This window comes from Enterobacter sp. ku-bf2, from assembly GCF_001742765.1.
Taxonomy (GTDB): domain Bacteria; phylum Pseudomonadota; class Gammaproteobacteria; order Enterobacterales; family Enterobacteriaceae; genus Enterobacter; species Enterobacter quasiroggenkampii.
The window spans coordinates 1,138,328-1,194,015 of sequence record NZ_MDVW01000001.1 but is presented as its reverse complement, the minus strand read 5'-3'; the positions used below and the strand labels follow the sequence as shown (position 1 = coordinate 1,194,015).

Annotated in this window: 58 protein-coding genes (2 of these 58 running past the window's edge); 32 read left to right on the top strand and 26 right to left on the bottom strand. The window is 56.7% G+C overall.

The features are described 5' to 3' along the window. The 3 genes from BFG58_RS05705 to BFG58_RS05695 form a co-directional block, all read left to right on the top strand. Positions 1-1,267, top strand: the 3' portion of a protein-coding gene (locus BFG58_RS05705) for a cyclic diguanylate phosphodiesterase (RefSeq protein ID WP_254665191.1). It extends 284 nt beyond the left edge of the window; the window shows 1,267 of its 1,551 coding nt (coding positions 285-1,551); its start codon lies off the left edge, out of view; its stop codon occupies positions 1,265-1,267. Between the two features lie 177 nt (positions 1,268-1,444). After that, entirely contained in the window at positions 1,445-2,917 is a 1,473-nt protein-coding gene (locus BFG58_RS05700) for a sensor domain-containing diguanylate cyclase (RefSeq protein ID WP_069719668.1), read from the top strand. A 284-nt stretch (positions 2,918-3,201) separates the two neighbouring features. Next, the gene (locus tag BFG58_RS05695) at positions 3,202-3,450 is read left to right on the top strand and encodes a GlsB/YeaQ/YmgE family stress response membrane protein (protein ID WP_008500746.1); all 249 of its coding nucleotides are present in this window, start codon (positions 3,202-3,204) and stop codon (positions 3,448-3,450) included. A 129-nt stretch (positions 3,451-3,579) separates the two neighbouring features. Here BFG58_RS05695 and BFG58_RS23735 read toward each other — a convergent pair whose 3' ends face one another. Continuing rightward, on the bottom strand, positions 3,580-3,678 hold the full coding sequence (locus BFG58_RS23735) for a YoaK family small membrane protein (RefSeq protein WP_014883431.1): 99 nt from the start codon (positions 3,676-3,678) through the stop codon (positions 3,580-3,582). A 45-nt stretch (positions 3,679-3,723) separates the two neighbouring features. Beyond that, positions 3,724-4,752 carry a sensor domain-containing diguanylate cyclase gene (locus tag BFG58_RS05690; protein ID WP_069719667.1) on the bottom strand — a complete coding sequence of 343 codons (1,029 nt, stop codon included), beginning with the start codon at positions 4,750-4,752 and terminating at the stop codon, positions 3,724-3,726. A gap of 309 nt (positions 4,753-5,061) precedes the next feature. On the opposite strand from BFG58_RS05690, the gene BFG58_RS05685 reads away from it, so the two are divergent. Further along, positions 5,062-5,316 (top strand): DUF333 domain-containing protein, encoded by a 255-nt coding sequence (locus BFG58_RS05685; RefSeq protein ID WP_045910230.1) that lies wholly within the window; start codon positions 5,062-5,064, stop codon positions 5,314-5,316. Between the two features lie 80 nt (positions 5,317-5,396). Beyond that, positions 5,397-5,702: a periplasmic protein gene (locus BFG58_RS05680; RefSeq protein WP_048027499.1), complete on the top strand. Its 306-nt coding sequence runs from the start codon at positions 5,397-5,399 to the stop codon at positions 5,700-5,702. Here the strand turns inward: BFG58_RS05680 and BFG58_RS05675 are convergent, their stop codons facing one another. Continuing rightward, on the bottom strand, positions 5,703-6,047 hold the full coding sequence (locus tag BFG58_RS05675) for a DUF488 domain-containing protein (protein ID WP_069719433.1): 345 nt from the start codon (positions 6,045-6,047) through the stop codon (positions 5,703-5,705). A gap of 101 nt (positions 6,048-6,148) precedes the next feature. On the opposite strand from BFG58_RS05675, the gene BFG58_RS05670 reads away from it, so the two are divergent. Next, positions 6,149-6,856, top strand: coding sequence for a CTP synthase (locus tag BFG58_RS05670; RefSeq protein ID WP_048222585.1), 708 nt, complete (start codon positions 6,149-6,151; stop codon positions 6,854-6,856). A 31-nt stretch (positions 6,857-6,887) separates the two neighbouring features. On the opposite strand, the gene BFG58_RS05665 is transcribed toward BFG58_RS05670, so the two are convergent. Further along, positions 6,888-8,075: a CynX/NimT family MFS transporter gene (locus BFG58_RS05665; protein ID WP_048027504.1), complete on the bottom strand. Its 1,188-nt coding sequence runs from the start codon at positions 8,073-8,075 to the stop codon at positions 6,888-6,890. Between the two features lie 99 nt (positions 8,076-8,174). Here BFG58_RS05665 and BFG58_RS05660 point away from each other — a divergent pair, with 99 nt between their 5' ends. Then, on the top strand, positions 8,175-8,966 hold the full coding sequence (locus BFG58_RS05660) for a helix-turn-helix transcriptional regulator (RefSeq protein WP_045910235.1): 792 nt from the start codon (positions 8,175-8,177) through the stop codon (positions 8,964-8,966). On the opposite strand, the gene BFG58_RS05655 is transcribed toward BFG58_RS05660, so the two are convergent. After that, complete coding sequence (locus BFG58_RS05655) at positions 8,950-9,396, bottom strand: DUF441 domain-containing protein (protein WP_008500737.1); 447 nt, start codon at positions 9,394-9,396, stop codon at positions 8,950-8,952. The two genes, BFG58_RS05660 and BFG58_RS05655, sit on opposite strands and share 17 nt — an antisense overlap. 145 nt (positions 9,397-9,541) lie before the next feature. Between BFG58_RS05655 and yoaI the strand changes: the two genes are divergently transcribed. Continuing rightward, positions 9,542-9,646 carry a small membrane protein YoaI gene (gene yoaI, locus BFG58_RS23730; RefSeq protein WP_010430055.1) on the top strand — a complete coding sequence of 35 codons (105 nt, stop codon included), beginning with the start codon at positions 9,542-9,544 and terminating at the stop codon, positions 9,644-9,646. A gap of 20 nt (positions 9,647-9,666) precedes the next feature. Here yoaI and BFG58_RS05650 read toward each other — a convergent pair whose 3' ends face one another. The 3 genes from BFG58_RS05650 to yeaG all read right to left on the bottom strand — a co-directional run bounded on the left by BFG58_RS05650 (position 9,667) and on the right by yeaG (position 13,559). Further along, positions 9,667-10,167, bottom strand: a complete 501-nt coding sequence (locus tag BFG58_RS05650) for a YbaK/prolyl-tRNA synthetase associated domain-containing protein (protein ID WP_008500735.1) — start codon at positions 10,165-10,167, stop codon at positions 9,667-9,669. A 99-nt stretch (positions 10,168-10,266) separates the two neighbouring features. Continuing rightward, positions 10,267-11,550: a YeaH/YhbH family protein gene (locus tag BFG58_RS05645; protein ID WP_032651499.1), complete on the bottom strand. Its 1,284-nt coding sequence runs from the start codon at positions 11,548-11,550 to the stop codon at positions 10,267-10,269. A gap of 74 nt (positions 11,551-11,624) precedes the next feature. Beyond that, positions 11,625-13,559, bottom strand: a complete 1,935-nt coding sequence (gene yeaG, locus BFG58_RS05640) for a protein kinase YeaG (protein WP_008500713.1) — start codon at positions 13,557-13,559, stop codon at positions 11,625-11,627. 430 nt (positions 13,560-13,989) lie between these two features. Here yeaG and BFG58_RS05635 point away from each other — a divergent pair, with 430 nt between their 5' ends. Then, positions 13,990-14,736, top strand: a complete 747-nt coding sequence (locus BFG58_RS05635; protein ID WP_045910236.1) for a MipA/OmpV family protein — start codon at positions 13,990-13,992, stop codon at positions 14,734-14,736. A gap of 78 nt (positions 14,737-14,814) precedes the next feature. Here the strand turns inward: BFG58_RS05635 and BFG58_RS05630 are convergent, their stop codons facing one another. Together BFG58_RS05630 and gapA are read right to left on the bottom strand one after the other, a co-directional pair. Then, entirely contained in the window at positions 14,815-15,699 is an 885-nt protein-coding gene (locus BFG58_RS05630) for a D-hexose-6-phosphate mutarotase (RefSeq protein WP_063621400.1), read from the bottom strand. A 72-nt stretch (positions 15,700-15,771) separates the two neighbouring features. Next, on the bottom strand, positions 15,772-16,767 hold the full coding sequence (gapA, locus tag BFG58_RS05625; RefSeq protein ID WP_006809136.1) for a glyceraldehyde-3-phosphate dehydrogenase: 996 nt from the start codon (positions 16,765-16,767) through the stop codon (positions 15,772-15,774). A 341-nt stretch (positions 16,768-17,108) separates the two neighbouring features. Between gapA and msrB the strand changes: the two genes are divergently transcribed. Together msrB and BFG58_RS05615 are read left to right on the top strand one after the other, a co-directional pair. Beyond that, a complete protein-coding gene (gene msrB / locus BFG58_RS05620; RefSeq protein ID WP_008500710.1) occupies positions 17,109-17,522 on the top strand; it encodes a peptide-methionine (R)-S-oxide reductase MsrB in 414 nt (137 codons plus the stop codon). A 41-nt stretch (positions 17,523-17,563) separates the two neighbouring features. Beyond that, positions 17,564-17,836: a YeaC family protein gene (locus BFG58_RS05615; protein WP_023327144.1), complete on the top strand. Its 273-nt coding sequence runs from the start codon at positions 17,564-17,566 to the stop codon at positions 17,834-17,836. Positions 17,837-17,887: 51 nt separating this feature from the next. Here BFG58_RS05615 and BFG58_RS05610 read toward each other — a convergent pair whose 3' ends face one another. The 4 genes from BFG58_RS05610 to sppA all read right to left on the bottom strand — a co-directional run bounded on the left by BFG58_RS05610 (position 17,888) and on the right by sppA (position 22,949). Then, positions 17,888-19,141 (bottom strand): glycoside hydrolase family 18 protein, encoded by a 1,254-nt coding sequence (locus tag BFG58_RS05610; RefSeq protein WP_048027506.1) that lies wholly within the window; start codon positions 19,139-19,141, stop codon positions 17,888-17,890. Positions 19,142-19,361: 220 nt separating this feature from the next. Next, complete coding sequence (gene pncA / locus BFG58_RS05605; RefSeq protein ID WP_069719432.1) at positions 19,362-20,003, bottom strand: bifunctional nicotinamidase/pyrazinamidase; 642 nt, start codon at positions 20,001-20,003, stop codon at positions 19,362-19,364. 9 nt (positions 20,004-20,012) lie between these two features. Next, complete coding sequence (ansA, locus tag BFG58_RS05600; protein ID WP_008500705.1) at positions 20,013-21,029, bottom strand: asparaginase; 1,017 nt, start codon at positions 21,027-21,029, stop codon at positions 20,013-20,015. Between the two features lie 63 nt (positions 21,030-21,092). Beyond that, positions 21,093-22,949 carry a signal peptide peptidase SppA gene (gene sppA, locus BFG58_RS05595; RefSeq protein WP_023327147.1) on the bottom strand — a complete coding sequence of 619 codons (1,857 nt, stop codon included), beginning with the start codon at positions 22,947-22,949 and terminating at the stop codon, positions 21,093-21,095. A 167-nt stretch (positions 22,950-23,116) separates the two neighbouring features. Between sppA and BFG58_RS05590 the strand changes: the two genes are divergently transcribed. The 3 genes from BFG58_RS05590 to BFG58_RS05580 all read left to right on the top strand — a co-directional run bounded on the left by BFG58_RS05590 (position 23,117) and on the right by BFG58_RS05580 (position 26,746). Beyond that, positions 23,117-23,668 (top strand): NAD(P)H nitroreductase, encoded by a 552-nt coding sequence (locus BFG58_RS05590; RefSeq protein WP_023327148.1) that lies wholly within the window; start codon positions 23,117-23,119, stop codon positions 23,666-23,668. 116 nt (positions 23,669-23,784) lie between these two features. Continuing rightward, complete coding sequence (selD, locus tag BFG58_RS05585) at positions 23,785-24,828, top strand: selenide, water dikinase SelD (protein WP_069719431.1); 1,044 nt, start codon at positions 23,785-23,787, stop codon at positions 24,826-24,828. 4 nt (positions 24,829-24,832) lie between these two features. Then, a complete protein-coding gene (locus BFG58_RS05580; RefSeq protein ID WP_063621403.1) occupies positions 24,833-26,746 on the top strand; it encodes a DNA topoisomerase III in 1,914 nt (637 codons plus the stop codon). Positions 26,747-26,862: 116 nt separating this feature from the next. Here the strand turns inward: BFG58_RS05580 and gdhA are convergent, their stop codons facing one another. Beyond that, on the bottom strand, positions 26,863-28,206 hold the full coding sequence (gene gdhA, locus BFG58_RS05575; RefSeq protein WP_008500700.1) for an NADP-specific glutamate dehydrogenase: 1,344 nt from the start codon (positions 28,204-28,206) through the stop codon (positions 26,863-26,865). 229 nt (positions 28,207-28,435) lie between these two features. On the opposite strand from gdhA, the gene BFG58_RS05570 reads away from it, so the two are divergent. Further along, positions 28,436-28,714 carry a DUF1496 domain-containing protein gene (locus tag BFG58_RS05570; protein WP_045910243.1) on the top strand — a complete coding sequence of 93 codons (279 nt, stop codon included), beginning with the start codon at positions 28,436-28,438 and terminating at the stop codon, positions 28,712-28,714. Here the strand turns inward: BFG58_RS05570 and BFG58_RS05565 are convergent. Further along, positions 28,671-29,090, bottom strand: coding sequence for a pyrimidine (deoxy)nucleoside triphosphate diphosphatase (locus BFG58_RS05565; protein WP_048222605.1), 420 nt, complete (start codon positions 29,088-29,090; stop codon positions 28,671-28,673). The genes BFG58_RS05570 and BFG58_RS05565 overlap by 44 nt on opposite strands. 75 nt (positions 29,091-29,165) lie before the next feature. Here BFG58_RS05565 and BFG58_RS05560 point away from each other — a divergent pair, with 75 nt between their 5' ends. Further along, the gene (locus tag BFG58_RS05560) at positions 29,166-29,735 is read left to right on the top strand and encodes a carboxymuconolactone decarboxylase family protein (protein WP_069719430.1); all 570 of its coding nucleotides are present in this window, start codon (positions 29,166-29,168) and stop codon (positions 29,733-29,735) included. Next, positions 29,728-30,345: a CDP-alcohol phosphatidyltransferase family protein gene (locus BFG58_RS05555; RefSeq protein WP_048027512.1), complete on the top strand. Its 618-nt coding sequence runs from the start codon at positions 29,728-29,730 to the stop codon at positions 30,343-30,345. The genes BFG58_RS05560 and BFG58_RS05555 overlap by 8 nt, the downstream gene beginning before the upstream one ends. Here BFG58_RS05555 and BFG58_RS05550 read toward each other — a convergent pair. From BFG58_RS05550 to xthA, 6 genes are all read right to left on the bottom strand, one after another. Continuing rightward, positions 30,342-31,649, bottom strand: coding sequence for a sulfurtransferase (locus tag BFG58_RS05550; RefSeq protein ID WP_069719429.1), 1,308 nt, complete (start codon positions 31,647-31,649; stop codon positions 30,342-30,344). The genes BFG58_RS05555 and BFG58_RS05550 overlap by 4 nt on opposite strands. Before the next feature lie 73 nt (positions 31,650-31,722). Then, positions 31,723-32,343, bottom strand: coding sequence for an ATP-binding cassette domain-containing protein (locus BFG58_RS05545; protein WP_069719428.1), 621 nt, complete (start codon positions 32,341-32,343; stop codon positions 31,723-31,725). Next, a complete protein-coding gene (locus BFG58_RS05540) occupies positions 32,343-33,872 on the bottom strand; it encodes a thiamine ABC transporter permease (protein WP_069719427.1) in 1,530 nt (509 codons plus the stop codon). Before BFG58_RS05540 ends, BFG58_RS05545 begins: the two co-directional genes overlap by 1 nt. Beyond that, positions 33,845-35,014, bottom strand: a complete 1,170-nt coding sequence (locus tag BFG58_RS05535; RefSeq protein WP_069719426.1) for an ABC transporter substrate-binding protein — start codon at positions 35,012-35,014, stop codon at positions 33,845-33,847. The genes BFG58_RS05540 and BFG58_RS05535 overlap by 28 nt, the downstream gene beginning before the upstream one ends. A gap of 6 nt (positions 35,015-35,020) precedes the next feature. Then, positions 35,021-35,704 (bottom strand): TVP38/TMEM64 family protein, encoded by a 684-nt coding sequence (locus tag BFG58_RS05530; protein WP_069719425.1) that lies wholly within the window; start codon positions 35,702-35,704, stop codon positions 35,021-35,023. 6 nt (positions 35,705-35,710) lie between these two features. After that, positions 35,711-36,517: an exodeoxyribonuclease III gene (gene xthA / locus BFG58_RS05525; protein ID WP_032667291.1), complete on the bottom strand. Its 807-nt coding sequence runs from the start codon at positions 36,515-36,517 to the stop codon at positions 35,711-35,713. Between the two features lie 433 nt (positions 36,518-36,950). Here xthA and BFG58_RS05520 point away from each other — a divergent pair, with 433 nt between their 5' ends. From BFG58_RS05520 to ves, 7 genes are all read left to right on the top strand, one after another. After that, positions 36,951-38,171 carry an aspartate aminotransferase family protein gene (locus BFG58_RS05520; protein WP_045910251.1) on the top strand — a complete coding sequence of 407 codons (1,221 nt, stop codon included), beginning with the start codon at positions 36,951-36,953 and terminating at the stop codon, positions 38,169-38,171. Then, the gene (gene astA, locus BFG58_RS05515) at positions 38,168-39,202 is read left to right on the top strand and encodes an arginine N-succinyltransferase (protein WP_008500686.1); all 1,035 of its coding nucleotides are present in this window, start codon (positions 38,168-38,170) and stop codon (positions 39,200-39,202) included. The genes BFG58_RS05520 and astA overlap by 4 nt, the downstream gene beginning before the upstream one ends. Further along, positions 39,199-40,686 (top strand): succinylglutamate-semialdehyde dehydrogenase, encoded by a 1,488-nt coding sequence (astD, locus tag BFG58_RS05510; RefSeq protein WP_069719424.1) that lies wholly within the window; start codon positions 39,199-39,201, stop codon positions 40,684-40,686. The genes astA and astD overlap by 4 nt, the downstream gene beginning before the upstream one ends. After that, positions 40,673-41,998 carry an N-succinylarginine dihydrolase gene (gene astB, locus BFG58_RS05505; protein ID WP_069719423.1) on the top strand — a complete coding sequence of 442 codons (1,326 nt, stop codon included), beginning with the start codon at positions 40,673-40,675 and terminating at the stop codon, positions 41,996-41,998. The genes astD and astB overlap by 14 nt, the downstream gene beginning before the upstream one ends. Positions 41,999-42,008: 10 nt before the next feature. Continuing rightward, positions 42,009-42,974 carry a succinylglutamate desuccinylase gene (astE, locus tag BFG58_RS05500; RefSeq protein ID WP_069719422.1) on the top strand — a complete coding sequence of 322 codons (966 nt, stop codon included), beginning with the start codon at positions 42,009-42,011 and terminating at the stop codon, positions 42,972-42,974. Positions 42,975-43,312: 338 nt separating this feature from the next. Then, positions 43,313-43,807: an ATP-independent periplasmic protein-refolding chaperone Spy gene (spy, locus tag BFG58_RS05495; RefSeq protein ID WP_008500682.1), complete on the top strand. Its 495-nt coding sequence runs from the start codon at positions 43,313-43,315 to the stop codon at positions 43,805-43,807. A 297-nt stretch (positions 43,808-44,104) separates the two neighbouring features. Next, positions 44,105-44,662 carry an environmental stress-induced protein Ves gene (ves, locus tag BFG58_RS05490; RefSeq protein ID WP_021241069.1) on the top strand — a complete coding sequence of 186 codons (558 nt, stop codon included), beginning with the start codon at positions 44,105-44,107 and terminating at the stop codon, positions 44,660-44,662. On the opposite strand, the gene cho is transcribed toward ves, so the two are convergent. Continuing rightward, positions 44,640-45,518 (bottom strand): excinuclease Cho, encoded by an 879-nt coding sequence (cho, locus tag BFG58_RS05485; protein ID WP_069719666.1) that lies wholly within the window; start codon positions 45,516-45,518, stop codon positions 44,640-44,642. The genes ves and cho overlap by 23 nt on opposite strands. A 180-nt stretch (positions 45,519-45,698) precedes the next feature. Further along, positions 45,699-46,523, bottom strand: coding sequence for an ammonia-dependent NAD(+) synthetase (gene nadE, locus BFG58_RS05480; RefSeq protein WP_023292679.1), 825 nt, complete (start codon positions 46,521-46,523; stop codon positions 45,699-45,701). Between the two features lie 221 nt (positions 46,524-46,744). Between nadE and osmE the strand changes: the two genes are divergently transcribed. The 7 genes from osmE (at position 46,745) to chbG (ending at position 52,594) form a co-directional block, all read left to right on the top strand. Further along, entirely contained in the window at positions 46,745-47,086 is a 342-nt protein-coding gene (gene osmE, locus BFG58_RS05475) for an osmotically-inducible lipoprotein OsmE (protein WP_008500677.1), read from the top strand. 284 nt (positions 47,087-47,370) lie between these two features. After that, positions 47,371-47,688: a PTS N,N'-diacetylchitobiose transporter subunit IIB gene (gene chbB / locus BFG58_RS05470; protein ID WP_008500676.1), complete on the top strand. Its 318-nt coding sequence runs from the start codon at positions 47,371-47,373 to the stop codon at positions 47,686-47,688. Between the two features lie 79 nt (positions 47,689-47,767). Further along, entirely contained in the window at positions 47,768-49,126 is a 1,359-nt protein-coding gene (chbC, locus tag BFG58_RS05465) for a PTS N,N'-diacetylchitobiose transporter subunit IIC (protein WP_023311283.1), read from the top strand. A 46-nt stretch (positions 49,127-49,172) separates the two neighbouring features. After that, positions 49,173-49,520: a PTS N,N'-diacetylchitobiose transporter subunit IIA gene (chbA, locus tag BFG58_RS05460; RefSeq protein ID WP_069719421.1), complete on the top strand. Its 348-nt coding sequence runs from the start codon at positions 49,173-49,175 to the stop codon at positions 49,518-49,520. A 29-nt stretch (positions 49,521-49,549) separates the two neighbouring features. Further along, the gene (chbR, locus tag BFG58_RS05455; RefSeq protein WP_029740446.1) at positions 49,550-50,368 is read left to right on the top strand and encodes a transcriptional regulator ChbR; all 819 of its coding nucleotides are present in this window, start codon (positions 49,550-49,552) and stop codon (positions 50,366-50,368) included. A gap of 109 nt (positions 50,369-50,477) precedes the next feature. Next, complete coding sequence (locus BFG58_RS05450) at positions 50,478-51,833, top strand: 6-phospho-beta-glucosidase (RefSeq protein WP_045910256.1); 1,356 nt, start codon at positions 50,478-50,480, stop codon at positions 51,831-51,833. Between the two features lie 11 nt (positions 51,834-51,844). After that, positions 51,845-52,594 carry a chitin disaccharide deacetylase gene (chbG, locus tag BFG58_RS05445; protein WP_069719420.1) on the top strand — a complete coding sequence of 250 codons (750 nt, stop codon included), beginning with the start codon at positions 51,845-51,847 and terminating at the stop codon, positions 52,592-52,594. 88 nt (positions 52,595-52,682) lie between these two features. Here chbG and katE read toward each other — a convergent pair whose 3' ends face one another. After that, on the bottom strand, positions 52,683-54,932 hold the full coding sequence (gene katE / locus BFG58_RS05440) for a catalase HPII (RefSeq protein WP_069719419.1): 2,250 nt from the start codon (positions 54,930-54,932) through the stop codon (positions 52,683-52,685). Between the two features lie 167 nt (positions 54,933-55,099). Between katE and cedA the strand changes: the two genes are divergently transcribed. Further along, positions 55,100-55,375 carry a cell division activator CedA gene (cedA, locus tag BFG58_RS05435; RefSeq protein WP_258526576.1) on the top strand — a complete coding sequence of 92 codons (276 nt, stop codon included), beginning with the start codon at positions 55,100-55,102 and terminating at the stop codon, positions 55,373-55,375. Positions 55,376-55,423: 48 nt separating this feature from the next. Here the strand turns inward: cedA and BFG58_RS05430 are convergent, their stop codons facing one another. Next, positions 55,424-55,688, bottom strand: the 3' portion of a protein-coding gene (locus BFG58_RS05430) for an L-cystine transporter (RefSeq protein WP_045336125.1). It continues 1,127 nt past the right edge of the window; the window shows 265 of its 1,392 coding nt (coding positions 1,128-1,392); its start codon lies beyond the right edge, outside the window; its stop codon occupies positions 55,424-55,426.

The window sequence follows — 55,688 nt, the reverse complement described above, 5'->3', positions numbered from 1 at the left end:
GCGCGCCATCATGATCCAGCAGCAGGGGCAAATCATCTGTACATCCCTTCCCGGGAATGGCGTTTTGATTGTGCATCCGGAGACGTTACCTGAACAAAAATTAATGCTGCTCCCCGGTAATCGACTGGTGAACGGTATCCCGGTGCTTGTCTTCCAGATGCCCATCGCGGGAGGGCGCGTCATCGTCAGCGTCAGTGATGCGCATTTGCAGGACGTCATCGCGAACGCATCAAACAGCGTTAACCTGGGGTTGGTTGTCGGCGACAGGATGTTTACGCGCAACGGTGAGGTGACCGGCTGGAAAGCGGCCTCGTGGGCGGGGTCACTGACGACCTCTTCGCACTTCCCCTTCAGTCTGGCCTGGCAAGCGCCTGCCTTTTTTAGCCTGACGCGGCTACTGCAACAGGGATGGAGCCTGATTCTGCTGATTCTCGCGCTATCCGTGGCGGTGGGCATTTTGATCCGCCGCTACAAGGGGAAAAGTACCACCTTTGAAGACGATTTGCGTAAGGCCATTTTGCAGGGAGAGATCGTGCCTTATTACCAGCCGATCGTGAACGGCGATACCGGCGGGTTATACGGTGTTGAAGTCCTGGCAAGGTGGAAGCATCCTAAGTCAGGCTTTATCCCGCCGGACGTCTTTATCCCGATAGCTGAACGTAGCGGGTTGATTATTCCACTGACCAAAGGCTTGATGGCGAAAGTGGTCACACAGCTTAAGCCGCTCCTGCCTAAGCTGCCGGACGGGTTCCATATCGGGGTGAACATCAGCGCCAGACACATCAATGCCCCTTCTTTCATCGGTGACTGCCGAATCTTCGGCAAGGGGTTTCAGGGTAAAGCCGTGAAGCTGGTTCTTGAGGTGACCGAACGTGAACCGTTGATCGATAATCCTCATCTGGTGGAAAACCTCAACGCGCTGCATAACGCCGGTTTTGTCATAGCACTGGATGATTTTGGTACCGGGTATTCCGGGCTGTCATGTCTCAATGCGCTTGCCATAGATTATATTAAAATTGATAAAAGCTTTGTTAACCGGGTATCAGAGGAGAAGGACTCAACGATCCTGCTGGACTGCGTTATTGACCTGGCGAAAAAACTATCATTGCGGATCGTGGCCGAAGGCGTAGAAACGAAAGAGCAGCTGGAGTATCTCAACCGTAATGAGATTACCCTGCTGCAGGGTTATTATTTTGGTAAACCCGTCTCCTATATCGATTTTATTAAAGTCATTTTATCTAAGCCCAGGGAGACCGTGATGGTGTAAAACGCGGGCGTTGCTGAGCGTCAGGAATAGCGCCGGTTACCAGGCGGTGAAAAACAAAATAAAGACGAGCTTCTGTTGTATGCTTAAGTGCAATTCATTTTCCTCTTATCCTGAGCTTTGTTACAGTGACAAGAGTTGTCAGCCAGGGATATCAGGCGTGATAAGGTGGAAAAGCTCGTGCATGTGAAAAATACTTTTTACACAACAACCATTACCGTCATCATTGTCTCATTGATCATCTCGCTGGCGCTTGCTGTCCAAATTGCCACGTCCAGACAGCAGTCAATCCAGCAAATTAATACCAGCGTCGCTAACCTGAGCCATACCCTTGATGTCTATACTGAAGGGATCATGCGCCAGAGTGAAATGTTAATTACTACCGTTTCCGACATAATCGAAATTTATGGCATGACCCCGCAGCAGGCGACCAATATTCAGCACATGATCAATAATCAGGATAACCTTCTTACCCAGATTAATAATGTGGTTGTTTACAATGCTCAGGGCGATATCTTTACCGCGCTGCATGAAACTTTTACGGGGCCACGCAAAGGCTCGGACAGAGAGTTTTTTATCTATCACAAAGAAAATAAAAATCAGGCGATTTTTATTGGGGAGCCGGTGGTAAGCAGAACCAATGGCAAATGGGTTATCACCATCAGCCGTCGCCTTGAAACCCAGACCGGGGCATTTAACGGTGTGGTGGTGGTGACGCTGGGTATCGAAAATTTTCTGGCGCTCTACGGGCAGATTAATATCGGTCACTCGGGCGTCATCGGCTTAACGACGCAATCAGGCGTGTTGCTGGTCCGGTATCCCTTTAAAAATACCTATATCGGCACGATTGTTTCTGATTCACCGCTCTTCAGGAAATATCTCAAGGTACAAAATACGGGGATAGCCAGCTCCATCTCACGGTTTGATAAAATCGAGCGCATTTATGCCTATGAGAAAAACAGACGCTACGGACTGGTCACCACCGTGGCGGTTAGCATTGATGAAGCTCTTGCCCCCTGGCGCAAGCAGGCGATTCAGCTGGCGGTACTCATTTTCGTGTTCACGGCGATACTCATCGTCGCGTCATACTTCCTCTATTCCGACCTGTCCCGTAAAACACGGGATAACAAAGCGCTGAAGATTATTGCTTCAGAAGATGCGTTGACCGGGCTGTACAATCGCCGCGTCTTTGATGAAAAAATCCTCTCGGACATCGCTATGTGTGCCGCGCATGACGCACCGATTTCGATACTGATCGTGGACGTGGACTACTTCAAAAAATACAACGATAACTACGGCCATCCGGAAGGGGATCGGTGTCTGGCTATGCTTGGAAACAGCCTCAGGGAGAGCCTTACCCGTGATAATCAGCTTGTGGCGCGATACGGCGGAGAGGAGTTTGCGCTGATATTGCCGGATACGGATATTCAGGAGGCGCTTCGTCTGGCCCAGACGATTATTCGCAATGTGTTCTCGCTGCAAATCGCCCATGCCTTTAGCCCCTTCGGTCGGGTGACGGTAAGCGTCGGGATTTCTACCGCCCGTGCCGTCGACATCGCGGGCAGCCAGCAAAATATCATTATTGCCGCAGACCAGGCCCTCTATCAGGCGAAACGCGCGGGACGTAACCGGTACGCGTTTGTTGGGGTATGAGCTAAAAAAAAGCCCACTCAGGAGTGGGCAAAAAATACTGGAAGCAATGTGAGCAATGTCGTACTGAATACCTGAGTGTTTCTCTCAACTATTCAGTGTTGAGAAAGATAATCTTTCTCAATAAAAGATGCAACCCCACAGTTTATGTGGCCCGTTCTTTTTGTTGATGAAAAATGACGCACTCTCTCACTGTGATGCTTATCACAAATTTCCTTTCTGGAATCCTGTGCTATTCTTTTTTGTGTCGTTGATTTAATGACAAAAACCATACAGAGAGGAAAGTTATGGGAATTTTATCCTGGATTATCTTTGGGCTTATTGCGGGTATTCTGGCGAAGTGGATCATGCCGGGCAAAGATGGCGGTGGGTTTATCGTCACCGTAATACTGGGTATTGTCGGCGCGGTAGTCGGCGGCTGGATCAGTACGCTGTTCGGTTTTGGCAAGGTCGATGGCTTTAACTTCGGCAGTTTCGCCGTCGCGGTGATCGGTGCGCTGGTTGTTCTGTTTATCTACAGAAAGATCAAAAGCTAAGTTCTGAAAGCGTTTAAAAAGGCTGCCGGATGGCGGCCTTTTTACGTATTGGGTTTACCACCAGCCAAGCTGCGTGCCGGCAAACGCTGCAATGGCAACGATCAGCATAATGACGGTTGTCTTTCGCATTTATGCCCCCGGCGCCGCGTAGCCGCCAACAAAAAACCACGCTAAAAAAACCACCGCCGTTATAAATATAACGACCGGGAAGAGGATCCCTATTCTCATACCATCACCTGTTTCGGTTTCTGTAACGCCGTAGAGTGTACGGGGTTAATCCATAGTGAGAAAGCGTGTTTTGCTTTTTCCTTTCTTATCCTGATACATCGCCACATCCGCAGCGCGTAACGCGCTGTCAGGATCGGTTGCGGCAGGGTCCACTTCGATCACACCGAAGCTGGCGCCCGGATAAATAATATGAACGCTGCCGAGCCAGTATTCGCCGGCGATGCAGGCGCTGAGGCGCGTTTTGAGCAGCGTAAGCTGCGCGTTATCCCCGTCCAGGTGGGGCTGGCTCAGCGACGCGACCAGAAATTCATCCCCGCCCAGACGACCGATAATATCGTCCTGCTGCTTCTCTTCGGTCAAACGCTTGCCCACTTCTATCAGGAACTGGTCGCCAGCCTCGTGGCCGTAACGATCGTTAATCAGCTTGAAATCATCCAGATCGATAAACGCGATGATGGCGTTACGCTTCAGGTGCCGGGCCAGAGAAAAGAGGGTGGTCAGATCTTCAAAAATGGCGCGACGGTTAGGTAAACCGGTAAGGGCATCCGTATAGGAGTGCGCGATGAGGGCCGCATTGGCTTCGCGAAGCTGGGTCACCAGCGACTCTTTCTGAATGGACTGGGCAATCAGCCCGGCGAAGAGCTTCAGCACCTGTTCAGCGCGCTCGCTCAGCGGCTTTCTGGCCGTGCTGGTGGCGCAGAGCGTTCCGTAAAGTGAACCATCGGCAAGATGGACAGGAATACTCATGTAGGTGGTAATGCCAAGTGCTTTTGCGGCTTCACACTCGGGCCAACGTTCAGGCACATCATTGCTGAACATCGTTTCACTATCCAGCGCGCGTTTGCACAGCGTCTCATCCCATGGGACGCTCAGCCCCTCCGGGATCGTCATCTGTTTGCTGTTGCGGGCGTAGAGGATGTGCTGCAGCCGCGCCTCGATATCGACCTTTGTCAGGTAGGTCGACTCCATGTCGGTGACAATTTCCAGCATCTCCAGCAGCTGGCGAACAAGGCTTTCAAGGGATTGCTCGGTGGCAAGGGTTTCTGAAACGCGAGCGAGGATAAGGTCCGACATGACGTAGAATGACTCCCAGGCAGAAGACGTCTGCATCTGCATGTTATGCTGAGTTTTTAGGCTTCAGGCATAGTAAAACATGAATACAGAAAATTTAATATATGCAGGAAGCGGGGAGCAGGCGAGAAAAAAAGCCCCGTTGTTGAGACCGGGGCAAAGACATCTTGATTACGGAATGATGTTCTCTGGTCATATCGAGAACATGCCACACTATAGTGCTGAAAAGTGCAGTTAAAATGGAGAAATCATGGAGAACGCGACGATGACCCGTTACCCTTAGGGTGTAATGACGTCAAAAGGATCAATGAGATGAGATTTCTGCTTCTGACGCTGGCGCTTCCCCTGGCCGCCTGCACCGCAAAGACCACGCCACCCGATGCGCCGAAACCGCCGCACGTTATCGGTATGGCGAACCCGGCCTCCGTCTACTGCCTGGAGAAAGGTGGGGAACAGATCCCGGTTCAAAGCCCGCAGGGCGTTCGCACCGAGTGCAAATTACCGGGCGGGGAAGTGATCGATGAATGGACGCTCTATCGTCGCGATCATCCGCAACCCACCAGGTGACAGACGGATACTGCCTGCGATACACTTCTCTTTAGGATTAATCTTAGCCAGTTTCTGGCGTTCGTTTCCGCGAGAGAAGTATGTTTCAGCTAAAACCGGGCAGCATGGCGATGATCGTGGGTGCCCGCACGGCGTCAGGCCGTCGCAATATTGGTAAATCTGTTGAGCTGTTTGGCCTTTGCCAGCCTGGCCTGCGTTTCGTTAACCCGGTCAACGGCGTGATGACGCAATTACCGGCCACCGCAGATCGCGCGCTTTGGCTGGTGACGGGTGATGTCTACGCCTTCGATAACCAGCACGGCTTTGCGTTTGTCCGCGCCGAACATCTGATGCCGCTCACCCCGGATGATGCACCGCAAATTCTGGATGAACTGACGATCGGCTGATCACAGATGGCGCAGCCAGTCGGCTAAGACCAGGGCGTGATTTTGCTCCGTGTTTTTGGCAGCAAAGAGCAGGGTGATGGTCTGCCTGCGCGCCAGCGTCGCCAGACGCGCGCCCTCGTCAGCCTGCTGCGCCAGCTCTTCACGATAGGCCTGGCTGAAGGCGGTGAAATCAATCGTTTCGCTATGAAAGGCCTTGCGTAGTTCAGTCGAGGGCGCGAGCGCTTTACACCATTCGTCATACACGAGGTCCGTTTTCTTAACGCCGCGCGGCCACAGCCTGTCCACCAGTACCCGATAGCCGTCATCAGAGCCTGCCTGTTCGTAGACCCGTTTGCACTGAATCATGATTTCACCCTCCCAATTTAAGGTATTGTGATAATTGCAAAAGATCGGTAGTCTGAGGTTCCTTATGTTATCTGATAATACTCTGGCATAAGGAACCTTTCATGGAACACCTCCCGGTTAAAACGACGCTGCGCATTGCGCTGGTTGGCGATTACAATCCCAATGTTATTGCGCATCAGGCGATCCCGCTGGCCATTGACGACGCCGCCGCAGTGCTTGATCTCACCGCCGATTACGACTGGCTGGCCACGACGGAGCTGACAAGCTCTGAAGATCTGGTGGGCTACGATGCCATCTGGCTGGTTCCTGCCAGCCCCTACAAAAACACCGAGGCCGCTTTTATTGCCGCGCGCTACGCCCGTGAAAACAGCATCCCGTTCCTGGGCACCTGCGGCGGGTTCCAGCATGCGCTGATTGAGTATGCCCGAAACGTGCTTGGCTGGGCTGATGCGGCACACGCTGAGACGGATACCGAAGGCACCATGGTGATTGCGCCGCTGACCTGCTCGCTGGTGGAAAAAACCGATGCGATTGAACTGCGCAGGAATACATTGATTGCCAAAGCGTACGGCAAGCCGGAAATTGAAGAGGGATATCACTGTAACTATGGCGTGTCTCCAGCGTTTGCACAGGCGCTCGAAAACGGAGATATGCATGTGACGGGCTGGGACGATCAGGGTGAAATCCGTGCCGCGGAACTGGTCACGCACCCGTTCTTCGTGATCACCTTATTCCAGCACGAGCGTGCTGCGCTGGAAGGACGTCCGGTCGTGCTGGTACAGGCGATGCTGCGCGCGGCGCGCGGGTAAAAAAGGCAGACCCGAGGGTCTGCCACACTGTTTAACGGGGCGCGATCTCCCGGTCTCGCCCGGCTAAGATGCCGCAGAGGGCCATTATCACGGCGGCCAGCGCGCAGCCCAGAAGCGGGATCCGCCAGTCTCCCGCGCTATCGTGAATTTTCCCCATTAGCGGAGGGCCGCAGGCGGCGAGCAGATAGCCAATCGACTGCGCCATGCCGGACAACGCCGCCGCCTGGTGTGCAGTGCTGGCGCGCAGACCGATAAACGTCAGGCCGAGGATCATCGTTGCCCCTGTGCCAAAGCCAAACACCAGCGTCCACATCACCGCCATGCCCGGCATAAACCATAATCCCGCCGCGCTTATCGCGCACATCAGCGCCACCGCGCCTGCGATCGCCCGCTGGTCTTTCAGACGGTGGAGGATCAGCGGAACGGCAAGTCCCGGCACGGCCGTGGCCAGCTGCAACAGACCGTGCACCGAGCCAGCCTGCGCTTCGCTGTAGCCGTGGCTCAGCAGTATTGCCGGCAGCCAGCCGATGATGACGTAGTAAATCAGCGAGTTTATCCCCAAAAAGAGCGTGACCTGCCAGGCGAGGGCCGAGCGCCAGATCGCGCGGTTATGCAGCGCGCCTGCGCCCGTTACCGTTGCGACGTGTTTCTGACGCCACTGCGGCAGCCAGAGCAGCAATGCGACCAGCGGAAACGCCATCAGCATCAGCAGCGCGCCATGCCAGCCCGCACTCCCTTGTGCCAGGGGAACAATCATCGCTGAGCCAAACGCTGCCGAAACGCCCATCGTCAGGGAATAGGCGCCGGTGAGCTTCGCCACCTGGCCTGGAAAATCACGCTTAATTAATCCGGGTAACAGCACGTTCCCGAGCGCAATACCACACCCGACGATCGCCGTGCCGGTGAAAAGCAAAGCGGCGGAGGGCAGCGAGCGAACGGCAATCCCGGCGCAAATCAGCAGCAGGGCGATAAACAGGCTGCGCTCCATGCCGATACGCCGGGCAACGCCTGCGGCGAGCGGCGAGACGAGGGCGAAAGCCAGCAGGGGCAGGGTGGTCAGCAGACCGGTTTGCGCCGTGCTTAAGCCATAATCAAGACGAATGGTATCAAGCAGCGGCGCTGCGCCGGTGAAGGTGACGCGAAGCGTAGTGGCAATCATCAGGATGCCTGCAATCAACAGCGCGCCGTGTTTTCCTGAGGTGCGAATAGCAGTAGTCATTATGTTCTCATACGTTCAAGCGAGCGCACACAATACCGATTTTCTCAGCGGTTGAAATCAGGCTAAAATGACAGTTTATCGCTAATATCGGACAAACTGATGATTGGTCTGGGACTGGAAGGCTACGATCCTGATAGCCAGCACGATGCGGCCGTCGCATTTCGCATTCAGGTGGTGGCGGAGGAACAGTATATTCCCCGGCATCATCACCGTAAGGGACAGCTGATTCTGGCTCTCGGCGGCGCAATCACCTGTGAAGTGGAAAATGCGATGCTGATGGTGCCGCCTCAGTATGCCGTCTGGATCCCCGGTCAGATGCCGCACAGCAACAGGGCCACGCCGGGCGCGCAGCTCTGCTTTTTATTTATTGAGCCGGGGGCCGTCAGCCTGCCCGAGCGCTGCTGTACTCTGAAAATCTCCCCTCTGGTGCGGGAGCTGATTTTATCGCTGGCGGAAAAATCACGTGAGCAGCTCTCTCTTGCGACCACGTCGCGCCTGGTAGACGTGCTGTTTGACGAGCTGCCGCTCCAGCGTCAGGAGCATCTGCAGCTGCCCGTGTCGCCCCATCCCAAAATCAGGCTGATGAGCGAGAAGATGGCGGAAGAGCCCGCCGCCTGGCAGACGCTAACGCAGTGGGCGAGCCACTTCGCCATGAGCGAGCGCAATCTGGCGCGGCTGGTGGTGAAAGAGACCGGCTTAAGCTTTCGCCGCTGGCGCCACCAGCTGCAGCTGATTGTGGCATTACAGCACCTGATCGGCGGGAAATCGGTACAGCAGGTGGCCCAGTCACTGGGCTATGACTCGACCACCGCGTTTATCACCATGTTCAGGAAGGGACTGGGCCAGACGCCGGCGCGTTATATGGCCAGCCTGACTACGACTTCCCAATAAACAGCGAGACAAGGCCAGCCGCAATTAGCGGGCCGACCGGCACGCCGCGAAAGAGCGCCACGCCCAGCACGGTGCCCACCAGCAGACCCGCCACCAGCGAGGGCTGGCTGCTCATCAGCGTGACGCCGCGACCGCCCAGCCACGACACAAAAATCCCCACCGCGATCGCCACCAGCGATTTCCAGTTTACAAACGAGTGCAGCAGCGTTGAGGCGGGAAGGGTGCCGCTGGCAATCGGCGCCATCACCCCAATGGTTAAGATGATAATCCCGATGGTGAGGCCTTGTTTTTCTATCCACGGGAAAAAGGTATTTAACGGGGTCACGCGCACAATGATCAGCACCAGAATCGAGATGGCGACGGTAGTGTTATGGCTTATAAAGCCGAGCGCGGCGAGTGCCAGAAGAATGAGCAGAGTAGGGTCAAACATAGGGAATCCTTGCCAGAAAAATTGTTCTGTTTACTGTACGCGCAAACGCGGCAGAGAACAGGGTTAAAAAGATTTTGTCGTTGTCATAGCCTTGTCATTTACGCGGATTAAAACGAAAGCAGATATCGCAAAAGGGGTCGCCATCATGAACGATCACATGTTTGTGGAAACGCTGATTATCTCCTCATCGTTTTTCGCTATTGCCGTTATTCTCGTTGCCTCCGTGCTGTTTCTGGAACGAAAAGGCTGACAGGGCGTCAGCCATCGCAGTTACGCTTTATGGAAGGTGACGAGCTCAGGACGGGCGATGCGCAGGTAATCCTGGGTATCCATAATCACGGATTTCTCCAGCAGGCCGGCGTTAAACGCGATTTCGTCAAAGCGCTCGAACAGCAGCGGGTCGGCAACCAGTGCCAGGTCAGGATGAAAGCTAAAGGGTGGGATAGCGCCGAAAACGCAGGCGGTCAGGGCATCGACTTCGGCCGGGCTGGCGAGGGAAGCCTTTAGCCCGCCAAAATGGCTGGCAAGCTGGCTCAGGTCAGCCTGTAGGTCGGCGGCCAGAATCGCCAGAACGTGTTTTTTTACGCCGTTTCCCTTCACCTTGCAGACCAGGGCTTTGGCGCCTTGTCGCAGATCGGTTCCGCGAATTTCACTTACCGCTTCACATTTCCCGACCGCCTCATGCTCCATGACGCGAAAACGCGCGCCCTGCTCGGTAAGTAAGGTAATGAGCTGCTGGTGGGTTCCTGTTCCTATAACGTCGTCAGTCATAACGATTTTCCCGGTGATAATCCAGTATGCAGCGTTCTACATTAGCACGGGATGAACGGGGTCGAAAGAAAACAGCCAGCGGGTTCGCTGGCTGTGGGGTTATGCGTTGCTGGTAGCAGACTGCTTGTGGAACAGCTCCCTGAACACCGGATAAATGTCATCCTGGTCACGGATATGCTGCATGGCGAAATTATCGAACATCGCCTGCAGATGCTCATACTCCCGCCACAGGGTCTGGTGCGCGCGACGGGTGATTTCGATATAGCTGTAGTAACGCACGACCGGCAGAATTTTCTTCGCCAGGATCTCGTGACACAGCGGCGAGTCGTCGGCCCAGTTATCGCCATCCGACGCCTGCGCGGCATAAATATTCCACTGCGCCGGGTCGTAGCGCTCTTTGACCACTTCATCCATCAGCTTCAGCGCGCTCGAGACGATGGTGCCCCCGGTCTCCTGCGAGTAGAAGAACTCATGTTCATCCACCTCCTTCGCCTGGGTGTGGTGGCGGATATAGACTACCTCCACGTTCTTATAGGTTCTGCTCAGGAACAAATAGAGCAGGATATAAAAACGCTTCGCCATATCTTTGGTGGCCTGATCCATCGAGCCGGACACGTCCATCAGACAGAACATCACCGCCTGGCTGGAGGGCTCAGGGCGTTTTTCGTAGTTCTTGTAGCGCAGGTCGAAGGTGTCGATAAACGGTACCCGTTCGATCTTCGCCCTCAGCTCTGCAATCTCTTTACGCAGGCGCTCCTCTTCCAGCAGTTGCGCCGGTTCCGTGTTTTCTACTACCTTGAGGCTGCTCTCCAGCTCGCGCAGTTCGCGACGTTTGCCTGCCGTCATGGCCGTGCGTCGCGCCAGCGAATTCTGCAACGAACGCACGACGCTGATGTTGGCGGGCACGCCGTTGGCGGTATAACCCGCGCGGTGGGTTTTATATTCATTAAGCTGACGATGCTGATTCTTTTTCAGATTCGGCAGCGCCAGGTCTTCGAACAGCAGGTCGAGATATTCATCTTTCGAAATCTGGAAGACAAATTCGTCCTGGCCTTCACCGTCCTGGCTGGCCTGTCCCTGACCGCTTCCTGAACCACCGCCGCCGCCCTGAGGGCGCTCAATTCTGTCGTTCTGAACGAAGTGGTCATTACCTGGGTGTACGCGATGGCGCAGGCCGCCTCGCCCCTGATGAAACATCGGTTCGCTGATGTCATCGGTGGGGATGGAGACAGACTCGCCGCTGTCGACGTCGGTCACCGAGCGTTTGTTGATGGCCTCGGAGATAGACTGTTTAATTTGCGCTTTATAACGACGCAAGAAGCGCTGGCGGTTTACCGTGCTCTTGTTTTTGCCGTTAAGACGCCGGTCAATAAACCAGGTCATATACCCCCCGTACTGCATTTGCCAACTTGCATTTTGTAGGCCCGGCAGGCGCTAACCGCCGCCGGGCACTTGTTTTAAGACGATTTACGCACGCGCAGGTACCATTCGCAGAGCAGGCGGACCTGTTTGCGGGTGTAGCCTTTTTCCATCATACGGTCGACAAAATCGTCGTGTTTTTTCTGTTCATCGGTTGAGGTTTTGGCGTTAAACGAGATCACCGGCAGCAACTCTTCGGTATTGGAGAACATTTTCTTCTCAATGACCGTGCGCAGTTTCTCGTAGCTGGTCCAGTTTGGATTGCGCCCGTTGTTATGCGCTCTGGCGCGCAGGACGAAGTTCACAATCTCATTACGGAAGTCTTTCGGGTTGCTGATCCCGGCAGGCTTCTCGATTTTTTCCAGCTCCGCGTTCAGGGATTCACGGTCAAACAGCTGGCCGGTATCCGGGTCGCGGTACTCCTGATCCTGGATCCAGAAGTCAGCGTAAGTGACATAACGGTCGAAAATGTTCTGCCCGTACTCTGAATAGGATTCCAGGTAGGCCGTCTGGATCTCTTTGCCAATGAACTCGGCGTATTTCGGGATCAGGTAACCTTTCAGGAACTCAAGGTAGCGTTCAGCTTGCTCCTGCGGGAACTGTTCGCGTTCAATTTGCTGCTCCAGCACATAGAACAGATGAACCGGGTTGGCCGCCACTTCCGCATGGTCGAAGTTAAAGACGCGGGAGAGGATCTTAAACGCGAAGCGCGTGGACAGACCGTTCATCCCTTCATCGACCCCGGCGTAGTCGCGGTATTCCTGATACGATTTCGCTTTCGGATCGGTATCCTTCAGGCTCTCACCGTCATACACGCGCATTTTCGAGTAGATGCTGGAGTTTTCCGGCTCTTTCAGGCGTGAAAGGATGGAGAAGCGTGACAGCGTTTCCAGGGTGCCCGGTGCACACGGCGCATGCACCAGCTCACTGTGGTTAAGCAGTTTCTCGTAAATTTTGATCTCTTCGGAGATCCGCAGGCAGTAAGGCACCTTGACGATGTACACGCGGTCAAGGAAGGCCTCATTGTTCTTGTTATTACGGAAAGTCACCCATTCAGATTCGTTCGAGTGGGCAAGAATGATCCCGTTAAACGGCAGGGCAGAGATACCTTCCGTCCCGTTGTAGTTTCCTTCCTGAGTCGCCGTCAGCAGCGGATGCAGCACCTTGATGGGCGCTTTAAACATCTCGACGAATTCCATAATCCCCTGGTTAGCCCGGCACAGTGCACCCGAGTAACCGTAGGCATCCGGGTCGTTTTGCGCGAAGTTTTCCAGCTTGCGGATGTCGACCTTACCGACCAGCGCCGAAATATCCTGGTTGTTCTCATCACCGGGTTCCGTTTTGGCGATGGCGATCTGTTCCAGGATCGACGGCCAGACTTTCACCACGCGGAATTTGGTGATGTCGCCACCAAATTCGTGCAGGCGTTTGGCCGCCCACGGCGACATGATGGTGCCGAGGTAGCGACGCGGGATGCCGTACTCTTTATCCAGAATCTGCGCATCTTCCTGCGGATTGAACAAGCACAGCGGATGGTCATTCACCGGGCTGCGCTCGCCGTTGGCGCTCAGCACATAGATAGGCACGCGCTGCATCAGCGACTTCAGGCGTTCCGCCAGCGAGGATTTACCGCCGCCCACGGGGCCGAGTAAATAGAGGATCTGTTTCTTCTCTTCCAGACCCTGAGCGGCATGCTTCAGGTAGGAGACAATCTGTTCGATGGCATCTTCCATACCATAGAACTCTTCAAACGCCGGGTATCGGGCGACCACCCGATTCGAAAAGAGACGGGAAAGCCGGGGTTCCAGGGCAGTGTCAACCATGTTTGGCTCACCAATAGCCATTAATAGCCGTTCTGCCGCATTGGCATAGGCACTGCGATCTTGCCGACAGATGGTAAGAAACTCCTGCAGTGTGAACTCTTCGTCCTTGGCAGCTTCATAGCGCTGGCGATAGTGATCGAATATATTCATGGCATGCCGTCCTTTCGTTTTTTAGCACAGGATAAGAGCCGTTCGTATGAGTAGTGGAGGCTCCCGGAAGAGAATCTCTCGCACCTCACTGCCAGAGCAGCAACCTGTGTGCCAGGTCAGACGCTAAGAACCGCAGGTGTTCAGGAAAACTCTTCTTAAATTAAAGCGTAGATGGCATTTGCAAAACTTGCATGCCCATAAAATCTACTTTCAATGACATATCAATAACTCATCCAAAAATTTCCACTCTGGTAATAAGGCAAAAGCACGTTTTTCATTCAGTGGTCATGTAAATGAAAGCAGGTTGTCATCTGATAAGTTAAAAATAATGGGTTAATCGGACTGATTAGCAGGCAAAAAATTTTGGGATGTACGGGAATGGCGGTTACACTTCACCCGCTGATTATTTGACTACAGGAAAGAATGGATTGTGACCAAACTCAAACTTCTGGCATTAGGCATCCTTGCCGCGACCGCAGTAAGCACCGCACAGGCGGAAAGTCAGTGGACGGTTGGCGCGGGTGTTGGCGTCATTAACAGCCCGTACAAACAGTATGACCGTGATGTTTACCCTGTTCCCGTTATCACCTATGAAGGGGATAACGTCTGGTTCCGTGGGCTCGGCGGCGGCTACTATCTGTGGAACGATACGGCCGATAAGCTCTCCATCATGGCCTACTACGATCCGACGCACTTCAAGCCGGGTGACAGCGACAGCCACGCGCTTCGCCAGCTCGACAAGCGTAAAAGCTCGATGATGGCCGGCCTCTCTTATGTGCATAACACCCAGTATGGCTTCCTGCGTACGGCCCTGGCAGGCGATACGCTGGATAACAGCAACGGTTTTATCTGGGACCTGGCGTGGTTGTACCGCTATACCAACGGTGCTTTGACTCTGACCCCGGGGATTGGTGTGCAGTACAACAGCGAGAACTACAACGACTACTATTATGGCGTCTCTAAAAACGAGTCCCGTCGTAGCGGTCTGAAGAGTTACAGCGCAGATGACGGCTGGGATCCGTACCTGGAGCTGACCGCGAGCTATAACTTCCTCGGCGACTGGAGCGTGTACGGTACTGGCCGTTATGAGCGTCTGAGCGATGAAGTGAAGGATAGCCCGATGGTCGACAAGTCCTGGGCAGGCATCTTCTCTGTCGGTGTGACCTACAAGTTCTGATTGTGCACTCATAGTGTGCAATTGATGCATTAAAACGGGGCGCATGCGCCCCGTTTGCTTTAGTGTGGTGCAGCGAGATTATCGCTTAACAATGCGGATCGTCTGCCCTAAACGCGATGGCTTTTCTTCACTCGCTTTCTGCGGGGTGGTCACGCAGGCGGTTTCCACGCAGACGAACGTTTTATAACCGTCGTCAGGCACGTCGGCCATGCTGACAGACAGCGCCGGACCCGGGTTCCAGCCCACCACGTTGCTATGGTGGTGATGTACCACCTCGATGCCGCGGTTCAGGGCACCGTCGTGGATCATGCTGCATGCTTCCGGATGCAGATATACGCGGTCGGTACGGTCAGGAAACGCCTGAACGCCGTCACTCAGCTTCCCTTCTTTGGCGTTATCGACTTTGTCGATAAAGGTATCGCCAAGGCCGCTCACCTTCACTGCGCTGATGTCACCCACGTTGAAATAGGTGTGCAGGGCGGAGGTGGTTTCGAACTCGCCATGGGCTTCCAGTTCGATTTCACAGGTTTTACCCAGCTTAAAGCGGGCGTACAGGGTAAAATCGTGCGGCCAGAGGGCGCGGGTTTCGTCATTAGCCTGCAGCTCAAAGGTCAGCACGGCGCCGTTGTCGTCTTCGTTATGCGCTTTCAGGGTCCACTGCTGGTTACGGGCAAAACCGTGAGAAGGCAAACCCGGCTGTGCGGACGGGCCGAACCACGGCCAGCAGATCGGTACGCCGCCGCGAATCGCCGCCCCTTTTTTGAAAGAGGTCACATCGCTCAGCCACAATCCCTCTGCTTCACCTTCGGGTTTCCAGGAGAGCAGGTGGGCGCCGTTCAGCGCCACGGAGGCCTTAACGCGTGGATGGTCAACGACGATAACGTCAGCACCGTCAATCTGGCGGCGGGAGAGCACAGGGGTAAGTTGTTCGACTACCGGAAGTGCAAAAATTTTATTAATCATTGAGCAATCCTCTGTCTTATAAATAAAAAAGGCGACCGAAGTCGCCTTTTTGGATCAAACACTCATCTCAACTTATTTGGAGATGTGAGCGATCAGGTCCAGTACTTTGTTAGAGTAGCCGGTTTCGTTGTCGTACCAGGATACCAGTTTAACGAAGTTGTCGTTCAGTGCGATACCTGCTTTAGCATCGAACACGGAAGTGCACACTTCGCCGTTGAAATCGGTAGAAACAACGTCGTCTTCGGTGTAACCCAGAACGCCTTTCATTGGGCCTTCGGAAGCAGCTTTGATTGCTTTCTTAATTTCTTCATAAGAAGCAGCTTTTTCCAGACGAACGGTCAGGTCAACAACGGATACGTTAGGAGTTGGAACGCGGAACGCCATACCAGTCAGTTTGCCATTCAGTTCTGGCAGTACTTTACCTACAGCTTTAGCCGCACCGGTAGAGGATGGGATGATGTTCTGAGCCGCGCCACGGCCGCCGCGCCAGTCTTTGTGAGACGGGCCATCAACGGTTTTCTGAGTAGCGGTGGTTGCGTGAACGGTAGTCATCAGACCTTCGATGATGCCGAAGTTGTCGTTGATAACTTTAGCCAGCGGTGCCAGGCAGTTGGTGGTGCAGGATGCGTTAGACACGATATCCTGGCCAGCGTAAGTTTCGAAGTTTGCACCACGAACGAACATTGGGGTGTTGTCTTTGGAAGGACCAGTCAGAACAACTTTCTTCGCACCCGCAGTGATGTGTTTACGTGCAGTTTCGTCGGTCAGGAAGATACCGGTTGCTTCAGCAACAACGTCAACACCAATTTCGTTCCATTTCAGGTTAGCTGGGTCTTTCTCAGCAGTAACGCGGATGGTTTTGCCATTTACAACCAGGTGGCCGTCTTTCACTTCAACGGTGCCGTCGAAACGACCGTGAGTTGAGTCGTACTTCAGCATGTACGCCATGTATTCAGCGTCCAGGAGATCGTTGATACCAACGATTTCGATGTCAGAACGTTTCTGAGCAGCACGGAAAACAATACGGCCGATACGGCCAAAACCGTTGATACCTACTTTGATAGTCATATATTCCACCAGCTATTTGTTAGTGAATAAAAGGTTGCCTGTAAAATTACAAAAACCTTACGCAGCGTCAAGCGGAATCGTGTCAATCATTGCGACAAATCAATCCTGTGACTAACGTTTGTGCGACTGACTCGCCTCACTTTCCCTTTGAGCTTGCAACCACATGGGGGCTGCGCCCGGAATTTTAAAGTCCTCGCAGGATAAAAATGTGAATGTGATCACAATTGCCTGACCGCCTTTTCGCGACACATAAGTTTAGATCAAAAGTGCACGCAAGGGTGTTAATGTTTTGTTAGAATGCGGGGTAAAAGATGTCTGTTTCTACAGCGAGATGTAAGCATATGTCGAACCAACGTAACCCTGACGATTTGAAAAAAAACCTCACAGAAATGCAGTTTTACGTGACGCAGAACCACGGAACGGAACCCCCGTTCACCGGGCGTTTACTGCACAACAAGCGGGACGGCGTCTACCATTGTCTGGTCTGTGATGCCCCGCTGTTCAATTCCCAAACGAAATTTGATTCGGGCTGCGGCTGGCCGAGCTTTTACGAGCCGGTGAGCGATGAGGCTATCCGCTATCTGACCGACTCGTCCCACGGCATGGTGCGCACAGAAATTCGCTGCGGCAACTGCGATGCGCACCTTGGACACGTGTTCCCGGATGGCCCTCAGCCAACGGGCGAGCGTTTCTGCGTGAATTCAGCCTCAATGAGCTTCACTGACGACGAAAACGGCGACCAGATCAAGGGTTGAAAAAACGATTCAGCAAATTATTCCTTCGAAAGGGCGGGATTGTGAATATTGAAGACATGATTAGCGGGATGACGCCGGAAATTTATCAGCGTCTGGTCACCGCCGTAGAGCTGGGAAAATGGCCCGATGGCGTCGCGCTGACCCCGGAGCAGAAAGAGAACAGCCTGCAGCTGGTGATGCTGTGGCAGGCGCGCAACAACACCGACGCGCAGCACATGACGATCGACACCCGTGGTCAGATGGTGATGAAGAGCAAGCGTGAGCTGAAAGAGGACTTCGGTATCACGCCGAAGCCGATTGCGACTTTCAAATAAGGCTCTCCCTGTAGGCCGGGTAAGCGCTAGCGCCACCCGGCACACTACACCTTAGTGTGGGATACCGAGCGACGCCGCCAGCTGCTTCGCTAACTGGTTTTCGTCATCCGCGCCATACTCCCAGAACATCGCTCCGGCGAGCCCTTTCTCTTTGATGTAGTCCGCTTTGATCGCCACGGATCGCGGGTTCTCATACGAAATCGCAAACAGCGCGCTGCCATCGGCACCTTTCACCGAGAGCCACGGCACCTTTGCCTGGTCGTCCCAGTGTTCAGTAAAGCGTTTCTGCGGATCGTTCAGCAGCTTTTTAACGATATCGTTGTACTTCACGTAGGTATCTTTGGTCAGGTCATAGCCGAGTGACTTGAACAACCCAATTTCCTGCGGCCCGAAGTAGGGCTGAGTGGCCGGATTTTTTTGCGCATCGGGTTTCGTCCAGTCAATGCCCGGCTCCACGGCGCGTTTCGGTACGCGGCCATAGAAACCAATCCCGAGATTCATCTGCTGCGGCTTCAGCCCGGCGGCCAGATAGTTGTTCACCACAAAATCGACGCTGTATTTGTCCGCGGCGGCCACCGTCGGCCAGGTGCTGGAGTCATACAGGTTGGCGTTAAAATACTGCGTACCGTACGCCATGTCGTAGGTCATCAGGTTGATGTAGTCGAGCAGGGGCGCAATGGCTTTCACATCCACCCAGCTTTTCGGACTTTCCGCATTCGCGCCTACCGCAATGGTCACCAGCTTTTTGTGCCCGAACGCGTCGCGCATCTCCTTCAGCAGGGCGGTAAAGTTATCCCGGTCGGCGGGCTGGCTTGCCACCAGCCCCCAGGCACCGTTAACCGGATACTCCCAGTCGAGATCGATCCCGTCCAGACCATATTTTTCGACAATCTCCTGTGCGGAGCGGATGAACACCGCGCGGCTCTCTTGGGTTGCCGCTGCGCCAGAGAAGCCACGCGCGCCCCAGCCGCCGACGGAGAGCAGGACCTTAAGATTTGGGTTTTGCTTACGCAGAGTGGGGATTAAGGCCAGATCGGACGCCACTTTTGGCGATAGCCAGATTTGATGCAGCTTCGCCGGATCTTTCAGCGCGGCGTTGGTTTCGTCTTTTTCGTCGTTATAGACCAGACCAAACGAGTAGTTCAGGTGGGTGATCTGGCGAACGTCCAGTTTATTGATATCGCCACCCGGTCCGGCGGTGACATCGCCACCCCCGTTAAAGTAGCCCACGGACATCAGGGAACTGGCGGAGGCAACTGACGCGCAAAGCAAGGGTAATGCTGCCAGCAAGGGCAAACGTTTCATACAAGTTCCTCTTTGACTAAATAAAATTAACCACGCCACGGAAAAGGCGTGGCGAAAAAACAGCCTGAAGAGAATAGCATTGCCGCTTCGCTGAGGTTGCGAGGGAGTTCACTTTATGGGAGATCGGAGGGGGTTTGCCGGGTGGCGCTGACGCTTACCCGGCCTACAAAACCAAAGAAGTAGGCCGGGTAAGGCGCAGCCGCCACCCGGCTTAAAAGGCCTAAGCCTGCGTTTCCAGCCAGTCTTCGAGCGTATACAGCGTCGCGCCTTCCGCAGCCATATCCATAAACGCCTGGGCGCTGTCCTGCGGGTGAATGTTCACCCCGCGGCAGCCGTCGGTGATGACGCTGACGGTGTAGCCTAACTGAAGCGCGTCCAGCACGGTGAACTTCACGCAATAGTCCGTTGCCAGCCCCAGCACAATCAGCTCCGTGATTTCGTGGTGACGTAACCACGCATCAAGAGCGGTTTTCTGACGATGCCCGTTATCAAAAAACGCGCTATAGCTGTCGATAGCCGGGTTTTCGCCTTTGTGGAACACCGCATCGATGGCCTTTTGATTCAGGAGCGGATGCAGCGCCGCGCCTTCCGTCTGCTGTACGCAGTGATCCGGCCAGAAGGTTTGCGCCAGCCCGTCGAGTTCACCCTGGGTGAAGGGCTCGACATTGTGCTGGCTGGCAAAGCTGCCGTGATTTGCCGGGTGCCAGTCCTGGCTTGCGACAACCGCTTCACCGCGGGCTTTGCTCCAGTCAATCAGCGTGTTGGCCACGTCAACGGTGCTGTCACCTTCGGCGACGGCCAGCGCACCGCCCGCGCAGAAATCATTTTGCAAATCGACCAGGAGCAGGGCGCGTTGCTTCATGAGACCTCCTTATTCGTCAGGCGTCAGTTCGCCGCGCAGGTTTTGCATCATCGCGCTGCGAATGGACTGAATGTCCAGATCCTGACTCAGTAAATAGTGAAGTTTAGTCAGCGTTGCCTCAACGGTCATATCGAAACCGCTGATCACCCCCGCATGCGCCAGCGCGTTGCCAGTGGCATAGCCGCCCATATTCACTTTACCGGACATGCACTGGGTCAGGTTCACCACCACAATTCCACGCTCGCTGGCTTCCTGAAGCTCTTTCAGGAATTCACCGTTCTGCGGCGCATTGCCCACGCCGTAGGAGCGCAGGATCAGCGCCTTCACCGGCTGGCGCAGGAAGTTACGCACCACGTCCGCAGAGATACCCGGATAGATGGTGACCACGCCAATCGGTTGCGGAGTAATCGGATGAACAATCAGCTCGCCCGCGGTGTTCGGCGCAGGAGGGGTTCCCAGACGACGGATATGAATACCGGCCTCCAGCAGCGGCTGCAGGTTAGGTGAGGCAAAGGCGTCAAAGCCGTCGGCGTGGGCTTTGGTGGTGCGGTTACCGCGATACAGACGGTTGTTAAAGAACAACGACACTTCGTTAATCGGGTAATTCGCCGCCACGTACAGGGAGTTCAGCAGGTTGATCTGCCCGTCGGAGCGCAGTTCCGCCAGCGGAATTTGCGACCCGGTGACGATAACCGGCTTGCTCAGGTTCTCCAGCATGAAGGAGAGCGCCGAGGCGGTAAACGCCATAGTGTCGGTACCGTGCAGGATCACGAAGCCGTCGTACTGGTCGTAATGGGCTTTAATGTCATCCGCGATGTGCTGCCAGTCTTCCGGCGTCATGTCGGAGGAGTCCATCAGCGGCTCGTATTCGTGGATAGTAAAGTCAGGCATTTCCGGACGGTGGAATTCGGGCATCAGCGCAAGCTGACGCTGCAGGTGGCCGGAGACGGGGATATAGCCGTTTTCGGAGCGCTGCATACCGATGGTACCGCCAGTGTAGGCTACATAAATCGATTTCTTCTGCATGGTAGTGAGTTCTTGTTCTTCAAAAGAAAAAAATCCCCTCTTCGCGGGAAGAGGGGACGGTTTTTAACGGACGTTCGCGCAGGTCAGGCAAAACGCGTAACGACTCTGTGGATCGTTAAAGGCCGCAAGCTTATCGCTTTCCGCCTTCATCGCTTTTGCCGCCGTGGCGACCGGCGCAGGCAGGTAAGCCTGCAGCGCCTCCGGCAGCATGGCGCGTACCGAGCCGGACATGCTGTCCATGACCATATCGAAGAACGACGGTTCGTCCTGGTAATACTCGATATGCCACTGCTTCAGCTTCGCCAGTTCGGCGGCTTTCTTCACCGCGTCATCGAAGTCACCCAGGCTGTCCACCAGTCCGTTGCTCTTCGCATCCTGACCGGTCCAGACGTGGCCCTGTGCAATCTGGTCGATCTGCTCAGGCGTCTTTTTACGCGAGTCTGCGACCAGGGTGATAAAGCGTTTATAGCCGTTCTCAATGCTGAGCTGCATCATCTCAGAGACTTCCGGCGGCAGGGATTTGGTCACCGAGACATCCGCCAGCGGAGAAGTCGCTACGCCGTCAGTATGCACGCCCAGAGAATCCAGGCTGTTTTCTACGGTGTTGATCACCCCGAAGATACCAATCGAGCCGGTCAGCGTGCTTGGGTTCGCCACGATGTAGTTGGCTGGCGTGGAGATCCAGTAACCTCCGGAGGCGGCCATTCCGCCCATCGAGACGACGACCGGCTTGCCGGCGGCGCGCGCCGCGGCCAGTTCAGCGCGGATGACTTCGGAGGCGCTGACGCTTCCGCCAGGGCTGTTGACCCGCAGGACAATCGCCTTCACTTTCGGATCCAGGCGCGCATCGCGGATTTGTGACGCGGTGGTATCGCCACCCACATTCCCCGGGGTCTCCTGACCGTCCATGATCGCACCGTTAGCAAAGACCACCGCGACGCTGTCACCGTTCTCATCCGGTTTCTTCGTCGAGTAATCATACATGCTGATGGCGCTGTAATTTTTGTCCTCTTTGCTCCAGCCAAACTGTTTGCTCAGGGATTTTTCAATCTCGGCGCTGGTGCCCAGGGCATCAACCAGTTTGTTATCGAGCGCATATTTCGCGGTATCGCCGTCAACCTTACGCAGGCCTTCCAGCACGCCCTGCGCGCCAGGGAACACCTGCTCAGGCGTAATCTGACGGTTCGCGGCAACGGTGCCCAGATAGTTCTGCCACAGCTCACCAATCCAGCGGCTGTCCGCTTCGCGGGCGGCAGGGGACATATCGTCACGGATAAACGGCTCCACGGCAGATTTGTACGTACCGACGCGGAAGACGTGGGTGGTGACCTTCAGCTTATCGAGCAGCGATTTGTAGTACAGACCGTTGGTGGCAAAGCCGTGCAGATCGACCGTACCCTGTGGGGAGAGCCAGATCTTATTGGCGAAGCTCGCCAGATAATATTGTCCCTGGCTGTAGCTGTCGCCCACGGCAATGACCGGCTTGCCGCTGTCGCGGAATTCGCGCAGCGCTTTACCGATGTACTGCATAGACGGCTGGTCGCCGCCGGCAAAATCTTTCAGATCCAGCACGATGCCGGTGATGTTGCGGTCATCTTTGGCCTGACGGATGGCATCGACGATATCGAACAGGGAATTTTCCTGCAGACGGTCTGACGTGGCGCCAAACAGCTGACGGCTGATTACGCCCAGACGGTTGCTGGCTGACGGTTTATCAACGATTACGCCGGTGATATCAAGTAACAAGGCCCCGCGAGTCGAATGCTGCGCCTGATTCGCGTTGCTGATGTGCATCCAGATACCCGCGCAAACCAGAACCAGCAGGATGAAGAAAATGTTCATCACCAGGTTGCGGACGAAGTTGAGCAGTCGCCACGTCCATTTAAAGAAACCGGCAATAATTCGCCAAAGGGTTCGCATGTATTCTCCCTAACCAGAAAATGACTGTTTCCGTCGCCACTGGACGGTAATGTTGGGTTATCGTAATGACCCAACCGCCACTTGTCAGCAGGAATCGCCTGCCAGGCTGTAACAAAATCTGCCGTCGTGTTAATTTTGTGAGTAAATTTCAAGAAAGGAGTTAACCAATGGACGCACTCGAACTGCTTGTTAACCGCCGTAGCGCTTCCCGTCTGGCCGAACCTGCCCCGGCAGGCGAGCAGCTGGAGAACATTCTGCGTGCCGGCATGCGTGCCCCCGATCATGGCACACTGCAGCCGTGGCACTTCTTTGTAATTGAAGGCGAAGGACGCGATCGTTTCAGCCAGCTGCTGGAGCAGGGGGCGGTGGCCGCAGGGCAGGATGAGAAGGGGATCGACAAGGCGCGCAATGCCCCGTTCCGCGCCCCGATGATCATCGCCGTCGTGGCAAAATGTCAGGCGGGCCATAAGGTGCCGGTCTGGGAGCAGGAAATGTCCGCGGGCTGTGCGGTGATGGCAATGCAAATGGCCGCCGTCGCGCAAGGCTTCAACGGTATCTGGCGCACCGGTGCGCTGACCGAAAGCCCGGCGGTCCGTGACGGTTTTGGCTGCGGTGAGCATGACAAAATTGTCGGTTTCCTCTACCTCGGCACCCCGCAGCTTAAAGCCTCCAGCACCATCAGCGTGCCGGACACCACGCCTTTCGTCAGCCGCTTCTGATAACGCACGCTAAACTGTCTGGATTCTGAGCATCTGCCGCAGAATTCAGACAGTCATACTTACCTCTTTATGGAATGAGCGCTACCATAGCGCGATTGAGATGACAGGAGACGTCCATGAGCGAGCAAACCATTCGTTTAACGCAGTACAGCCACGGAGCCGGTTGCGGTTGTAAAATTTCCCCGAAAGTGCTGGAGACCATCCTGCACAGTGAACAGGCGAAGTTTGTCGACCCGAACCTGCTTGTCGGCAATGAAACGCGCGACGATGCTGCAGTTTATGACTTAGGTAACGGCACCAGCATTATCAGTACCACCGACTTCTTTATGCCGATTGTCGACAATCCGTTCGATTTCGGGCGCATTGCGGCCACCAACGCCATCAGCGATATCTTTGCCATGGGCGGTAAGCCGATTATGGCGATCGCCATTCTGGGCTGGCCGATCAACACCATCCCGCCGGAAGTGGCCCGTGAAGTGATTGATGGCGGCCGTTTCGCCTGCCAGCAGGCAGGGATTGCGCTGGCCGGTGGTCACTCTATCGATGCGCCGGAGCCTATCTTCGGCCTGGCCGTCACCGGTGTGGTGCCGACCGAACGCGTGAAGCGCAACAGCACCGCACAGGCGGGCTGCAAGCTGTTCCTCACCAAGCCGCTGGGTATTGGCGTGCTGACCACCGCCGAGAAAAAGTCCCTGCTGAAACCGGAGCACAAAGGGCTGGCAACCGAAGTCATGTGCCAGATGAACCTCGCCGGTGCGGCGTTCGCCAATATCGACGGCGTGAAGGCGATGACCGACGTGACCGGTTTTGGTCTGCTGGGGCACCTCTCCGAAGTGTGTCAGGGCGCGGGCGTGCAGGCGCAGGTCTGGTATCAGGACGTGCCGAAGCTGCCGGGCGTGGAAGAGTACATTGCTCAGGGCGCGGTCCCGGGCGGTACCCAGCGTAACTTCGCCAGCTACGGTCACCTGATGGGCGAAATGCCAGAAGAATGGCGCAACCTGCTGTGCGATCCGCAAACCTCCGGCGGCCTGCTGCTGGCGGTGACGCCGGAATCCGAAGCCGAGGTCCAGGCCACGGCCGCCGAGTTCGGCATTACCCTGACGGCGATCGGCGAGCTGATAACCGCGCGCGGTGGCCGACCGATGATTGAGATCCGTTAATTCGATGCGGTTGTTTATTGCCGAAAAGCCGAGCCTGGCCCGTGCCATTGCCGATGTGCTGCCCAAGCCGCATCGCAAGGGCGACGGCTTTATCGAATGCGGTAACGGGCAGGTGGTCACCTGGTGTATCGGTCACCTGCTTGAGCAGGCGCAGCCGGATGTCTACGACAGCCGCTACGCCCGCTGGAATTTGAACGATCTGCCCATCGTGCCTGAAAAATGGCGCCTGCAGCCCCGGCCTTCAGTCACCAAACAGCTCAACGTGATCAAACGCTTCCTGCATGAAGCCGAAGAAATCGTGCACGCGGGTGACCCGGACAGGGAAGGACAGCTGCTGGTCGATGAGGTGCTGGACTATCTGGAGCTGGCGCCGGAAAAGCGCCAGCAGGTGCAGCGCTGTCTGATCAACGACCTCAACCCACAGGCGGTCGAGCGAGCCATTTCGCGTCTGCGCGCCAACAGCGAGTTTATTCCGCTGTGCGTCTCGGCGCTCGCGCGTGCCCGCGCCGACTGGCTGTACGGTATCAACATGACCCGCGCCTACACCATCCTCGGGCGCAACGCGGGCTATCAGGGCGTGCTCTCCGTGGGGCGCGTGCAGACGCCGGTGCTGGGGCTGGTCGTGCGTCGTGACGAAGAGATTGAGAACTTCGTCGCTAAAGATTTCTTTGAGGTGAAAGCGCATATCGTCACGCCTAAAGACGAGCGCTTTACCGCCGTCTGGCAGCCTAGCGATGCCTGCGAGTCGTATCAGGATGAAGAGGGGCGCTTGCTGCACCGTCCGCTGGCGGATCATGTGGTTAACCGCATTACCGGACAGCCGGCTATCGTTACCAGCTATAACGATAAACGGGAATCAGAACCCGCGCCGCTGCCGTTCTCGCTGTCGGCCCTGCAGATTGAGGCCGCGAAGCGCTTTGGCCTCAGCGCGCAGAACGTGCTGGACATCTGCCAGAAGCTCTATGAAACCCACAAGCTCATCACCTATCCGCGTTCAGATAGCCGCTATCTGCCGGAAGAGCATTTTGCCGGTCGTCATTCGGTGATGAACGCCATTAGCGTGCATGCGCCGGATCTGCTGCCGCAGCCGGTGGTGAACCCGGACACCCATAACCGCTGCTGGGACGACAAAAAGGTGGACGCCCACCACGCGATTATCCCGACGGCACGCGCCAGCAACGTCAACCTGACCGACAACGAAGCAAAGGTCTATAACCTGATCGCCCGCCAGTACCTGATGCAGTTCTGCCCGGACGCGGTGTTCCGCAAATGCGTGATCGAACTGGAAATCGCGAAAGGGAAATTCATTGCGAAAGCCCGTTTCCTTGCTGAAGCAGGCTGGCGCACGCTGCTGGGGAATAAAGAGCGTGACGAGGAGAACGACGGCACGCCGCTGCCCGTCGTTGCTAAAGATGACGAACTGCTATGCGAGAAAGGCGAAGTGGTTGAACGTCAGACCCAGCCGCCGCGCCATTTCACCGATGCGACGCTGCTTTCCGCGATGACCGGCATCGCCCGGTTCGTGCAGGATAAAGATCTGAAGAAGATCCTGCGCGCCACCGACGGTCTGGGTACGGAAGCAACCCGCGCGGGGATCATCGAGCTGCTCTTTAAGCGTGGTTTTCTTGAGAAAAAGGGGCGCTATATCCATTCGACCGAGCCGGGCCGCGCGCTGATTCATTCCCTGCCGGAGCTGGCCGCCAGGCCTGACATGACCGCGCACTGGGAGTCGGTGCTGACGCAGATTAGCGAGAAGCAGTGCCGCTATCAGGACTTTATGCAGCCGCTGGTGGGGACGCTTTACCAGCTGATCGATCAGGCGCGCAGCACGCCGGTGAAGCGCTTCAGAGGGATGGTTGCACCAGGCGCGGGTGCGAAGAAACCGTTTAAAAAGAAAAAGAGCGCGGCCGCCTCTTAATCCGTAGGCCGGGTAAGGCAAAGCCGCCACCCGGCGAAAGACAGCTCTGCGGCTTGAAAAAAGCCCGGTGGCGGCTACGCCTTACCGGGCCTACAGGGCGAGAACGCAGCGAAAACTTAAATCACACCCTGCCCAATCATCGCATCCGCTACCTTCACGAACCCGGCGATATTCGCCCCGCGCACGTAGTTGGTTTGCGATGCTTCACCGCCGTACTCCACGCACGCATGGTGAATATCCAACATGATATGGTGCAGGCGCGCGTCCACTTTTTCCGCCTTCCAGCCAAGACGCGCGGCGTTTTGCGCCATCTCGAGGCCGGAGGTTGCGACGCCGCCCGCGTTGGCGGCCTTGCCCGGTGCAAACAGCACGCCTGCCTCCAGGAACAGGTCCGTCGCGTCGATCGTGGTCGGCATGTTTGCCCCTTCGGCGACCGCTTTTACACCATTGCTAATTAACGTGCGCGCGGCTTCAGCATCCAGCTCGTTCTGCGTGGCGCACGGCAGGGCGATATCCACCGGCACGCCCCACGGCTGTTTACCTTCGAGGTAGGTCAGGCCAAACTCCCGGGCGTAATCCGCTACGCGTCCATCGCGGCTGGCTTTGATTTCACACAGGCGCGCCAGCTTCTCTGCCGTGAAGCCCGCTTCATCCACCACCGTTCCGCTGGAATCAGAGGCGGTCACTACGCGAGCGCCAAACTGCATCGCTTTCTCAATTGCGTACTGCGCCACGTTACCGGAGCCGGACACCGCGACGCGCATACCTTCGAAACCTAAGCCGTGGCGCTTGAGCATGGCTTCGGTGAAGTAAACCAGGCCGTACCCGGTCGCTTCCGGGCGGATCAGGCTCCCGCCAAACGACAACCCTTTGCCGGTAAAGACGCAGGCGCTGTTGTTGGAGAGCTTTTTCATCATCCCGGCCATAAAGCCCACTTCACGTCCGCCCACGCCGATATCACCGGCAGGCACGTCGGTGTCAGGACCAAGATGGCGATAGAGTTCGGTCATCAGCGCCTGGCAGAAACGCATCACTTCGCCTTCGCTTTTGCCTTTCGGGTCGAAATCGCTGCCGCCTTTCCCGCCGCCCATGGGCAGCGTGGTCAGCGCGTTTTTAAAGGTCTGCTCGAAGCCGAGGAATTTCAGAATCGACAGGTTCACGGACGGATGGAAACGCATGCCGCCCTTAAACGGACCGATGGCCGAGTTAAACTGTACGCGCCACGCGCGGTTAACCTGCACCTGGTTGCGATCGTCCACCCACGTCACGCGGAACTGGATCACGCGCTCTGGCTCGACAAGGCGTTCAAGCAAAGACATCTGGCGATAGCGCGGGTTTTGTTCAAGGAAGGGCCACAGGGTGGTCATCACTTCACGCACGGCCTGGGCGAACTCGCTCTGGTGCGGGTCGCGCTGCTGAACATGGGCAAGGAAACTTTCCAGAGAGCGTGTCTGATCCATAGATATAAGAACCTCTTATAATAATGTTTGTATATGACTTATGCGTTTTGTGTTGTTTTTTTGACTATACCACCCGTACTGCTTTGTCTGGCAAGCAGAAATTCAGGGCGAAAGGGAAATTAATGAAATGAGCTACGTCATAACTAAAAGCGATGACGAGATATATTAAAGGTTCCGCGCTGGTTTACCGTTATAGTCATTATCAAGGGAACAACAGGAAGATGTGTCTATGAACCGTTATCTACTGACCGCGTTATGTGTGATTTTTACCGCAGGTGCGCAGGCTGACCGCATTCGCCCGGACGTGGAAGTGAATGTGCCGCCGGAAGTGTTTAGCTCCAGCGGCCAGAATCAAACGGTGCAGCCCTGTAATCAGTGCTGCATCTATCAGAATCAGAACTACTCGGAAGGGGCCGTGGTGAAAGCGGAGGGCGTTCTGCTGCAGTGCCAGCGCGACGAGCGCGTTATTGGCACGAACCCGCTGGTCTGGCGTCGCGTAAAACAATAAACGCTTCCAGAAGGGGAATATCCGCGGGGGCTAAGGCGTAGCCGAACGCCTCTTCCGGCGTACACCACGCCAGCGCGCTGTGGTAGTGCGCCGTGAGCTCGCCGCTAAACGCAGGAACGTGCCAGGCGTGCAGGTTGATTAAGCGCTGCGAGACTTCGCGCTGGTGGCTGGCCACGTATTGCGCAGGGCGTGCTTCAATACCTAACTCTTCACGCAGCTCGCGGATAAGCGCCTCGGGCTGGGTTTCTCCCGCCTCGACTTTGCCGCCTGCAAATTCCCACATGCCCGGCTGGTCGGCGTGGGCAGGGCGCTGTGCCAGTAAAATTTTGTCGTCTTTTTCGATGATGGCGGCAACGACATCGAGTGTTTTCAGCATGGTCGTCAATAATTGATAGCAAAAAAAGACATATTATCGTGCCCTTTCTCAGAGTCCAGCTATCAGGAGAATCAGGTGAAAGAGACTACCGCCTGGGTTGCCCCTATCGAATCCCTTCCCGCCAGCCTTAAACCCATTGCCGTGATGCAGAAAAAACATTTTGGCGCCGTGCTGAATCCCACGCGCTGGTGGGGGCGCATGCCGCGTCTGTTCTGGCTGGTGGCGCTGTTCGTCGGTTTTCTGGAGCGTCGTCGCGCGCGCCTGACGCCCGTGCTTCGTTCGCTGCTCATGACGCGGGTGTCCCAGCTCTGCCACTGCGCTTTCTGTATTGATGCCAACAGCCTGCGGCTGGCCGAGCGCTGCGGGGCGCTGGATAAGGTGCAGGCCGTGAGCGACTGGCAGGGTTCCGCCTTGTTCACGGAGCAGGAGCGCGCGGCGCTGGCCTACGCCGAGGCGGTGACCGCCACGCCGCCCCGGACGGATGAGGCCATCAGAACGGCGCTGAAGCGCCATTTTACGGATGACGCCATCACCGAGATGACGGCGCTCATTGCCTTTCAGAATCTCTCTGCCCGCTTTAATGCCGCGCTGGATATTCCGGCGCAGGGGCTGTGCGCCACCTTTAACGAGACGCCTCATGCTTGATCGCCACCTTCATCCGCAGATAAAACCGGCGCTGAATCGTCTGGTCTCCGTGCTGGACCGACCGGGAATAACGCCCGACGGATTAACCCTGACCGGGTTTGCCATCGGCGTGCTGGCGCTGCCGTTTCTGGCCCTTGGCTGGTATCCGGCGGCGCTGGCCGTCATCGTGCTGAACCGCCTGCTGGACGGTCTGGATGGGGCGCTGGCGCGCCGCAGAGGGCTGACCGATGCGGGGGGATTTCTCGATATTGCGCTCGATTTTCTGTTCTACGCCCTGGTGCCGTTTGGCTTTGCGCTGGCAGCACCCGTTGAGAATGCGCTGGCCGCGGCCTGGCTGTTGTTTGCGTTTATCGGGACCGGCAGCAGTTTTCTGGCGTTTGCGGCGCTGGCCGCGAAGCACGACATCGACAACCCCGGCTATGCGCACAAGTCGTTTTATTACATCGGCGGGTTAACGGAAGGGACGGAGACCCTCGCGCTGTTTGTGCTGTGCTGCCTCTTTCCGGCGCACTTTACGCTTTTCGCGTGGGTATTTGGCGCGCTGTGCTGGCTGACCACCACAACGCGCATCTGGAGTGGCTACGTGACGCTGAAGTCACTCAACCCTTAGAGCGCACTTTCAGGCCCGCGCTCACCGGTCGTCACCGGGTTCTGCGGGTGACTGCTCCATTCGTACCAGCCGCCGTCATAGACGGCGATATTCTTCCAGCCCATCGCCCGGGCGTACATAAAGGTTTCAGACGCCCGCCAGCCGGTGCCGCAGTAAAACGCGACGTGCTGTTCCGGCAGAATATTCCAGCGCTTCCACTGGGCGGCGATGTCGTCTGCGCTGCGCATGGTGCCATCCGGGTTATGGAAATCCTCCATGTGGGTAGCATCGCTGCCCGCGTGGCCCCAGCGGGCACCGGCAATTTCGCCTTTTGGCTTGATGTAGCTGTAGCCGCTGGTTTCGCCAATGAACTCCGGCCACGAGCGAATGCTGACCAGGGAGGCATCCTGACGGTGCAGCATGCCGCGCGCCTGTTCCATATCCACCATCAGCTGCGGCTGACCGGGTATCGGCGCGCCAAAATCGGGGGCTGGCGTTACTTTACCTGGCGTGCCGCGCTCAACCGGCAGGCCTGCATCTGACCACGCCTTCCAGCCGCCGTCGAGAATACGCACATCCTTCACGCCCGCATACAGCATAATCTGCGCCACGCGCGCGGCGGCGTAGACGTCGCGGCCATACAAGATGACAGTGGTGTCGTGACGGATCCCGTGCTTCGCCAGCATCGCTTTCAGCTTGTCGTCGGAGACTTTATTCCACAGCAGCTCGCTTTCCACCTCGTTGGTGTCGATATAGCCCGCACCGGGAATGTGGTTCAGCAGGTAAAACTTCGGTGCACCCCAGGCGGCTTCGATCACTTTCCAGTCGCCCGCCGGTGCGGCAGTCACGGGTTTACCCTGCTGGAGCCGGTGGATCCACTGTGGGTAAACCAACTGTTCAAAATGGGGCAGACGCTGAAGGCGGTCTGGGGTCTGCAGTGCATCGCTGAGCAGCGAAACGTGGCGGTATCCGGCTTTCTCCAGGCGGGCTTTCACCGCCTGGTTATCGTTCTCGTCGCCGTACAGGGCGATGGTCGTCGCAGGGGTAAGCTGATGCTGTTTGGCCCACAGCGCAATCTGCTCATCGCTCATGGCGCTAAGCCAGGCAGCAGCAAGGTTGAGTGCGGCGGGTTCATGCCCGGAGGGGCCGCTGAGCGTCTGCGGCCAGCCGTTATAGAAGGCGCTGGCGCGTGTGTCGACAGGCGTGCCGTGCTGTGCCTGAAGCTGAGACAGCGTGATGGCGTTGGGCATCTCAGCCGCCAGTGAGGAAAAAGAAGCGAGGCCGCAGAGCAGGGCCAGCGCGGTCAGTTGAGAAACACGTTTCATCGAATAACCTGACGTCAATAAAAGAGGGGGGCATTGTCGTCTCTCCCGAATCGGAAAACATTGCGTTAGCACATTATTGCCAGCGAGAAATCTCAATCAGCTCGCCGCCGGGTGGAATATCGTCCTCATCGTGCGTGACCAGCACCACCGGAATATTGCGCGCGCGGACGGCGTCAAACACCCATGCCCGAAATGAGGCCCGTAACGCTTTATCGAGGCGGCTGAACGGTTCATCCAGCAGCAGCGCCTGCGGCTCCGCGAGCAGGGCCCGCAGCAGGCTGACCCGGGCGCGCTCCCCGCCGGAAAGGGTGGCCGGGTCGCTGGCGTAATGGTCGCTCAGCCCGGCGGAATCCAGCGCCTGCGCGACCGCTTCCCGCCGCGCGATGCCGGCGATCCGCTCAGGCAGCGCCAGCAGCAAATTTTGCCCGACGCTGAACTGATCGAACAGCAGCGCGTCCTGAAAGAGAATACCCAGCCCGCGGGACTCCACGGGAAGACCGTCGCAGCGACGCGCGTCGAGCCACAGTTCACCCCGCGCCTGGAAATCGTCTGACAGCGCGCCGACCATCCAGGCAAAAAGGGTCGACTTGCCGCTGCCGGACGGCCCCATCAGGGTGACGATCTCCCCCCGGGGCACGCAAAAACTGACCTCGCGGAAAAGCGGTTCGATGGTGAGATTTTTTACCTTCAGCATTAACGTAACCCTTGTCGGTAGCGGCCCACGAGCCGGGATAGCAGGGCGGCAAGACCAAACACCGTGCCCGTGACCAGCAGTAATCCCAGCGCCCGGTTAGCAAGAATCGGGATGCTGCCTCCGCTGCTCAGCGCCACGGTTTCGGTGGTCAGCGTGGCGAAACGCCCCGCGCCCAGCCACAGCGTCGGCATGTATTGCGCCATGCTGACGGAAAAGCCGGTGGCAAAGGCCAGTAGCGCAGGGCGCACCAGCAGGGGGCATTTCACCAGGCAGAAGACTTTGGCCCGTCGCCAGCCGAGGGTTCTGGCGGTGAGGAGCAGACGGGGATCGATCCGGCGCCAGGCGGGTTGCAGCACCAGCAGCGTCCACGGCAATACCCACAGGAGGTGGCTCCAGAGCACGGCGGCGTAGTGCCCGTCGACGCCCAGGTGCAACGCAATCGCATACTGGCCGGTGACGAGCGGGAGGGCCGGAAGGGCGAGCGGTAACCATACCCACAGCGCGCCGCGCTGCGGACCCCATTCCAGCCAGAGTAAGCCGACGACCAGGGCAATCAGGGCTGAAAGCAGACCGAAGGACAGGCTGGTTCCCACCGGGCCAACGTCTTCCCGTTGCGCCAGCATCAGCAGTACCGCGGCGCACAGCACGCCGCACGCGGGCAGGAACCCGCTCAGTGCCCGCTCAGGCAGGGCGAGCTGAGACCGGGGACGCGTTCCGGTGAAATCCGCAAACGTGCGAACCCATGCCTTCCAGATACCGTATCCCAGAGCGGCAAGCGCGGCCAGCAGCAGAAGGAGAATCAGGCACAGCAGCGTCCCTTTTGCCTGCTGTTGCGCGTCGCCCTGGCTCAGCCACTGCCAGGCCAGCACGGCCAGGGTAGGCGGGTTGCCCGGCCCGAGAACGATCGCCACATCGACGACCGACAGCGACCACGCCAGCACCGCCAGCATTACTGCCCCGAGGACAGGGGCGATAGCCGGAAGGATCAGCCAGCTGAGCGTCTGAAAACGCCCGTAGCCGAACGTCTGCAGGACGATTTTCTGCTGCGCGAGCCGTTTTTCCGGCAGCACGGCATAAATCGCCCACAGGACAAAGGCGCTCTCTTTGACCGCGAGCGTCAGCCCCAGCCCGGCGCCGTAGCGGTCAAACGGTGGGGAACAGACGGTGCAGACCTGATAAAACAGACCGCCCTCGGCAAACAGCAGTAGCGCGCCGGTGGCGAACGCCACATGGGGGATCGCCAGCAGCCACGGCAGGCGGGTTGTGAGACGTCGCCAGCGTTTCCCGGGCCAGACAAGGCTGACGAGGAGAAGGGCAATCAGCAACGCCCCCAGCGTGGCGATGAGCGTTGAGACCAGCGTGGCAATGGTTGCCTGAGGCAACTGCGGATCGTTCAGCAGCCGCTGCCAGTTTGTCACCGAAAACGCCGGGGCAAGCAGCATGGCGCCGGCGGGCAGAAGGGGCAGATAAATCACCGCCATGGCCAGCCAGACAAGCCCGCTCAGCGGGTGCCGTAACGACGCAGCCATTCCTGCTCCAGCGCATTTACCCAGGCGGACTGGGGCTCTGCAAGCACCTTCGGCAGCTCCTGCGGCGTGTGGGCCAGCAGCTGTCTGGCTTCACCTTCAGGCAGCGTTTTGGCATCCAGCACGCTCGGATCGCCCCAGATGGCCGGGTCAGCTTTGCGGATCTGCGCCTGCGGTGAAAGCAGAAAATTGGCGACCACTTTCGCCCCTGCGCTGGCATTGGCATTGGCCGGAATCGCCACAAAATGGACATTGCCAATCGTTCCGCCGTGGAAACCAAAGCTGTAGCTGTCGGCGGGAAGTTCGCCGCTCGCCACTTTTTGCTGCGCATGTGCGGGGTTAAAGGTCAGGGACAGGTTCAGGCTGTCGCTGGCAAGCAGGGCATCCATCCGTGCAGGAGAAGGGGGGAAATCTTTCCCTTCGCGCCACAGCAGCGGGTGGAGTTTGTCCAGATAATCCCAGAGCGGCGCCGTCACCTCGGCAAAGGTGCTATCGGGGGCCTTTTGCAGTGCCTCCGGGTGAGCGGTTAGCGTCATCAGCAGCTGCTCAAGAAATGCCGTGCCGGTAAAATCGGGCGGGCGAGGATAGCTGATCTTGCCGGGGTGCTGCTGCGCGTAAGCCAGCAGCGCCTGAGGATCCACAGGCGGCGTCGGCATGCTGGCCTTGCGGGCGATAAAGGTCAGCTGCGCGCCGCCCCACGGCGATTCCGCGCCGTCTGTGGGAATCGCAAAATCCTCCGTGACGGGCTTGCGGGTATCAACATAGCGCCAGTTGGGCAACGTCTGCGCCCATCCGGTCTGCAGCAGGTTTGCCTCTTTCAGCGTGCGGAAGTTCTCGCCGTTAACCCACAGCAGGTCGACGGATCCGTTGGTCTTACGCCCCGCGGCGGCTTCGGTCTGAATGCGTTTTACCGCGTCGGCGGCATCCGCCAGCGGGACAATTTTAAGGGTAATGGCATAGTGCGTTTGCATCTCACCGCTGACCCACTCCAGATAGCGGTTGACCGCCGGATCGCCGCCCCAGGCGTTAAACCAGACGGTCTGGCCTTTAGCCTGTTGCTGAATGGCCTGCCAGCCGTCGGCGGCAAATAGGGGGGCTGCCAGCAGCAGACCGGTCAGAAACGTGCAAAAACGCACACGGCACATAATGCCTCACTTTTTAGCAGACGGGAGAAAACGGGAAAACAGCCGGCGGGTGACCAGCGGTAATAACCCCAGTAGTGTAAAGGCGAATACCATGCCCGGCGACAAAATATCGCGCAGCGAGGTCACTTTTCCCAGCGCGCGCCCGGCGTTCAGAAAGATAATCGTGGCGGGCAGCATGGCGACCTGGCTCACCCACCAGTAGCGAAATACCCCAATCCGGGTCAGCCCCATCAGCAAATTCACCAGAAAAAACGGGAACAGCGGCATCAGGCGCAGGGCAAAAAGAAAGTTCGCGCCGTCGCGTGCCATGCCGGTATTCACCGTACTCATCTGCCGGGCAAACCGCCGTTGCACCCAGTCGCGCAAAAAATAGCGGCTGGCGAGCATCGCCAGCGTGGCTCCGAGCGTGGAGGCAAAGGAGACCAGCACGGTGCCTTCCCACAGGCTAAACAATGCCCCGCCCAGCAGGGTCAGGACCGCCGCGCCGGGTATCGAGAGGGCGGAGACCGCCACATAGACCGCAAAAAAGATCAGCGCGCTGCGCAGCGGCGCGTGGTCGACATAGGCGAGTAACGCCTGATGGTGCGTTTTAATCCCTTCCAGGGAGAGGGTTCCCGGGGGAAGCATGACAAACGTCAACATAAATGCGCCCAGAAGGGCGCACAGGAAGAGTGTTTTTGGAATGTTCACGCGTCATTACAGCTTGAATTTAGCCCACACTGGCGCGTGGTCAGACGGTTTTTCCATGCTGCGGATGTCGTAGTCGATCCCGGTTTCGATGCAGCGCTCGGCCAGCGGTGTACTGGCGAGCAGAAGATCGATACGCAGGCCGCGGTTGTCGTCAAAGCCTTTAGAGCGATAGTCAAACCAGGAGAAGCGATCCTGCGTTTCCGGGTTGGCATTGCGGAAGGTATCCACCAGGCCCCAGCCCAGCAGGCGCTCCATCCACTCACGCTCTTCCGGCAGGAAGGAGCATTTGCCGGTGCGCAGCCAGCGTTTGCGGTTCTCTTCGCCAATACCGATATCGAGATCCGTCGGGCTGATATTCATGTCGCCCATGATCAGCACCGGATTCTCTTTTTTGAGTTCGGTGGTCAGGTAGTCCTGCAGATCCTGATAAAACTTCGCTTTCGCCGGGAATTTGGTTTCATGGTCACGGCTCTCACCCTGCGGGAAATAGCCGTTGATGACCGTGATATTCCCGATCGCAGAAGGGACTTCCGCCATGATAATGCGACGCTGCGCTTCTTCACCGTCGCCCGGGAAGCCGCGACGCACGGAAACCGGCGGCGCTTTGGTGAGCAGCGCGACGCCATAGTGACCTTTCTGGCCGTGATAAAAGACGTTGTAGCCGAGTTTCGCCACCTCTTCGAGGGGGAACATGTCGTCGTGAACCTTTGTCTCCTGCAGGCCGATCACATCTGGCTGATGTTGCTCAACGATAGCTTCAAGCTGATGAGGGCGGGCACGCAGGCCGTTGATATTAAAAGAGACAAATTTCATAGTCGCTGCCAGTGCAAGGTGAATAGTGCAAGGATGGTAGCAGAATTTGCGTCAACTGTTACCGGCTTCGACCAATAACTGCAACAGATAATGCCGGTGGTGCAATATTTGCACCATTCTGACGCGCTTCGCCCCCAAACAGGGCGTAAATGGCCGATAAATTTCGCGAGCGATCACAATTCCAGAATTATATTTGGCCTGTGCATACTCTTTCTGATTTTCATGCGGCAAAGCGCCGCTTGTCGTAAAAATATTCACTTTTTATGCACTAACAGTGAATAACTCCATATTGTAACTCATTGATATTCTGTTACCTCAACCCGTTTATGCATTTTTATCGCTGGCTGGCACGAAGGCTGCAATCTACATTCACAGTGCAAACACTCAATTATTTAACATTCAAATAACCTTTTATTTACCGGATGAGGTCGCTATGTCTCTGTCAATTACGCGTGAAAATTTCGATGAATGGATGATGCCGGTTTACGCTCCGGCGGCTTTTATTCCGGTTCGTGGGGAAGGCTCGCGCCTGTGGGATCAGCAGGGTAAAGAGTATATCGACTTTGCAGGTGGGATTGCGGTGAACGCGCTGGGTCATGCGCACCCGGCGCTGCGTCAGGCGCTGAACGATCAGGCGGCAAAGTTCTGGCATACCGGCAACGGCTTCACCAACGAGCCCGCGCTGCGCCTGGCCAAAAAACTGATCGACGCGACGTTTGCGGAGAAGGTCTTTTTCTGTAACTCGGGGGCGGAAGCCAACGAGGCGGCGCTGAAGCTGGCGCGCAAATATGCGCACGATAAATTTGGAACCCACAAGAGCGGTATCGTGGCGTTCAAAAATGCCTTCCACGGACGCACGCTCTTTACCGTCAGCGCAGGCGGGCAGCCCTCCTACTCGCAGGATTTCGCACCGCTGCCGCCGGATATTCGTCACGGTATTTATAACGATCTGCAGTCCGCCAGCGAGCTGATTAACGACACCACCTGCGCGGTGATCGTCGAGCCGATGCAGGGCGAGGGTGGCGTGCTTCCGGCGCAAAAAGCGTTCCTGCAGGGGCTGCGCGAGCTGTGCGACCGTCACAACGCAGTGCTGATTTTCGACGAAGTGCAGACCGGCGTGGGCCGCACCGGCGAGCTGTATGCCTATATGCACTACGGCGTGACGCCGGACGTGCTGTCGACCGCCAAAGCGCTGGGCGGCGGCTTCCCGATTGGCGCGACGCTGACCACTGATAAATTCGCCAGCGTGATGACCGTCGGCACCCACGGCACCACCTACGGCGGCAACCCGCTGGCCACCGCCGTCGCCGGACAGGTGCTCGACATCATTAACACCCCTGAGGTGCTGAAGGGCGTTAAGCAGCGCCACGACTGGTTTGTTGAGCGCCTGAATGCCATCAACAGCAAGGTTGGCCTGTTTAAAGAAATTCGCGGCCTGGGGCTGTTAATTGGCTGCGAGCTCACCGCTGAGTTTGCCGGAAAAGCTAAACTTATTTCACAGGAAGCGGCAAAAGTAGGCGTGATGGTGCTGATTGCCGGTGCTAATGTCGTGCGTTTTGCTCCTGCGCTGATTGTCAGCGAGGAAGAGGTGCAAACCGGTCTGGACCGCTTTGCGCTGGCGTGTGAAAAAGTGAAATCCGGGGTGTCATCATGATGGTCATCCGTCCCGTTGAGCGCGGCGATCTCGCCGGGCTCATGCAGCTTGCCGGTAAGACGGGAGGCGGGCTGACCTCGCTTCCTGCTGATGAAAAAACGCTGTCGGCGCGCATTGAGCGCGCCCTGCAAACCTGGCAGGGGACGTTGCCAAAAAGCGAACAGGGGTATGTGTTCGTGCTGGAAGACACCGACACGGGAACCGTGGCCGGGATCTGCGCCATTGAAGTGGCCGTCGGGCTGAACGACCCGTGGTACAACTACCGCGTGGGTACCATGGTTCACGCCTCGAAAGAGCTGAACGTCTATAACGCGCTGCCCACGCTGTTTCTCTGCAATGACCACACGGGCGCCAGCGAGCTTTGCACGCTGTTTCTCGATCCGGCGTGGCGCAAAGAGGGCAACGGCTATCTGCTCTCCAAATCGCGCTTTATGTTTATGGCCGCCTTCCGCGATCGCTTTAACGAAAAAGTGGTTGCGGAGATGCGCGGCGTGATCGACGACACCGGCTACTCACCGTTCTGGGAGAGCCTGGGCGAGCGCTTCTTCTCGATGGAGTTCAGCCGGGCGGACTATCTTTGCGGCACCGGCCAGAAGGCCTTTATTGCCGAACTGATGCCGAAGCATCCTATCTATACCCATTTCCTCAGCCCGGAAGCGCAGGCGGTGATCGGCGAAGTGCACCCGCAAACCGCACCCGCCCGCGCGGTGCTGGAGAAAGAGGGGTTCCGCTACCGCAACTATGTCGACATCTTTGACGGTGGGCCTACGCTTGAGTGCGATATTGACCGCGTGCGCGCGATCCGTAAGAGCCGGCTGGTTGAGGTCTCTGAAGGCCAGCCCGCGCCGGGCGACTGGCCGGCGTGTCTGGTGGCGAACGAAAATTATGCCAACTTCCGCGCCATGCTGGTGCGGACCAACCCGAAATGTGAACGTCTGGTGCTGACGGCTGCAGAACTGGATGCCCTGAAATGTAACGCCGGCGATAAGGTTCGCCTGGTGCGTCTCTGCCCTGAGGAGAAAACAGCATGACATTATGGATTAACGGTGACTGGGTCACGGGCGAAGGCGAACAGCGCGTAAAGACCAATCCGGTAGGAAAAGAGGCGCTCTGGAAGGGGAATGACGCCAGCGCTGCACAGGTGGAACAAGCCTGCCATGCCGCTCGCCGCGCGTTTCCGGCGTGGGCAAAACAGCCTTTCGCCGTGCGCCAGGAAATTGTTGAAAAGTTTGCCGGGCTGCTGGAGGCAAACAAGGCCGAGCTGACGCGTATCATCGCGTCAGAAACCAGTAAACCGCGCTGGGAAGCGGCAACCGAAGTGACGGCAATGATCAACAAAATCGCCATTTCGGTGAAGGCATACCACACCCGTACCGGCGAACAGCACACCGAGATGCCGGACGGCGCGGCCACGCTGCGCCACCGTCCGCACGGCGTGCTGGCGGTGTTTGGGCCGTACAACTTCCCGGGGCATCTGCCGAATGGCCACATTGTGCCCGCGCTGCTGGCGGGCAATACCGTTATTTTCAAACCGAGCGAGCTCACGCCCTTCACCGGCGAGGCGGTGGTTAAGCTGTGGGAACAGGCTGGCCTGCCGCCGGGCGTGCTGAACCTGGTGCAGGGCGGACGTGAAACCGGCCAGGCGCTGAGCGCGCTGAGCGATATCGACGGCCTGCTGTTTACCGGCAGCGCCGGGACGGGCTATCAGCTGCATCGCCAGCTGGCGGGGCAGCCGGAAAAAATTCTGGCGCTGGAGATGGGGGGCAACAACCCGCTGATTGTGGAAGACCCGGATGATATTGACGCCGCGGTGCACCTGACGATTCAGTCCGCCTTTATTACCGCCGGACAGCGCTGCACCTGCGCCCGCCGCCTGCTGGTGAAAAGAGGCGCACAGGGTGATGCTTTCCTGAAGCGTCTGGTAGAGGTAAGCGCGCGCCTGGTGCCAGCCGCGTGGGATGCCGATCCGCAGCCGTTTATCGGTGGACTGATTTCCGAACAGGCCGCGCTGAACGTGCTGAAGGCCTGGCAGGACCACGTTGCGCGCGGCGCGAAAACCCTGCTCGAGCCGAAGCAGGTTCAGCCGGGTACCTCGCTGCTGACGCCGGGCATCGTTGAGATGAGCGGCGCGAGCAACGTGCCGGATGAAGAGGTCTTTGGCCCGCTGCTGTGCGTCTGGCGCTATGGCGATTTTGACGACGCCATCGCAATGGCCAATAACACCCGCTATGGCCTGTCTAGCGGTCTGATTTCACCGCATCGCGAGAAGTTTGAACAACTGCTGCTGGAAGCGCGCGCCGGGATTGTGAACTGGAATAAACCGCTGACCGGGGCCGCAAGCACCGCGCCGTTTGGCGGCGTGGGCGCATCGGGCAACCATCGCGCCAGCGCGTGGTATGCCGCCGATTACTGTGCCTGGCCGATGGCGAGCCTGGAAACCCCGGCGCTGACGCTGCCGGAGACGCTTAATCCGGGGCTGGACTTTACCGGAGGGGATCGTCATGAAAGCGCGTGAAGTCAACTTTGACGGGCTGGTGGGGCTGACCCACCACTACGCCGGTCTCTCTTTTGGTAATGAAGCCTCCACGAAGCACCGTTTTCAGGTTTCCAACCCGAAGCTGGCGGCGAAGCAGGGGCTGCTAAAAATGAAGGCGCTGGCTGATGCCGGTTTCCCGCAGGCGGTGATCCCGCCGCAGGAGCGTCCGAACGTGGCGGTGCTGCGTCAGCTCGGCTTTAGCGGCACCGATGAGCAGGTGGTTGAAAAAGCGGGGACGCAGACGCCGCATCTGCTCTCGGCGGCAAGCTCGGCCTCTTCGATGTGGGTCGCCAACGCGGCAACCGTCGCGCCGTCCGCCGATACGCTGGATGGCAAAGTCCATCTGACGGTGGCTAACCTGAATAACAAGTTCCACCGCGCCACCGAAGCGGAAACCACCGAGCGCGTGCTGCGCGCCATTTTCAGTCAGACCGCCCATTTCGAGGTGCATCAGGCCTTGCCGCAGGTGGCGATGTTTGGCGACGAAGGCGCGGCAAACCATAACCGCCTGGGGGGCGATTATGGCGAGCCGGGTCTGCAGCTGTTTATTTACGGGCGCGAAGAGGGGGGCCACGCCGCGCCAACCCGTTATCCTGCGCGTCAGACGCTGGCAGCCAGCCAGGCCGTTGCCCGTCTGAACCAGGTCAATCCTTCCCAGGTTATTTTCGCCCAGCAGAACCCGCATGTGATCGACCAGGGCGTGTTCCACAACGACGTGATTGCCGTTTCCAACCGCCAGGTGCTGTTCTGCCACGAGCAGGCGTTCGCCCATCAGGAAAAGCTGCTCGCTACGCTGCATGAGCGCGTACGCGGCTTTACGCCCATTCAGGTGCCAACGGAGGCGGTAAGCGTGCAGGACGCGGTCGAAACGTATCTGTTCAATAGCCAGCTGCTGAGCCGCGATGATGGCAGCATGATGCTGGTTCTGCCGCAGGAGTCCCGGGATCATCAGGGCGTGTGGCGCTACCTGACCGAGCTGGTGAAGGCCGATAACCCGATTGACGAACTGCGCGTGTTTGACCTGCGTGAAAGTATGGCCAACGGCGGTGGTCCAGCCTGTTTACGTCTGCGCGTGGTCTTGACTCAGGACGAAATGCAGGCGGTTAATCCGGCGGTCATGATGAACGATACGCTCTTTGCGCGCCTGAATGACTGGGTCGATCGCTACTATCGCGACCGGCTAACGCAGGCCGATCTGGTTGACCCGCAGCTTCTGCGTGAAGGACGCGAGGCGCTGGACGCGTTGTCGACAATCCTGCAACTGGGATCGGTTTATCCGTTCCAGCGCTAAAGGAGTGGATATGGAAAATTTACTGGCGCTGACCCTGGCCGATGAAACGCCGGAACAGAAAGAGGGGGACGGTCCCTCATTTCGCTGGCGGTGGCTGGGGCGCGGGGTGCTTGAGCTGACGCCGACAGCAAAAAGCGATCTGTCGCTGCTGCTTTCAACGGGCATTCACGGGAATGAAACGGCACCGGTTGAGATTGTCGATCTGCTGCTGCGCGCGCTGTATCGCAATGAGATTGCCCTGACGTGCCGCATGCTGGTGGTGCTCGGCAATCCGCCTGCGCTGGCGGAAAACAAACGGTATCTGGTGAGCGACATTAACCGGATGTTCGGCGGGCGCTGGTCGCAGTTTCCGCAGAGTGACGAAACGGCGCGGGCAGCGTGGCTGGAGAACGTCGTGACCGCGTTTTTTGCCGCTGCGGGACCGGCGCGCTGGCATCTGGATCTGCATACGGCCATCCGCGCGTCCTACCATGTTCGCTTCGGCGTGCTGCCGCAACGCAATCAGCCGTGGGAGGAAGATTTTCTGAGCTGGCTGGGAGACGCCGGGCTGGAGGCGCTGGTGTTTCACCAGTCGCCGGGCGGAACCTTTACGCACTTCACCTGTGAGCACTTTGGTGCGTTGTCCTGTACGCTGGAGCTGGGGAAAGCGCTGCCGTTTGGGCAAAACGATCTCTCTCGCTTTGCACCCACGCATCTCGCCCTGCGGGCGCTGCTGGGAGGAAAGGCTCCCGAGCCTACGCATCAGCCCGTCGAGCGGTACCGGGTCGTACAGCAGATCACGCGCCGCAGCGATGCCTTCCTGCTCCATATGGCCGCGCATACCCTGAACTTCACGCCGTTCCGCAAAGGGGCGCTGCTGGCCGAGGATGGCGAGGAGCGTTATGAGGTGCAGAAAACCACCGAGTATGTTTTATTTCCTAATCCCACCGTGGCGTTTGGCCTGCGTGCCGGACTGATGCTGGAAAAAATATCCTGAACCTTTCCCCTCTCTTCATCCGGGAGGGGAAGTAAAATACCCTTTCTTAGCAATTAAAGCGCCTGTCCGTGTTTTGCAGAATATTCCTGGTGAATTGCTTTATTATTCACCTTCACTCCGTTATACTTTTTCTAAATCGCTTTAAAATCATCGCATTGAATATTTTTTGTTGCAACTCTCCACGCTTTATCCTTATTTCCTCCACATTTGGCGAAAATTTGTTTTTTACACTTTCATTGTTTTACCGTTGCTCTGACTAATTGACGATAAACCCCGTAAAGTTAATCTCGTCAACACGGCATAGCGCCGAAGAATAACTGAAAGAAAGGAAATAAATTATGCGTAAGTTTACTGCACTGTTTGTTGCTTCTACCCTGGCTCTGGGCGCTACCAGCATGGCGTTCGCCGCAGATACTGCGACCACAACCGCTGCCGCGCCTGCTGAAGGCAAAATGATGATGCATCATAAAGGCCCGGGTATGCACAACGAGATGATGATGTTTAAGGATCTCAACCTGACGGATGCGCAGAAACAGCAGATCCGCGATATCCGGAAAAGCGAACGCGACCAGATGAAACGTCCGCCGCTGGAAGAGCGTCGTGCCATGCATGACATCATCGCCAGCGACAGCTTCGACAAGGCGAAAGCCGAAGCGCAGATCGACAAAATGGCCGAGCAGCACAAAGCCCGCATGCTGGCTCACCTGGAAACCCAGAACAAGATCTACAACATTCTGACCCCGGAACAGAAAAAACAATTTAATGCGAATTTTGAGAAGCGTCTGACAGAACGTCCGGCGATGGAAGGTAAAATGCCAGCACCAACCGAATAATCGGTTCACTCTCTTAAGACCGCCGGGATCCTGTCCACAAAAGCGCAAACGCTGTGGACAGGACCGGCGGTTTTTCTTTCCTGCCCTCTTGTCTGCCGCCGCCAGCGCGGTATGCTCCTGTAGTCGCATCAGAGAATGTTTGTAGAGTCATGGCGTTAGCATTTTTATTAACGTTGCGCTAAGGCCTGCCCGCTCTGCTGCCGATACTGTGTCTGTGAATACTTAACGATAACAAACAAGACAGCAACGATAGCAATATCCTTGCCCTGGCACGGGTTGTGCCATTCAGGAGTGGTGATGGAGTTCTTTGATATCCGTAAAATGCCGGTCAGCCTGTGGCGCAATGGCGCGGGTGAAACGCGTGAGATTTGTTGTTTCCCTCCCGCGACGCGTGATTTTCACTGGCGTGCCAGTATCGCGACTATCGCCAGCAACGGCGAATTCTCCTCTTTCCCCGGCGTCGATCGGGTGATTACCTTGCTGGAAGGCGGGGAGGTGACGCTGGATGCCGGTCAGGCGTTCTTCCATACCCTGAAGCACCATCAGCCCTATAGCTTTGCCGGCGACCTGCCGGTGAAAGCGCTGCTGTCCGATGGGCGAATGGCGATGGACTTCAACATCATGACCCGTCGCGACTGCTGCCGGGCGAAGGTGCGCGTGGCTGACCGTACCTTTACCACCTTTGGCACACGCGGGGGCGTGGTGTTTGTGTTAAGCGGGGCGTGGCAGCTGGGTGATAAATTGCTGACGGCCGATCAGGGCGCCAGCTGGGAGGAGGGTACCCATACGCTGCGTCTGCTGGAGGCTCAGGGTACCTTATTGTTCAGCGAAATCACGTGGCTGCCAGGCCATTGAGTTCAATGATCTCAAACTTACCGGACAGCACAGGTTTACAGAGAATTTTGTAGCCATCGTGGTCAAATCCGGCGGGCGTGCGCAGCAGGGTTGCCGCGTCGTTGATATCGTCGACAGCGCCCAGCCAGAGCCAGTTATTGACGATGTGATACTGGGTCATCGCGTCACCCACTTCTTTGAGCGCAACGGCGCTTTCCCAGGGCCAGCACTTCACGCTGATGGCCCCCAGACCGGAGAGGAGCCGTGCGTGGTGCGCCTCAACGCTCTCTTTCCCACAGCAGGCACCGGCACAGCGCTTCAGCGCGGATCGAAAACAGGCGCGTCCGCGCGTGGTCGCCTCAAGGCCCAAAAGGCTGTAGCAAAGCTGGAGCTCGTCCGCCAGCGTCTGCAGCGCCTGAAGTGCAGCACGTTTATTGGCGAACAGTCCGTAGAGATTCGGGGCATGAGAAAAATCGACGTCGCGCGCGTAGACGACCTGTGGCTTGCCCTCGTTGATCTGCAGGGAGCAGAGCTGACGGTTGCGGCGCAGGCGCTTGTTGAACAGCGGCTGTTGTTCTTTTATCAACCGCGCCTCCAGCAACAGCGCGCCCATTTCTCCCGCCGTCTGGAACCAGGTAATGCGTCGCGACTGGCGCAGCATGGCGGCCTCGTCCGGCGTACGCAGATGGGATAATACCCGACTGCGAATGTTAACGCTCTTGCCGATGTAGAGCGGCAGGGTGTCGCTTTCGCCGTGAAAGATGTACACGCCCGGCTGTTTAGGCAATGCTTCAAGCCAGGGGCGAAGGTGCTCGGGATATTCGTAGATAGCCGCCGCTTCAAACTCAAGACGCGGGGCGGATTGACGCCTGCTCACATACTGCTCCATATACTGTTCAGGTATACAGTGTAGCAGGAGTGTGGTGGTTAAAAAAGAGCCGGGTGGCGGCAATGCCTTACCCGGGCAGGACGTGCGGCCTGATGCCCTCACCCCAACCCTCTCCCACGGGAGAGGGCGCAAACACAAAAAACGGTAACCTGGGTTACCGTTTTGCCTTTATTTCCAGAAGTCGTCAAACACCGTAATCGGTGGGCGACGCTTGTGCTCGGTTTTCAGATACCAGCCTTCGATGATCTTCGCGGTGCCTTCATCCAGCTTTTTGCCTTCCAGATAATCGTCAATGTTGTCGTAGGTGACGCCAAGGGCCGCTTCATCCGGCAGGGAAGGGCGATCGTCTTCAAGGTCAGCTGTCGGCGCTTTCTTATACAGATGCTCAGGACAGCCCAGCGCGGCAAGCAGCTGCTTGCCCTGACGTTTGTTCAGGCGGAAGATCGGGTTAATGTCGGTGCCGCCGTCGCCATATTTGGTGAAGAAGCCGGTGATCGCTTCGGCCGCATGGTCGGTGCCGACCACGACGCCTTTGGTCATCCCGGCGATGCTGTACTGCGCTTTCATGCGCTCGCGTGCCTTTTCATTGCCGCGAACGAAATCGCTCAGCTCAATGCCCGCTTCGCGTAACGCCTGCTCGCTTGCCAGCACCGAGCCTTTAATATTCACGGTCAGCACGCGGTCAGGCTGAATGAAGGCAATGGCATCCTGGCAATCCTGCTCGTCTGCCTGTACGCCGTAAGGAAGGCGCACAGCGATAAACTGCAGCGTCTCATCGCCCGTCTCTTCGCGAAGCTCTGAAATGGCCATCTGGCAGAGCTTGCCGGTCAGCGTTGAATCCTGGCCGCCGCTGATGCCCAGCACCAGAGATTTCAGGAAAGAGTTCTTCTTTAAATACGCTTTTAAAAAATCCACGCTGCGGCGGATCTCTTCATTTGCATCTACCGCAGGCTTCGCGCCCAGCGCCTGGATAATCTCTTGTTGCAGAGTCATCACGCTCTCCATAAACAGAATGTGTTAACTGTTAAAACTAACCCTTTGGGCGAGAAACGACAAGGATCACAGTTTCGAGTGCGCTATTTTGCGCCGATTTAGCAGCTTATTGTTGTTTTATTAGAATTTTCCGAAATTCGTCTGGCGTAACGCACAAAGTTGAACAATAGTACTTTTTATCCCATGCTTAGATAACACGCTGATAAACAAGAGGACGGAATATGAACAAGAACGTAGCAGGAATTCTTAGCGCAGCGGCGGTACTGACTATGCTGGCAGGGTGTACGGCTTACGATCGCACCAAGGATCAGTTTACGCAGCCCGTAGTAAAAGACGTTAAAAAGGGGATGACCCGTTCGCAGGTGGCTGCGATTGCCGGTAAACCTTCTTCTGAAGTCACCATGATTCATGCGAAAGGGACCTGCCAGACCTATATCCTGGGTCAACGTGATGGTAAGGCAGAAACCTACTTCGTCGCCCTGGATGATACCGGCCATGTGATCAACTCCGGCTATCAGACCTGTGCTGAATACGACACCGATCCGCAGGCACCTAAGGCGTAGTCACCCTGCTTGCCTGAGGATGTTAACAAACCGGCCCCGGGGCCGGTTTTTTTATGCATCAGAAAATCTTATTTCTTTTCGCGAATTATTTACCCGAAATGTGAGGGTAGTCAACAAGCCAGGTCAATGAGAGACAATTCTAGTCTATCCAGAATTATCCCCTGTCTGTACCATTGCGTATACTCACTCCAACGATAAACAACAGTACGCAAACTACCTGTCTGCCGGGACAGCGAGTCGAGTGATAGCGCGATGGCAGGTAGTCATACAAGAGGGAAATCACGATGGAAAAGAAACATATCTACCTGTTCTGCTCAGCGGGCATGTCAACCTCGCTTCTGGTCTCAAAGATGCGTGCGCAGGCTGAAAAGTATGAAGTCCCTGTGGTGATCGAAGCGTTCCCAGAGACGCTGGCGGGCGAAAAAGGTCAGACAGCCGATGTTGTTTTACTGGGACCGCAAATTGCCTATATGTTGCCCGAAATTCAACGACTGTTACCGAATAAACCGGTCGAAGTGATCGACTCGGGGCTGTACGGCAAGATTGATGGTTTAGGTGTTCTTAAAGCTGCTGTGGCAGCCATTAAAAAAGCTGCTAATTAATTTTTATTTTTCCCGTCAAAGAGTTATTTCACACACAATACGCCGTAACATGCGTTACGGCATTTAAGGGTATTTTCCTATGAGTAAAGTCATCGCTTCACTTGAAAAGGTACTCCTTCCTTTTGCTGTTAAAATAGGAAAGCAGCCTCACGTTAATGCCATCAAAAACGGCTTTATTAAATTAATGCCGTTGACGCTGGCCGGGGCCATGTTCGTTTTAATTAACAACGTTTTTCTGAGCTTTGGTGAAGGTTCCTTCTTTTATTCATTAGGAATTCGGTTAGACGCTTCCACTATTGAAACCCTTAATGGTTTTAAAGCCATCGGCGGCAACGTCTATAACGGTACGTTGGGAATTATGTCGCTGATGGCGCCTTTCTTTATTGGGATGGCGCTGGCAGAAGAGCGTAAGGTCGATCCGCTGGCCGCCGGGTTATTATCCGTCGCCGCCTTTATGACCGTCACGCCTTACAGCGTGGGTGAAGCCTATGCCGTTGGCGCCAATTGGCTGGGTGGGGCTAACATCATCTCCGGTATTGTTATCGGCCTGGTGGTGGCAGAGATGTTCACCTTTATCATCCGTCGAAACTGGGTGATTCGCCTGCCGGATAGCGTACCGGCTTCTGTATCCCGTTCATTTTCCGCGTTGATTCCAGGCTTCATTATTCTCTCCATCATGGGGATTATTGCCTGGGCGCTCTCTCACTGGGGCACAAACTTCCACCAGATCATCATGGACTCTATCTCTACGCCGCTGGCGTCGATGGGGGGCGTGGTCGGTTGGGCGTATGTGATTTTCACCTCTCTGCTGTGGTTCTTTGGCGTGCATGGTTCACTGGCACTGGCTGCGCTGGACAGCGGAATTATGACCCCATGGGCACTGGAAAACGTTGCACTTTATCAGCAGTACGGCTCCGTTGACGCGGCGCTGGCAGCGGGTAAAACCTTCCATGTGTGGGCGAAGCCGATGCTTGACTCCTATATCTTCCTGGGCGGTACCGGGGCGACCTTGGGTCTGATCATCGCGGTCTTTATTGTCTCTCGTCGTGCTGATTACCGTCAGGTGGCGAAGCTGGCGCTGCCATCAGGCATCTTCCAGATTAACGAACCGATTCTGTTCGGTCTGCCAATCATCATGAACCCGGTCATGTTCATTCCGTTCATCCTGATTCAGCCGCTGCTGGCCGCTATCACCCTGACGGCGTACTACATGGGCATCATTCCACCGGTCACCAACATTGCACCGTGGACTATGCCGGCGGGTCTGGGCGCCTTCTTCAACACCAACGGCAGCGTCGCGGCCTTCCTGCTGGCGATATTCAACCTCGGGATTGCCACCCTGCTGTACATGCCATTCGTGGCGATTGCGAACAAAGCCGCCACCATCATTGATGAAGAAGAGAGCGAAGAGGATATTGCCCTCTCACTGAAATTCTAAGATTGACGGCGCGGGGAAACCCGCGCCAGCCACAAGGAGCTTAAAGATGTTAGATTTGGATAGTATTGTCGCAGACGACGCCGCCGAGAACGATCTGGAAGAAGTGGTGATGGGGCTTATCATCAACTCCGGGCAGGCCCGCAGCCTGGCCTATGCCGCACTGAAGCAGGCCAAGCAGGGGAATTTCGCCGCGGCGAAAACCATGATGGAACAGTCCCGCACGGCGCTGAACGAAGCGCACCTGGTGCAGACAAAGCTGATTGAAAGCGATCAGGGCGAAGGGAAGATGAAGGTCAGCCTGGTGCTGGTTCACGCGCAGGATCACCTGATGACCTCGATGCTGGCACGTGAGCTGGTGGCGGAGCTCATTGAGCTTCACGAGAAGATGCAGTAAGTCAGACTGAGTAGCAGGAGGTCAGCACGATGGAAATTAAAACCGCACTTGAACAGCAGCTGTTTAATGGCAAAAATTTTCACGTGGTTATCTACAACAAGACGGAGAGCGCCAGTGGTCTGCATCAGCATGACTACTACGAATTCACGATTGTTCTGACCGGTCGCTACTATCAGGAGATCAACGGTAAGCGCGTCCTGCTTGAACGAGGGGATTTCGTCTTCCTGCCGATGGGGTCTTATCACCAGAGCTTTTACGAATTTGGTGCCACCCGCATTCTGAATGTGGGCGTCAGCAGACGTTTCTTCGAGAAGCACTATCTGCCGCTGGTGCCGTTCTGCTTTGTGGCCTCTCAGGTCTATCGGGTCAAAAACGAGTTCATGACCTGGATTGAAACGGTGATCGCCTCGCTTAACTTCCGCGACAATGAATTTGATGAGTTTATTGAAACGGTGACCTTCTACGTGATGAACCGGCTGCGTCATCATCGTGAAGAGCAGCAGGTGACGGATGATATTCCGCAATGGCTACGCAGCACCGTTGAGCTGATGCACGACAAAGGCCAGTTCAGCGAAAATGCGCTGGAAAATATGGTCTCCCTGTCGGGCAAATCCCAGGAATATCTGACCCGTGCGACGCAGCGTTATTATCGTAAAACGCCCGTGCAAATTATTAATGAAATCCGCATTAATTTTGCTAAAAAACAGCTGGAAATTACCAACTATTCTGTCACCGATATTGCTTACGAGTCAGGATACAGCAGTCCCAGCCTGTTTATTAAAACCTTTAAGAAATTGACGTCATTCACACCGAACAGTTACCGGAAAAATTTGACGGTAATTAATTAACTTTCGGCGGATTACCCGCCACGAATATTGCTTTAATGGCTTGCCCAAATAGCGGGAAGAGCACGCTATACCTTGCAGGCGATTAACCTGATACGCTAAGGGAGATATTATGCAGAAGAAATTAAAAGTCGTAACCATTGGTGGCGGCAGCAGCTATACCCCGGAATTACTTGAAGGTTTCCTGAAACGTTATCATGAATTACCGGTCAGCGAATTATGGCTGGTGGACGTTGAGGAAGGTCAGGAGAAGCTGAATATTATTTTCGACCTGTGCAAGCGCATGGTGGAAAAAGCGGGCGTGCCTCTGACCGTGCATAAAACCCTCGATCGTCGTCTGGCGCTGAAAGATGCGGATTTCGTCACCACCCAGCTGCGCGTCGGCCAGCTGAAGGCGCGTGAGCTGGACGAGCGTATTCCGCTGAGCCACGGGTATCTGGGGCAGGAGACTAACGGCGCGGGTGGCCTGTTTAAAGGCCTGCGTACTATCCCGGTCATTTTCGACATCGTCAAAGACGTACAGGAGATCTGCCCGAACGCGTGGGTCATTAACTTCACCAACCCGGCCGGCATGGTCACTGAAGCGGTCTATCGTCATACCGGCTTCAAACGTTTTATCGGCGTCTGCAACATTCCGATCGGCATGAAGATGTTTATCCGCGACGTGCTGGCGCTGACCGACAGCGACGATCTCTCCATCGATCTGTTCGGCCTGAACCACATGGTGTTTATTAAAGATGTCATCGTGAACGGAAAATCGCGCTTTGCCGAGCTCCTCGACGGCGTAGCCTCCGGTCGTCTGACGGCGGCATCGGTGAAAAACATCTTTGACCTGCCGTTCAGCGAAGGGCTGATCCGCTCGCTGAATCTGCTGCCTTGCTCATACCTGCTTTACTACTTCAAGCAGAAAGAGATGCTGGCCATCGAAATGGGCGAGTATTATAAGGGCGGCGCGCGTGCGCAGATCGTTCAGAAGGTTGAGAAGCAGCTGTTCGATTTGTATAAAGACCCGAACCTGAACGTCAAACCGAAAGAGCTGGAGCAGCGCGGCGGGGCCTACTACTCCGATGCGGCGTGTGAAGTGATCAACGCCATCTACAACGACAAGCAGGCGGAGCACTATGTCAACGTGCCGCACCACGGCCATGTCGACAATATTCCGGCTGACTGGGCCGTCGAAATGACCTGCATCCTGGGACGCGAGGGGGCTAAACCGCATCCACGCATCACCCACTTCGATGACAAGGTCATGGGGCTGATCCACACCATCAAAGGCTTTGAAGTGGCGGCAAGCAACGCGGCGCTGAGCGGTGAGCTCAATGACGTGCTGCTGGCCCTGAACCTCAGCCCGCTGGTGCATTCTGACCGCGACGCGGAGCAGCTGGCCAGCGAGATGATTCTGGCGCATGAAAAGTGGTTGCCGAACTTTGCCGCCACGATCGAGAAGCTGAAGTTCAAACAGCAATAAGAGGACGCACAATGGAAAACCTGCTGATCGTTAATGCTGATGATTTTGGCCTCTCGAAAGGTCAGAACTACGGCATTATTGAAGCCTGTCGCCGGGGGGTTGTGACCTCTACAACGGCACTGGTGAATGGTGAGGCGGTTGAACACGCGGCGCAGCTGAGCCGCGAAGTGCCGGAGCTGGGCGTCGGCATGCATTTTGTGCTGACGCTCGGGATGCCGCTTTCGCCAATGCCGGGCCTGACGCGCGATGGCCAGCTGGGTAAATGGATTTGGGAACTGGCGGAGCAGGGGGCTCTGCCGCTCGAAGAGATTGCCCGCGAGCTGGACTGTCAGTTCAACCGCTTCGTTGATGTGTTTGGTCAGACGCCGACGCACATCGACAGCCATCACCACGTGCATATGATCCCGGCGATTTTCCCGCTTGTCGCCGGGTTTGCACAGCGCAAAGGCGTGGCGATGCGCGTGGATCGCGAGGTGCACGGATTGCCGGACTGCACCGTTACATCCACTGAGGGGTTCAGCAGCGCGTTTTACGGCGACGAGATTGACGACGCGCTGTTCCTGAAGGTGCTGGATGATTCCGCCGCGCGGGGTGAACGTTCGCTGGAGGTCATGGCACATCCTGCCTTTGTCGATAACACCGTGCGTAAAAGCGCCTACTGCTGGCCGCGACTGGCGGAGCTGGATGTGCTGACGTCGCCGTCGTTGAAATACGCGATTGCCGAGCGCGGGTATCGGTTGGGGACGTTCGGGGATCTTTGAAATAAAGCCCGGTGGCGGCTTCGCCTTACCGGGGCTACAAAACCAATCGAATGTAGGCCGGGTAAGCGCGAGCGCCACCCGGCTTTTTTTACGCCGGAATCTGATCGATCTTGCTGCTTCGCGACCAGACGCGGTGCGCGGCGAGCAAATCAAACAGCTTCGTCATAAAGGCATCGTCAACGTTATCTCCCTCGACAATCCCGTCCTCACCCTGATCGGCCACCTTCAGCTGCGCTTTGAACTGTCGCGCGTCGCCGGACAGCGCGATCGGCTTCAGGTGCTTATAGGCTTCCAGCAGATAATAGACGGCGTCGCCGTTGGTCAGCAGGCTGGCAATATCCCCGCACGGCACGATCACCGCATCGACGGTCAGCGATGGCGCACCGGCAAAGGTCGCCGCGACCGGCAGCACAGAACCATCGTCGGCCGTCACTTCACCCATGCGGGAATAGAGCAGTTTGGCATGCACGCCCTGGGTTTTCAGCGCCTGCATAATCCCCAGCACGTCGCTGGCGCGGGTTTTGTCGTTCAGCAGAATGGCGACCACGCGGCCTTTAATCGAGCCGCCTGGCACCGCATACAGGCTCAGCGACGGATCTTTCTTCACGCCGTTAACCTCTTTCGGCGGAGCAAGGTTACGTTGCTCATCGGTCAGCGTAATGCCCAGGTTATCCGCGACGCTCTGGGCAAGCTGAATATCAATATGCGCCAGCTGATCGACCACGCGCTCGCGGATGTAGGTGCGCACCACTTTACTCAGCTCGAAGCTGAAACCGCCGATGATGTGCTGTTGCTCAATCGGCGTCTGGCTGTTCCAGAACAGGCGAGGGTGGGCGTAATACTCACCGAACGAGGGGCTGCGCTCGCGAATTTTATTGCCATCGATACGCTCCTGATACGATTCGAATCCACCGCGTTTCGGTCCGGGAGGCGTTTCACGCGGCCAGTTATCGTTGATGGAGTTCGGCTCATAGTTTGCCGGGTTGGTATCAATATCCTGACGGTGCATCCCGTCGCGCTGGAAGTTGTGATACGGGCAGGTTGGGCGGTTAATCGGAATTTCGTGGAAGTTCGGCCCGCCGAGTCGGCTAATCTGCGTATCGGTATAGGAGAACAGGCGTCCCTGCAGGAGCGGATCGTTGGTGAAGTCCAGCCCCGGCACAATATGCCCCGGGTGGAACGCGGCCTGCTCGTTTTCGGCAAAGAAGTTATCCGGGTTACGGTTTAGCACCATTTTACCCACCAGCTGCACCGGCACCAGCTCTTCCGGGATCAGCTTCGTCGGGTCCAGAAGGTCGAAATCGAACTTAAATTCGTCCTCTTCCGGTATGAGCTGCAGGCCAAGTTCGTATTCCGGGAAGTCGCCCGCTTCAATGGATTCCCACAGCTCGCGGCGATGGAAGTCCGGATCGCGCCCGGTCAGCTTCTGCGCCTCGTCCCACACCAGCGAGGCTTTACCCGCGACAGGCTTCCAGTGGAAGCGGACAAACGTGGCTTTCCCCTCGGCATTGATCAGACGGAAGGTATGGATACCAAACCCCTCCATGGTGCGGTAGCTGCGCGGAATGCCGCGGTCTGACATCGCCCACATCACGTTGTGTAAGGTTTCAGGCTGCAGGGAAACATAGTCCCAGAAGGTGTCGTGCGCACTTTGTCCCTGCGGTATGGCCCAGTGGGGCTCCGGTTTTACCGCATGGACAAAGTCAGGAAATTTATGCGCGTCCTGAATGAAAAACACCGGCGTGTTATTGCCGACCAGATCGAAAATACCCTCTTCGGTATAAAACTTGGTGGCAAAGCCGCGGATATCCCGGACGGTATCTGCCGACCCCGCGCCGCCCTGCACGGTGGAGAAACGCACAAACACCGGGGTGATTTTATCCGGGTCGGAGAGGAAATCCGCTTTGGTGATCGCTTTCAGGCTCTTGTAGGGCTGGAAGTAGCCGTGCGCCGCGGAACCGCGCGCGTGGACGATGCGTTCCGGTATCCGCTCGTGGTCAAAATGGGTGATTTTTTCCCGCAGGATAAAGTCTTCCAGCAGGGTCGGCCCGCGCGTGCCTGCGCGAAGGGAGTTTTGATCGTCAGCAATGCGTACGCCCTGATTGGTCGTGAGCGCGAAACCTTCACCGCCTTTTCGGTGTGGTTCAAGAGATTTCAGCTTCTCGTTTCCCGTGTCCGGCGATTTCATGCTTCCCGGTGCGGTAGGCTGTTCGCCCGGTGCGGAGGGACCAGGGGAGGGGCGGTGAGAGCCGTCAGCAGGGGCGAGAGAGTCCATACCCGGTTGATATTCTTCAGTGCCATGAATGGGTGATTGATGTGTTTTATCTTTGTTCGACATTGCACGCTTCTCCTTTATCCATTGCTAAAAACCCTATTAAGGATAGAACAATGTCGCGACATGGTTCGCGAACTAAGAGTTTTCATATGCCGTGATTAGCGAAAGGAGCCATCTCACCCACTCGGAGCGCGACGGAAGGCAGCAGGATCGGCTATCATAGAATTTTCCTGCTTCAAGAATTTGCTTTAGTGAATCCGTTGCTTATGAAACCTCTTCGTCAACAAAACCGCCAGGTTATTAGCTATGTGCCCCGCGTTGAACCCGCGCCGCCAGACCATGCCCTGAAAGTGGAGGGCTTTCGCGATGTGTGGCAGTTACGGGGGAAATACGTGGCCTTTGTGCTGGTCGGCGAGCATTTCCGTCGCTCTCCCACCTTTACGGTGCCGGAGTCCGCACAGCGGTGGGCGATGCAGATCCGCCAGGATGAAGAGGTTGAAGAATAACAGCCATAAAAAAACCGCCATCAGGCGGTTTTTTTATTTCTAACGTGTTTAGCGGTGCGCCAGCTCGGCGTCGTCTTCACTTTCCAGAATCGCTTTGTCGGTCTGCTTCAGCCACTGGCTGGTCAGCGTACCGGCGGTCATGGAGCCGCTCACGTTCAGCGCGGTACGACCCATGTCGATCAGCGGCTCAACGGAGATCAGCAGGGCGACCAGCGTCACGGGCAGACCCAGCGCAGGCAGCACAATCAGCGCGGCGAAGGTTGCACCGCCGCCAACACCCGCAACGCCTGCGGAGCTTACGGTGACAATCCCG

Bases quoted from the DNA above. Each gene is read 5' to 3' on its own strand.
- selD (WP_069719431.1), top strand. From the start codon at position 23,785: ATGAGCGAGCAAACCATTCGTTTAACGCAGTACAGCCACGGAGCCGGT.
- osmE (WP_008500677.1), top strand. From the start codon at position 46,745: ATGAACAAGAACGTAGCAGGAATTCTTAGCGCAGCGGCGGTACTGACT.
- BFG58_RS05630 (WP_063621400.1), bottom strand. From the start codon at position 15,699: ATGATTAATAAAATTTTTGCACTTCCGGTAGTCGAACAACTTACCCCT.
- BFG58_RS23735 (WP_014883431.1), bottom strand. From the start codon at position 3,678: ATGAGAATAGGGATCCTCTTCCCGGTCGTTATATTTATAACGGCGGTG.
- BFG58_RS05545 (WP_069719428.1), bottom strand. From the start codon at position 32,343: ATGCTGAAGGTAAAAAATCTCACCATCGAACCGCTTTTCCGCGAGGTC.
- astA (WP_008500686.1), top strand. From the start codon at position 38,168: ATGATGGTCATCCGTCCCGTTGAGCGCGGCGATCTCGCCGGGCTCATG.
- BFG58_RS05645 (WP_032651499.1), bottom strand. From the start codon at position 11,550: ATGACCTGGTTTATTGACCGGCGTCTTAACGGCAAAAACAAGAGCACG.
- msrB (WP_008500710.1), top strand. From the start codon at position 17,109: ATGTCGAACCAACGTAACCCTGACGATTTGAAAAAAAACCTCACAGAA.
- BFG58_RS05685 (WP_045910230.1), top strand. From the start codon at position 5,062: ATGAGATTTCTGCTTCTGACGCTGGCGCTTCCCCTGGCCGCCTGCACC.
- BFG58_RS05655 (WP_008500737.1), bottom strand. From the start codon at position 9,396: ATGTTTGACCCTACTCTGCTCATTCTTCTGGCACTCGCCGCGCTCGGC.
- katE (WP_069719419.1), bottom strand. From the start codon at position 54,932: ATGTCGAACAAAGATAAAACACATCAATCACCCATTCATGGCACTGAA.
- BFG58_RS05680 (WP_048027499.1), top strand. From the start codon at position 5,397: ATGTTTCAGCTAAAACCGGGCAGCATGGCGATGATCGTGGGTGCCCGC.
- astB (WP_069719423.1), top strand. From the start codon at position 40,673: ATGAAAGCGCGTGAAGTCAACTTTGACGGGCTGGTGGGGCTGACCCAC.
- yeaG (WP_008500713.1), bottom strand. From the start codon at position 13,559: ATGAATATATTCGATCACTATCGCCAGCGCTATGAAGCTGCCAAGGAC.
- sppA (WP_023327147.1), bottom strand. From the start codon at position 22,949: ATGCGAACCCTTTGGCGAATTATTGCCGGTTTCTTTAAATGGACGTGG.
- BFG58_RS05540 (WP_069719427.1), bottom strand. From the start codon at position 33,872: ATGGCTGCGTCGTTACGGCACCCGCTGAGCGGGCTTGTCTGGCTGGCC.
- chbB (WP_008500676.1), top strand. From the start codon at position 47,371: ATGGAAAAGAAACATATCTACCTGTTCTGCTCAGCGGGCATGTCAACC.
- chbR (WP_029740446.1), top strand. From the start codon at position 49,550: ATGGAAATTAAAACCGCACTTGAACAGCAGCTGTTTAATGGCAAAAAT.
- chbC (WP_023311283.1), top strand. From the start codon at position 47,768: ATGAGTAAAGTCATCGCTTCACTTGAAAAGGTACTCCTTCCTTTTGCT.
- BFG58_RS05535 (WP_069719426.1), bottom strand. From the start codon at position 35,014: ATGTGCCGTGTGCGTTTTTGCACGTTTCTGACCGGTCTGCTGCTGGCA.
- BFG58_RS05610 (WP_048027506.1), bottom strand. From the start codon at position 19,141: ATGAAACGTTTGCCCTTGCTGGCAGCATTACCCTTGCTTTGCGCGTCA.
- BFG58_RS05690 (WP_069719667.1), bottom strand. From the start codon at position 4,752: ATGTCGGACCTTATCCTCGCTCGCGTTTCAGAAACCCTTGCCACCGAG.
- yoaI (WP_010430055.1), top strand. From the start codon at position 9,542: ATGAACGATCACATGTTTGTGGAAACGCTGATTATCTCCTCATCGTTT.
- BFG58_RS05670 (WP_048222585.1), top strand. From the start codon at position 6,149: ATGGAACACCTCCCGGTTAAAACGACGCTGCGCATTGCGCTGGTTGGC.
- BFG58_RS05665 (WP_048027504.1), bottom strand. From the start codon at position 8,075: ATGACTACTGCTATTCGCACCTCAGGAAAACACGGCGCGCTGTTGATT.
- astE (WP_069719422.1), top strand. From the start codon at position 42,009: ATGGAAAATTTACTGGCGCTGACCCTGGCCGATGAAACGCCGGAACAG.
- BFG58_RS05675 (WP_069719433.1), bottom strand. From the start codon at position 6,047: ATGATTCAGTGCAAACGGGTCTACGAACAGGCAGGCTCTGATGACGGC.
- BFG58_RS05520 (WP_045910251.1), top strand. From the start codon at position 36,951: ATGTCTCTGTCAATTACGCGTGAAAATTTCGATGAATGGATGATGCCG.
- BFG58_RS05580 (WP_063621403.1), top strand. From the start codon at position 24,833: ATGCGGTTGTTTATTGCCGAAAAGCCGAGCCTGGCCCGTGCCATTGCC.
- chbG (WP_069719420.1), top strand. From the start codon at position 51,845: ATGGAAAACCTGCTGATCGTTAATGCTGATGATTTTGGCCTCTCGAAA.
- BFG58_RS05555 (WP_048027512.1), top strand. From the start codon at position 29,728: ATGCTTGATCGCCACCTTCATCCGCAGATAAAACCGGCGCTGAATCGT.
- astD (WP_069719424.1), top strand. From the start codon at position 39,199: ATGACATTATGGATTAACGGTGACTGGGTCACGGGCGAAGGCGAACAG.
- BFG58_RS05695 (WP_008500746.1), top strand. From the start codon at position 3,202: ATGGGAATTTTATCCTGGATTATCTTTGGGCTTATTGCGGGTATTCTG.
- gdhA (WP_008500700.1), bottom strand. From the start codon at position 28,206: ATGGATCAGACACGCTCTCTGGAAAGTTTCCTTGCCCATGTTCAGCAG.
- BFG58_RS05650 (WP_008500735.1), bottom strand. From the start codon at position 10,167: ATGACTGACGACGTTATAGGAACAGGAACCCACCAGCAGCTCATTACC.
- nadE (WP_023292679.1), bottom strand. From the start codon at position 46,523: ATGACTCTGCAACAAGAGATTATCCAGGCGCTGGGCGCGAAGCCTGCG.
- chbA (WP_069719421.1), top strand. From the start codon at position 49,173: ATGTTAGATTTGGATAGTATTGTCGCAGACGACGCCGCCGAGAACGAT.
- spy (WP_008500682.1), top strand. From the start codon at position 43,313: ATGCGTAAGTTTACTGCACTGTTTGTTGCTTCTACCCTGGCTCTGGGC.
- ansA (WP_008500705.1), bottom strand. From the start codon at position 21,029: ATGCAGAAGAAATCGATTTATGTAGCCTACACTGGCGGTACCATCGGT.
- xthA (WP_032667291.1), bottom strand. From the start codon at position 36,517: ATGAAATTTGTCTCTTTTAATATCAACGGCCTGCGTGCCCGCCCTCAT.
- pncA (WP_069719432.1), bottom strand. From the start codon at position 20,003: ATGAAGCAACGCGCCCTGCTCCTGGTCGATTTGCAAAATGATTTCTGC.
- BFG58_RS05590 (WP_023327148.1), top strand. From the start codon at position 23,117: ATGGACGCACTCGAACTGCTTGTTAACCGCCGTAGCGCTTCCCGTCTG.
- BFG58_RS05570 (WP_045910243.1), top strand. From the start codon at position 28,436: ATGAACCGTTATCTACTGACCGCGTTATGTGTGATTTTTACCGCAGGT.
- BFG58_RS05660 (WP_045910235.1), top strand. From the start codon at position 8,175: ATGATTGGTCTGGGACTGGAAGGCTACGATCCTGATAGCCAGCACGAT.
- ves (WP_021241069.1), top strand. From the start codon at position 44,105: ATGGAGTTCTTTGATATCCGTAAAATGCCGGTCAGCCTGTGGCGCAAT.
- BFG58_RS05450 (WP_045910256.1), top strand. From the start codon at position 50,478: ATGCAGAAGAAATTAAAAGTCGTAACCATTGGTGGCGGCAGCAGCTAT.
- gapA (WP_006809136.1), bottom strand. From the start codon at position 16,767: ATGACTATCAAAGTAGGTATCAACGGTTTTGGCCGTATCGGCCGTATT.
- BFG58_RS05550 (WP_069719429.1), bottom strand. From the start codon at position 31,649: ATGAAACGTGTTTCTCAACTGACCGCGCTGGCCCTGCTCTGCGGCCTC.
- BFG58_RS05565 (WP_048222605.1), bottom strand. From the start codon at position 29,090: ATGCTGAAAACACTCGATGTCGTTGCCGCCATCATCGAAAAAGACGAC.